The sequence below is a fragment of the Halomicrobium sp. HArcht1-1 genome, from assembly GCF_058933285.1.
Genome location: NZ_JBZYDL010000001.1, coordinates 710,097 through 764,938 on the forward strand (window position 1 = coordinate 710,097; position 54,842 = coordinate 764,938).

56 protein-coding genes and 1 pseudogene (2 of these 57 cut by a window edge) are annotated in these 54,842 nt (G+C 66.9%); 28 read left to right on the top strand and 29 right to left on the bottom strand.

All coding sequences use genetic code 11. The annotated features are described in order from the left end of the window. The 4 genes from AC5FRZ_RS03840 to AC5FRZ_RS03855 form a co-directional block, all read left to right on the top strand. A protein-coding gene (locus AC5FRZ_RS03840; RefSeq protein WP_493563904.1) for a sodium:solute symporter family transporter crosses the window boundary here: on the top strand, positions 1 to 182 show its 3' portion. The gene continues 1,351 nt to the left of window position 1, outside the view; only the last 182 of its 1,533 coding nucleotides appear in the window; its start codon lies off the left edge, out of view; it ends in the stop codon at positions 180 to 182. Beyond that, positions 182 to 307, top strand: a complete 126-nt coding sequence (locus AC5FRZ_RS03845; RefSeq protein WP_277347270.1) for a hypothetical protein — start codon at positions 182 to 184, stop codon at positions 305 to 307. The genes AC5FRZ_RS03840 and AC5FRZ_RS03845 overlap by 1 nt, the downstream gene beginning before the upstream one ends. Positions 308 to 482: 175 nt before the next feature. Continuing rightward, positions 483 to 1,805, top strand: coding sequence for an NRAMP family divalent metal transporter (locus AC5FRZ_RS03850; protein WP_493563905.1), 1,323 nt, complete (start codon positions 483 to 485; stop codon positions 1,803 to 1,805). Next, positions 1,805 to 2,356, top strand: a complete 552-nt coding sequence (locus tag AC5FRZ_RS03855) for a hypothetical protein (RefSeq protein ID WP_493563906.1) — start codon at positions 1,805 to 1,807, stop codon at positions 2,354 to 2,356. The genes AC5FRZ_RS03850 and AC5FRZ_RS03855 overlap by 1 nt, the downstream gene beginning before the upstream one ends. A gap of 42 nt (positions 2,357 to 2,398) precedes the next feature. On the opposite strand, the gene AC5FRZ_RS03860 is transcribed toward AC5FRZ_RS03855, so the two are convergent. Then, the gene (locus tag AC5FRZ_RS03860) at positions 2,399 to 3,127 is read right to left on the bottom strand and encodes a hypothetical protein (RefSeq protein ID WP_493563907.1); all 729 of its coding nucleotides are present in this window, start codon (positions 3,125 to 3,127) and stop codon (positions 2,399 to 2,401) included. Positions 3,128 to 3,219: 92 nt separating this feature from the next. Here AC5FRZ_RS03860 and AC5FRZ_RS03865 point away from each other — a divergent pair, with 92 nt between their 5' ends. The 3 genes from AC5FRZ_RS03865 to AC5FRZ_RS03875 all read left to right on the top strand — a co-directional run bounded on the left by AC5FRZ_RS03865 (position 3,220) and on the right by AC5FRZ_RS03875 (position 5,918). Further along, positions 3,220 to 3,543, top strand: coding sequence for a transcription factor S (locus AC5FRZ_RS03865; RefSeq protein WP_170093494.1), 324 nt, complete (start codon positions 3,220 to 3,222; stop codon positions 3,541 to 3,543). Between the two features lie 149 nt (positions 3,544 to 3,692). Then, entirely contained in the window at positions 3,693 to 5,345 is a 1,653-nt protein-coding gene (locus tag AC5FRZ_RS03870; protein WP_493563908.1) for a histidine kinase N-terminal 7TM domain-containing protein, read from the top strand. 39 nt (positions 5,346 to 5,384) lie between these two features. Continuing rightward, positions 5,385 to 5,918 carry a YkgJ family cysteine cluster protein gene (locus tag AC5FRZ_RS03875; protein ID WP_372479611.1) on the top strand — a complete coding sequence of 178 codons (534 nt, stop codon included), beginning with the start codon at positions 5,385 to 5,387 and terminating at the stop codon, positions 5,916 to 5,918. Between the two features lie 191 nt (positions 5,919 to 6,109). On the opposite strand, the gene AC5FRZ_RS03880 is transcribed toward AC5FRZ_RS03875, so the two are convergent. Further along, positions 6,110 to 6,721, bottom strand: coding sequence for a hypothetical protein (locus tag AC5FRZ_RS03880; RefSeq protein ID WP_493563909.1), 612 nt, complete (start codon positions 6,719 to 6,721; stop codon positions 6,110 to 6,112). Between the two features lie 119 nt (positions 6,722 to 6,840). On the opposite strand from AC5FRZ_RS03880, the gene AC5FRZ_RS03885 reads away from it, so the two are divergent. Continuing rightward, entirely contained in the window at positions 6,841 to 7,551 is a 711-nt protein-coding gene (locus tag AC5FRZ_RS03885) for an SdpI family protein (RefSeq protein ID WP_493563910.1), read from the top strand. A gap of 143 nt (positions 7,552 to 7,694) precedes the next feature. On the opposite strand, the gene AC5FRZ_RS03890 is transcribed toward AC5FRZ_RS03885, so the two are convergent. Further along, a complete protein-coding gene (locus tag AC5FRZ_RS03890; protein WP_493563911.1) occupies positions 7,695 to 7,835 on the bottom strand; it encodes a hypothetical protein in 141 nt (46 codons plus the stop codon). 182 nt (positions 7,836 to 8,017) lie between these two features. Further along, a complete protein-coding gene (locus AC5FRZ_RS03895) occupies positions 8,018 to 8,887 on the bottom strand; it encodes a ZIP family metal transporter (RefSeq protein ID WP_493563912.1) in 870 nt (289 codons plus the stop codon). Positions 8,888 to 9,016: 129 nt separating this feature from the next. Between AC5FRZ_RS03895 and crtID the strand changes: the two genes are divergently transcribed. The 4 genes from crtID to AC5FRZ_RS03915 are packed head-to-tail and all read left to right on the top strand — an operon-like array spanning position 9,017 to position 12,635. Further along, on the top strand, positions 9,017 to 10,519 hold the full coding sequence (crtID, locus tag AC5FRZ_RS03900; RefSeq protein ID WP_153552495.1) for a bifunctional phytoene desaturase/3,4-desaturase: 1,503 nt from the start codon (positions 9,017 to 9,019) through the stop codon (positions 10,517 to 10,519). 25 nt (positions 10,520 to 10,544) lie between these two features. Then, positions 10,545 to 11,435, top strand: a complete 891-nt coding sequence (locus AC5FRZ_RS03905) for a prenyltransferase (RefSeq protein WP_170093501.1) — start codon at positions 10,545 to 10,547, stop codon at positions 11,433 to 11,435. Further along, entirely contained in the window at positions 11,428 to 12,279 is an 852-nt protein-coding gene (gene cruF, locus AC5FRZ_RS03910) for a bisanhydrobacterioruberin hydratase (protein WP_493563913.1), read from the top strand. Before AC5FRZ_RS03905 ends, cruF begins: the two co-directional genes overlap by 8 nt. After that, on the top strand, positions 12,276 to 12,635 hold the full coding sequence (locus AC5FRZ_RS03915; protein WP_493563914.1) for a hypothetical protein: 360 nt from the start codon (positions 12,276 to 12,278) through the stop codon (positions 12,633 to 12,635). Before cruF ends, AC5FRZ_RS03915 begins: the two co-directional genes overlap by 4 nt. A gap of 130 nt (positions 12,636 to 12,765) precedes the next feature. On the opposite strand, the gene AC5FRZ_RS03920 is transcribed toward AC5FRZ_RS03915, so the two are convergent. The 7 genes from AC5FRZ_RS03920 to AC5FRZ_RS03950 all read right to left on the bottom strand — a co-directional run bounded on the left by AC5FRZ_RS03920 (position 12,766) and on the right by AC5FRZ_RS03950 (position 22,429). Then, positions 12,766 to 13,632, bottom strand: coding sequence for a DUF58 domain-containing protein (locus tag AC5FRZ_RS03920; protein ID WP_372479606.1), 867 nt, complete (start codon positions 13,630 to 13,632; stop codon positions 12,766 to 12,768). Positions 13,633 to 13,687: 55 nt separating this feature from the next. Then, positions 13,688 to 14,629: an AAA family ATPase gene (locus AC5FRZ_RS03925; RefSeq protein ID WP_208628355.1), complete on the bottom strand. Its 942-nt coding sequence runs from the start codon at positions 14,627 to 14,629 to the stop codon at positions 13,688 to 13,690. Continuing rightward, the gene (locus AC5FRZ_RS03930; protein ID WP_493563915.1) at positions 14,626 to 15,573 is read right to left on the bottom strand and encodes a DUF7502 family protein; all 948 of its coding nucleotides are present in this window, start codon (positions 15,571 to 15,573) and stop codon (positions 14,626 to 14,628) included. Before AC5FRZ_RS03930 ends, AC5FRZ_RS03925 begins: the two co-directional genes overlap by 4 nt. After that, positions 15,573 to 16,235 carry a chromosome partitioning protein gene (locus tag AC5FRZ_RS03935; protein ID WP_493563916.1) on the bottom strand — a complete coding sequence of 221 codons (663 nt, stop codon included), beginning with the start codon at positions 16,233 to 16,235 and terminating at the stop codon, positions 15,573 to 15,575. The genes AC5FRZ_RS03930 and AC5FRZ_RS03935 overlap by 1 nt, the downstream gene beginning before the upstream one ends. Beyond that, on the bottom strand, positions 16,232 to 18,598 hold the full coding sequence (locus AC5FRZ_RS03940; protein WP_493563917.1) for a VWA domain-containing protein: 2,367 nt from the start codon (positions 18,596 to 18,598) through the stop codon (positions 16,232 to 16,234). The genes AC5FRZ_RS03935 and AC5FRZ_RS03940 overlap by 4 nt, the downstream gene beginning before the upstream one ends. Continuing rightward, the gene (locus AC5FRZ_RS03945; RefSeq protein ID WP_493563918.1) at positions 18,598 to 20,391 is read right to left on the bottom strand and encodes a DUF7408 domain-containing protein; all 1,794 of its coding nucleotides are present in this window, start codon (positions 20,389 to 20,391) and stop codon (positions 18,598 to 18,600) included. Before AC5FRZ_RS03945 ends, AC5FRZ_RS03940 begins: the two co-directional genes overlap by 1 nt. A gap of 898 nt (positions 20,392 to 21,289) precedes the next feature. Continuing rightward, positions 21,290 to 22,429 carry a lytic polysaccharide monooxygenase gene (locus AC5FRZ_RS03950; RefSeq protein WP_493563919.1) on the bottom strand — a complete coding sequence of 380 codons (1,140 nt, stop codon included), beginning with the start codon at positions 22,427 to 22,429 and terminating at the stop codon, positions 21,290 to 21,292. 150 nt (positions 22,430 to 22,579) lie between these two features. Here AC5FRZ_RS03950 and AC5FRZ_RS03955 point away from each other — a divergent pair. Together AC5FRZ_RS03955 and AC5FRZ_RS03960 are read left to right on the top strand one after the other, a co-directional pair. Beyond that, a pseudogene (locus AC5FRZ_RS03955) lies at positions 22,580 to 22,912 on the top strand (zinc ribbon domain-containing protein); the annotation flags it as partial. 103 nt (positions 22,913 to 23,015) lie between these two features. Continuing rightward, entirely contained in the window at positions 23,016 to 23,558 is a 543-nt protein-coding gene (locus tag AC5FRZ_RS03960) for a DUF8526 domain-containing protein (RefSeq protein ID WP_170093507.1), read from the top strand. Here AC5FRZ_RS03960 and AC5FRZ_RS03965 read toward each other — a convergent pair. Both AC5FRZ_RS03965 and AC5FRZ_RS03970 read right to left on the bottom strand, forming a co-directional pair. After that, a complete protein-coding gene (locus AC5FRZ_RS03965) occupies positions 23,555 to 24,211 on the bottom strand; it encodes an ArsR/SmtB family transcription factor (RefSeq protein WP_153552501.1) in 657 nt (218 codons plus the stop codon). The genes AC5FRZ_RS03960 and AC5FRZ_RS03965 overlap by 4 nt on opposite strands. Positions 24,212 to 24,266: 55 nt before the next feature. Beyond that, positions 24,267 to 25,373, bottom strand: a complete 1,107-nt coding sequence (locus AC5FRZ_RS03970) for a hypothetical protein (protein ID WP_493563920.1) — start codon at positions 25,371 to 25,373, stop codon at positions 24,267 to 24,269. 286 nt (positions 25,374 to 25,659) lie between these two features. Here AC5FRZ_RS03970 and AC5FRZ_RS03975 point away from each other — a divergent pair, with 286 nt between their 5' ends. From AC5FRZ_RS03975 to AC5FRZ_RS03990, 4 genes are read left to right on the top strand one after another with little or no spacing between them, the layout of a single operon-like run. Continuing rightward, a complete protein-coding gene (locus tag AC5FRZ_RS03975; protein ID WP_170093509.1) occupies positions 25,660 to 26,004 on the top strand; it encodes a DUF5802 family protein in 345 nt (114 codons plus the stop codon). 52 nt (positions 26,005 to 26,056) lie between these two features. After that, positions 26,057 to 26,950 (top strand): Vms1/Ankzf1 family peptidyl-tRNA hydrolase, encoded by an 894-nt coding sequence (locus tag AC5FRZ_RS03980; RefSeq protein WP_170093510.1) that lies wholly within the window; start codon positions 26,057 to 26,059, stop codon positions 26,948 to 26,950. A 51-nt stretch (positions 26,951 to 27,001) separates the two neighbouring features. Then, complete coding sequence (locus AC5FRZ_RS03985; protein ID WP_170093511.1) at positions 27,002 to 28,015, top strand: N-acetyltransferase DgcN family protein; 1,014 nt, start codon at positions 27,002 to 27,004, stop codon at positions 28,013 to 28,015. Beyond that, entirely contained in the window at positions 28,012 to 29,040 is a 1,029-nt protein-coding gene (locus AC5FRZ_RS03990) for a dipeptide epimerase (protein WP_493563921.1), read from the top strand. Before AC5FRZ_RS03985 ends, AC5FRZ_RS03990 begins: the two co-directional genes overlap by 4 nt. A gap of 151 nt (positions 29,041 to 29,191) precedes the next feature. On the opposite strand, the gene AC5FRZ_RS03995 is transcribed toward AC5FRZ_RS03990, so the two are convergent. From AC5FRZ_RS03995 to AC5FRZ_RS04020, 6 genes are all read right to left on the bottom strand, one after another. Continuing rightward, positions 29,192 to 30,901, bottom strand: coding sequence for a glutamate-cysteine ligase family protein (locus AC5FRZ_RS03995; protein ID WP_493563922.1), 1,710 nt, complete (start codon positions 30,899 to 30,901; stop codon positions 29,192 to 29,194). A 139-nt stretch (positions 30,902 to 31,040) separates the two neighbouring features. Next, the gene (locus AC5FRZ_RS04000) at positions 31,041 to 31,553 is read right to left on the bottom strand and encodes a gamma carbonic anhydrase family protein (protein WP_018256424.1); all 513 of its coding nucleotides are present in this window, start codon (positions 31,551 to 31,553) and stop codon (positions 31,041 to 31,043) included. A gap of 291 nt (positions 31,554 to 31,844) precedes the next feature. Continuing rightward, entirely contained in the window at positions 31,845 to 32,990 is a 1,146-nt protein-coding gene (locus AC5FRZ_RS04005) for a signal peptidase I (RefSeq protein WP_493563923.1), read from the bottom strand. Between the two features lie 42 nt (positions 32,991 to 33,032). After that, positions 33,033 to 33,920 (bottom strand): hypothetical protein, encoded by an 888-nt coding sequence (locus AC5FRZ_RS04010; protein ID WP_170093518.1) that lies wholly within the window; start codon positions 33,918 to 33,920, stop codon positions 33,033 to 33,035. A 55-nt stretch (positions 33,921 to 33,975) separates the two neighbouring features. Further along, positions 33,976 to 35,604 carry a DUF7407 domain-containing protein gene (locus AC5FRZ_RS04015; protein ID WP_493563924.1) on the bottom strand — a complete coding sequence of 543 codons (1,629 nt, stop codon included), beginning with the start codon at positions 35,602 to 35,604 and terminating at the stop codon, positions 33,976 to 33,978. A gap of 91 nt (positions 35,605 to 35,695) precedes the next feature. Further along, positions 35,696 to 36,265, bottom strand: coding sequence for a hypothetical protein (locus AC5FRZ_RS04020; RefSeq protein ID WP_372479589.1), 570 nt, complete (start codon positions 36,263 to 36,265; stop codon positions 35,696 to 35,698). A gap of 258 nt (positions 36,266 to 36,523) precedes the next feature. Here AC5FRZ_RS04020 and AC5FRZ_RS04025 point away from each other — a divergent pair, with 258 nt between their 5' ends. Beyond that, complete coding sequence (locus tag AC5FRZ_RS04025) at positions 36,524 to 37,690, top strand: DUF5305 domain-containing protein (RefSeq protein WP_372479588.1); 1,167 nt, start codon at positions 36,524 to 36,526, stop codon at positions 37,688 to 37,690. A gap of 21 nt (positions 37,691 to 37,711) precedes the next feature. On the opposite strand, the gene AC5FRZ_RS04030 is transcribed toward AC5FRZ_RS04025, so the two are convergent. Beyond that, on the bottom strand, positions 37,712 to 38,569 hold the full coding sequence (locus tag AC5FRZ_RS04030) for an RICIN domain-containing protein (protein ID WP_493563925.1): 858 nt from the start codon (positions 38,567 to 38,569) through the stop codon (positions 37,712 to 37,714). Positions 38,570 to 38,716: 147 nt separating this feature from the next. After that, positions 38,717 to 39,154 carry a universal stress protein gene (locus AC5FRZ_RS04035; protein ID WP_153552513.1) on the bottom strand — a complete coding sequence of 146 codons (438 nt, stop codon included), beginning with the start codon at positions 39,152 to 39,154 and terminating at the stop codon, positions 38,717 to 38,719. 299 nt (positions 39,155 to 39,453) lie between these two features. Between AC5FRZ_RS04035 and AC5FRZ_RS04040 the strand changes: the two genes are divergently transcribed. Together AC5FRZ_RS04040 and thrS are read left to right on the top strand one after the other, a co-directional pair. Beyond that, the gene (locus tag AC5FRZ_RS04040; protein WP_346775229.1) at positions 39,454 to 40,524 is read left to right on the top strand and encodes an archaellin/type IV pilin N-terminal domain-containing protein; all 1,071 of its coding nucleotides are present in this window, start codon (positions 39,454 to 39,456) and stop codon (positions 40,522 to 40,524) included. Positions 40,525 to 40,584: 60 nt separating this feature from the next. Beyond that, the gene (gene thrS / locus AC5FRZ_RS04045) at positions 40,585 to 42,507 is read left to right on the top strand and encodes a threonine--tRNA ligase (protein WP_493563926.1); all 1,923 of its coding nucleotides are present in this window, start codon (positions 40,585 to 40,587) and stop codon (positions 42,505 to 42,507) included. Here thrS and AC5FRZ_RS04050 read toward each other — a convergent pair whose 3' ends face one another. Together AC5FRZ_RS04050 and AC5FRZ_RS04055 are read right to left on the bottom strand one after the other, a co-directional pair. Beyond that, entirely contained in the window at positions 42,508 to 43,539 is a 1,032-nt protein-coding gene (locus AC5FRZ_RS04050) for a DUF7972 family membrane protein (RefSeq protein ID WP_493563927.1), read from the bottom strand. A 168-nt stretch (positions 43,540 to 43,707) separates the two neighbouring features. After that, positions 43,708 to 44,571, bottom strand: a complete 864-nt coding sequence (locus tag AC5FRZ_RS04055) for a PspA/IM30 family protein (RefSeq protein WP_170093525.1) — start codon at positions 44,569 to 44,571, stop codon at positions 43,708 to 43,710. 59 nt (positions 44,572 to 44,630) lie between these two features. Here AC5FRZ_RS04055 and AC5FRZ_RS04060 point away from each other — a divergent pair, with 59 nt between their 5' ends. The 4 genes from AC5FRZ_RS04060 (at position 44,631) to AC5FRZ_RS04075 (ending at position 48,279) form a co-directional block, all read left to right on the top strand. Then, positions 44,631 to 45,215: an alpha/beta hydrolase gene (locus AC5FRZ_RS04060; RefSeq protein WP_493563928.1), complete on the top strand. Its 585-nt coding sequence runs from the start codon at positions 44,631 to 44,633 to the stop codon at positions 45,213 to 45,215. A 189-nt stretch (positions 45,216 to 45,404) separates the two neighbouring features. Then, on the top strand, positions 45,405 to 47,054 hold the full coding sequence (gene pyrG, locus AC5FRZ_RS04065) for a glutamine hydrolyzing CTP synthase (RefSeq protein WP_170093527.1): 1,650 nt from the start codon (positions 45,405 to 45,407) through the stop codon (positions 47,052 to 47,054). Continuing rightward, positions 47,054 to 47,971: a glutamine-hydrolyzing GMP synthase gene (gene guaA / locus AC5FRZ_RS04070; RefSeq protein ID WP_493563929.1), complete on the top strand. Its 918-nt coding sequence runs from the start codon at positions 47,054 to 47,056 to the stop codon at positions 47,969 to 47,971. Before pyrG ends, guaA begins: the two co-directional genes overlap by 1 nt. Next, positions 47,968 to 48,279, top strand: coding sequence for a DUF7126 family protein (locus tag AC5FRZ_RS04075; RefSeq protein WP_372479581.1), 312 nt, complete (start codon positions 47,968 to 47,970; stop codon positions 48,277 to 48,279). The genes guaA and AC5FRZ_RS04075 overlap by 4 nt, the downstream gene beginning before the upstream one ends. On the opposite strand, the gene AC5FRZ_RS04080 is transcribed toward AC5FRZ_RS04075, so the two are convergent. From AC5FRZ_RS04080 to AC5FRZ_RS04095, 4 genes are all read right to left on the bottom strand, one after another. Continuing rightward, entirely contained in the window at positions 48,276 to 48,545 is a 270-nt protein-coding gene (locus AC5FRZ_RS04080; protein ID WP_170093530.1) for a hypothetical protein, read from the bottom strand. The two genes, AC5FRZ_RS04075 and AC5FRZ_RS04080, sit on opposite strands and share 4 nt — an antisense overlap. A 129-nt stretch (positions 48,546 to 48,674) precedes the next feature. Beyond that, complete coding sequence (locus AC5FRZ_RS04085; protein ID WP_493563930.1) at positions 48,675 to 49,682, bottom strand: WD40/YVTN/BNR-like repeat-containing protein; 1,008 nt, start codon at positions 49,680 to 49,682, stop codon at positions 48,675 to 48,677. A 244-nt stretch (positions 49,683 to 49,926) separates the two neighbouring features. Continuing rightward, positions 49,927 to 50,640 carry an MBL fold metallo-hydrolase gene (locus tag AC5FRZ_RS04090; RefSeq protein ID WP_493563931.1) on the bottom strand — a complete coding sequence of 238 codons (714 nt, stop codon included), beginning with the start codon at positions 50,638 to 50,640 and terminating at the stop codon, positions 49,927 to 49,929. 38 nt (positions 50,641 to 50,678) lie between these two features. Next, complete coding sequence (locus AC5FRZ_RS04095; RefSeq protein WP_493563932.1) at positions 50,679 to 51,308, bottom strand: MogA/MoaB family molybdenum cofactor biosynthesis protein; 630 nt, start codon at positions 51,306 to 51,308, stop codon at positions 50,679 to 50,681. Positions 51,309 to 51,424: 116 nt separating this feature from the next. Here AC5FRZ_RS04095 and AC5FRZ_RS04100 point away from each other — a divergent pair, with 116 nt between their 5' ends. Genes AC5FRZ_RS04100 through AC5FRZ_RS04110 form a run of 3 tightly spaced genes read left to right on the top strand, consistent with a single transcriptional unit; the run spans position 51,425 to position 52,956 of the window. Further along, on the top strand, positions 51,425 to 51,580 hold the full coding sequence (locus tag AC5FRZ_RS04100) for a hypothetical protein (protein ID WP_170092366.1): 156 nt from the start codon (positions 51,425 to 51,427) through the stop codon (positions 51,578 to 51,580). Positions 51,581 to 51,611: 31 nt separating this feature from the next. Next, positions 51,612 to 52,670, top strand: a complete 1,059-nt coding sequence (locus tag AC5FRZ_RS04105; protein ID WP_493563933.1) for a zinc-binding dehydrogenase — start codon at positions 51,612 to 51,614, stop codon at positions 52,668 to 52,670. Beyond that, positions 52,663 to 52,956: a DUF7977 family protein gene (locus tag AC5FRZ_RS04110; RefSeq protein ID WP_153552527.1), complete on the top strand. Its 294-nt coding sequence runs from the start codon at positions 52,663 to 52,665 to the stop codon at positions 52,954 to 52,956. The genes AC5FRZ_RS04105 and AC5FRZ_RS04110 overlap by 8 nt, the downstream gene beginning before the upstream one ends. A 100-nt stretch (positions 52,957 to 53,056) precedes the next feature. On the opposite strand, the gene AC5FRZ_RS04115 is transcribed toward AC5FRZ_RS04110, so the two are convergent. Both AC5FRZ_RS04115 and AC5FRZ_RS04120 read right to left on the bottom strand, forming a co-directional pair. Continuing rightward, positions 53,057 to 54,127 (bottom strand): ABC transporter ATP-binding protein, encoded by a 1,071-nt coding sequence (locus tag AC5FRZ_RS04115; RefSeq protein ID WP_493563934.1) that lies wholly within the window; start codon positions 54,125 to 54,127, stop codon positions 53,057 to 53,059. Beyond that, positions 54,124 to 54,842, bottom strand: partial view of an ABC transporter permease gene (locus AC5FRZ_RS04120; RefSeq protein WP_493563935.1) — the 3' portion only. The gene runs 88 nt beyond the window's last position; only the last 719 of its 807 coding nucleotides appear in the window; its start codon lies beyond the right edge, outside the window; its stop codon occupies positions 54,124 to 54,126. Before AC5FRZ_RS04120 ends, AC5FRZ_RS04115 begins: the two co-directional genes overlap by 4 nt.

Genomic DNA, 54,842 nt, shown 5'->3' on the forward strand with positions numbered 1-54,842 from the left:
GGCTCCTGCCGGCCCCCGACCCGCTGTACCTGCTGGCCTTCGGCGGCGCGGTCGTCGTCTCGTCGCTCCTGACCGTCGTCGCCGCCCGGCTGTCGGCCCCGACGTACGACCACGACCGGCTGGGCGAGGAGATCAGATCGCTCGACGACGCCGCGGGGGAACGCCCGGAGGTGGGCGACTGATGGCCGTCATCGGTGCGACGGCCTTCGCCGTCATCCTGTGGGGGGCACTCCTCGCCGTCGCTGCCGTGTTCTGCTACGAGTGTTACACCGTCGCGGCCGAGGTCGGGCTGCTAGCCCGGGACTGATACTACCGGCTGTCACTGTTGCAAGCGATTCGCGACCACGGGGTCGCGAAATCATTCACAGATTTACAGCCGGCAGTACGTGACGGCGTATCGTCGCCGTCCGGCCGACCGTACACCACCCGATGGTACAACTGGGTTCAGCAGACTTTTACGTCGGTACGTGTAGGTGGTGGCAATGAGCAACGAGACGACCGAACTGTCGGGATTCGGGCGTGGGACAGTCCGTTCGTACATCGACGAGATGGGTCCGGCCTGGGTCGCCGGTGCGATCGCCGCCGGCCCGGCGACGATGGGGAGCCTGCTGTCGGCGGGGGCCGGCTTCGGCTACACGCTGCTGTGGGTCGTGATCGTCTCTGCGGGGGCGGGCGCGCTCTCGCAGTTCCTGGCGATGCGACTGGGCCTGCTGACCGAGCGTGGCATCGTCGCCGTCGTCGAGGACGCGCTCGGTGAGAGCTGGGCGTGGCTGCTCGTGGCCGACGCGGTACTGGCCTCCGGTGTCGCACAGCTGGTGATCATGAAGACCGTCGCCGGGGTTTCGGCGACGATGACCGGGATCGACGCCGGGATCTGGGGCGTAATCTGGGGGCTCGTCCTCGCCGTCGGACTGGCCGGGCGGGGCTATCGCTTCCTCGAACTCGCTGCGAAGGTACTGGTGTCGCTGGTGGTCCTGGCCTTCGTCGCCTCGCTGTTCGTCGTCCCGATCGACGCCGGTGCGGCCGCGGCCGGACTCGTTCCGTCCCTGCCCGCCGGAAGCGCGGTGATGGCGGCCGGCATCGTCGGCGGGGCCGTCCACATCACGCTCATCACGATGCACTCCTACACGATGCGGGCCCGCGGGTGGACCGAGCGAGACAGCGACCTGGCGACGTTCGACATCGGCGCGTCGATGCTGCTCGTCTTCGGGCTGTACAGCCTGGCGATCTTCCTGGTCGCCGCGAGCGTCCTCACGTCGACGGATCTGACGACGATCGGCGCGGCACAGGCGCTCGGTCCGATCGCGGGGGACAGCGCCCAGTGGCTCTTCCTCGTCGGCCTGGCCGGCGCGGCCGTCTCGACGCTCGGCGCGAACACGATCGTCCCGCCCTTCCTGATCGCCGACAAGTTCGACTGGGACACCGACGTGAGCGACGCCCGCTACCGGGCGCTGCTGGTCGCTGTCGCGCTGCTGTCGATCCCCGGCGCTTTCATCCCCGGCAACGTGCTCGGACAGCTGGTGTTGATCCTGGCGGTCGGCACGCTCGGGACGCCCTTCGCGATCGCGATCGTCCTCTACCTGCTCAACACCGACACGGTCTCGCGACAGAACTCGACGGCGACCAACCTCGGCGGCGTCGCGCTGCTTGCCGTCACCGGCGTGCTCGCGGCGAACTTCGTCCGCGAACAGGTGGCTGCCGGCGTCGGCCCGCTCTCCGGGTTCGTCGTGGCGTTCGGCGCGGCGATCGCGCTGGCGACGCTCGTCCTCGGGGGCAAGTACGTCCGCGAGGAACTGCTGGCCTGATGGCAGTCGAGACCGGGCGGACCCTGATCGTCGGACCCGCCAACGTCGGCAAGACGACGGCGACCGGGGAGCTGCTGGAGCAGTGGTGTTCTGAGCACGGCACCGACGGCGTCGTCGCACTCGATTTCGCCCCCGAGGTCGAACGCGACGGCCGGATTCTGGGCGGTCGCCTCGACCGCGTGACGGCGCTCCCAGCGGCGGTCGACTACCGCGTTCTCGACGCACACGCACCGCGCTCGGAGGGGGCCGACGACGAGGCGGCGCTGGCGCTGGCCCGGGACAACGCCGACCGCGCCAGAGCGCTGCTCGCGGACGCTCCCGACGATCCGACGGCGGTGTTCGTCAACGACGCCACCATCCCGTTCCAGGCCGACGGCGACATCGGACCGCTGTGTAAGTACTGCGAGACGGCCCAGCTGGTCGTCGCCAACGCCTTCGAGAGCGACGAACTCGGCACCGACGATCCCGTGTCGAGACACGAACGGACCGCACTGGCGGCACTGCGCGAGTGGGCCGATCGGATCGTGACACTGGACGAACCACGCGGGTGAGAGCCCCATCGGGACGGCGCTCTCCCGTCCAGCTGCGCCCGGTCAGTCCTCTTCGCCGGGCGTTTCGAGGACGAACTCCCACTCGTCGCCGATGTTCGGGTAGTGGGCTGCGAACTCGACGACCTTTTCGCGCCCCTCGCCGACGAACACCGTCTTCTCGTCGAACGTCGTCCGTTCCGCTGCTCTCGACTGGAGGCGTACGGTGACCTCTCTCGGGGACCCGTCGTTCCGTATCCGGACGGTTCGGGTCGCGATGTCGGCCGTGAAGTAGTAGCCGTCGGCGTCGCTGGGTGGCTCGCCGGTCACTTCGACCGTCCGGCGTTCGTCGGCGTCGAAGAACACGGTTTTCTGTCGGTGCTCGCGGAAGCCGGCGGCGATACGCCCGAGTCGCGAGTCGGGGATCTCGTCTTCGTCCGCCGACGTTCCCTCCGGGAGCCACCACATCGTCACCCGGATGTCCCCCGCGACGCCGGTGTTCTGGAGCGTGAGTTCGAAGGTGTCGGCACCAGACGCGTCCGGGACGTGGTCAGACGAGACGATGCGGGGTTCGGTGTGGTCGACGGCGACGATCTCCATCGACGCGTCCCTCTCATCGGAGACCGTCCCGAGGTCGTCCATGTCGATCCCCTCGACGGGCGTCTCGGTCGCCGTCTCCGTCTGTGCGGCTTCTGCGGCGTCGTCGCCCACCTTCGCACCCGTCTTTGCCAGCTTCGAACAGCCAGCCAAGGCGGAGAGACCGAGCGTCGCGACGAGCGACCGTCTGGTTACCATGTGCGCTCCTCATTTTCGATCGCAAAAAGCACCGGGGTCACGGCACCGAATACGAGTCTATATCCGTTCGAAGCGAGAACTGAGGCGGTACAATGCAGTTCTGCGACGACTGCGGTTCGATGATGCACGCGGACGGCGACGAGATGGTCTGCAAGTCCTGTGGCAGTCGCGTCCAGAAGGACGCCGAGCGGGCCGCCGAGTTCGTGAGCACCGCCGCACAGAGCGACGACGACGTGATCGAGACCGAGGAGGGCGCGAACTTCGAGGGCAAGCCGACTGCCGAGGACGTGACCTGCGCGGACTGTGGCCACGGTAAGGCCTGGTACACGATCAAACAGACCGGCTCGGCCGACGAGCCGCCGACGCGCTTTTTCAAGTGCCAGGACTGTGGGAACCGCTGGCGCGAGTACAACTGATCTGTCGGCTGGCGCTGTTTCGCGGTGCTCCCGACGCGACGGATCGCGGCGACACACGTCCCAGACGACCACCTCGGCCGGCAGTTATTAGTTCCTGATATTGGGACCGCGGCTATTTATCCGCAAGCAGACTAGCACCGAACGACCGAATGTCAGCACTACTGGGGTTCTCGATGCAGGCTGTCTACGGCGTTTTCTTCCTGGTTGCTGCACTCGCCTGTCTCGGGAGTATCGCCAGAGCCCGGGCCGTCGACGATCGAGACACCCGGCACGGACTGATCGGACTGTTGCTCACCTCGGGACTGTGGGCGCTGACGTATCTGGGCATCATCTACAGTCCCACGACGACGCTCAAGGAGGCGTGGTACACCGTCGGCCTCGTCGTCGGCTTCGGGACGGTCTTCGCGTGGCTGTACTTCTGCTCGGCCTACACCGACCGGACCTACCACGAGAGCCGGGCGACGCAACTCGTCGGGCTCGGGCTGTACGCCTTCGTCGTGGGGATCAAACTCACCAATCCCCTCCACGAACGGTACTTCACGGCTCGAATCGTGCAGGAGCCGTTCACGCACCTCGCGATCCAGCACGGAACGGTCCACTGGCTGGCGACCGGGCTGGCGTACGTCCTCGCGGCCGTCGGCCTGTTCATGCTGTTCGAGGCCTTCGCCAACGCGGGGTACGACACGCGGTCGCTGGGCGGGCTGACCGCGCTGACGGCGCTGCCGATCGCGCTGGATCTGGTGGCCTTCGAGTCGACGGCGCTGATCGACATCATCTACGCGCCCCTGGGGGTCGCCGCCTTCGCCGTCGGCGTGCTGTTCGTCGCTCGCGACCGGTTCCTCGCGGTCCAGCTGACTGGCAACATCCCGGAGCCGGTCGTCTTCCTCGACGAGGACAACCGGATCAGGGAGTACAACGACGCCGCGGCCCGGCTCTTTCCGACGCTGTCGGGGACGCGCGGTCAGTCGGTCACGGCGGCGCTCCCGATGGACCAGGACCTCTCGGGCCAGGAGATCGTCGCCGTCGAGGGCGAGGAGACGCAGTACTTTCTGGTCAACGCGAGTCCGCTGACCAGCGTCCAGTCGAACATCTGCCGGATGCTCGTGTTCGTCGACGTGACCAGGCTGGAGCGCCAGCGCCAGGAACTCGAACGCCACAACGAACAGCTGGAGGACTTCTCTGCGGGGATCAGACACGAACTGCTCAACTCGCTGCAGGTCGTCGGCGGCCAGGTCTCGGCGGCGGGTACGGCACTGGAAGCGGGCAACGTCGGGCAGGCTCGCGAGACGCTGTCGACGGTCTCGCGGCGCGCCCGCGAGATGGAGACCGTCGTCGACGGACTGTCGACGCTGGCTCGCCACGGCCAGACTGTCGACGAACTGGAACCGATCCGTCTGGACGACGTCGTCGCCGACGCTCGCGACGCGGCCCGGCCGGACGGGGTCGCTGTCGACGTTCCGCCAGCGACGACTATCGAGGCCGATCGCACGCGGCTCCACGAACTGTTCGTCAGCATCTTCCAGTTCCTCTCGCACAACGGCGGCACGGACGCACGCGTCGCGATCCGACCGGACGGGTTCGTCGTCGAGACCGACTGGGTCCCACCAGAGGAACTGGCCGACGACGAGCTGTTCGAGTACTCCGGAGGGTTGACCGACACGAAGACTGGGCTCACGCTGCCGAAAGTGCGAACGCTGGTGCGAGTCCAGGGCTGGGAGGTGGCCCTGGAGCGGATGGACGAGGGCTCGCGGATCGTCGTGTCCGGCGCGCGCGTCCACGAAGACGCGCCCTCGTCGTCCTGAGCCGTCGCCCTTTTGCTCGCCGGCCGCCAAGAGCTGGCAGTGTCGACCCAGCCCACGACAGTCGAGGTCTACCCCGGCAAGGAGGCCGTGATCGACTTCGACCCCGCGCTGACCTTCGAGTGCGTCGAGGAGTGTACGTGGTGCTGTCACCACGGCGTCCTCCTGTACGAGAAGGACCTCATGGAGCTGGCCGCCCGCGAGAACCTCAACGAGTCGACGACCCAGTTCCGCGGGCAGGACTTCGTCCGTCAGGAGCACAAAGACCGCGAGGACCACGTCGACGAACAGGGCCAGGCCTGCTTTTTCCTGCGCGAGGACGGCCTCTGTGCGCTGCACGACGAACACGACTGGAAGCCCGCCCGCTGTTCGGTGTTCCCGCTCCACGTCACCGTCGAGGAGGGTGACGCGACCGCCCGCGAGGGCGGGGACATGCACGTCTCGATCCGCGACACCGCCCACGAGCACTGCGAGGGGCTGAACGTCTCCGAGCGCCGGGTGATCGAGCACCTCGACGGATTCTTACCCGAGCTGCTCTGGGAACTGGACGACCCCGAGACCTACCGGGAGCTGTGAACGTGCGGTTCTCATACTGCCGGCTGTCACTTCGTGACGAGCTTCGCCACCCCGCGGTGGCGAAATCGGTCACAGATGTACAGCCGGCAGTATCAAGATACTCTCCAGGCCCCAGAACACATCTGCGTGGCCTGTCGTGTATCGATCGGTCGTTCCCTCGTGGACGATGTGCCGGTGATCTTTTAACACGGTCACTGCTCGCTCGTCTCCCCGACTCCACAGACTTCCGTGAGTGGTGTTCCGAACGCTGTCGAACGCTTGTCGAGATTTCTGTGGTCGGTCGGTGTCGGCGACTGTCTCTTCGGGTGTCGGAGTCTCCGAAGCCGCTTCGACGCCGCCCACCGAGTACTGGATTTCCCCGTAGTGTGGCCAGAGGAACAGGGGATGAGCGAGCAAGCCGACGCCGAGCACGACGAGGACCGTTGCGAGCACGACAGTCGGAGGTCGTTCCAGCCCTCGTCGGTCAGCAGGCGCGTCGCGACGTTGGTGACGGCGGGCGAGAACATATACAGCGTCGGCAGGAGCATGGTCGCGAGGGTGACTCCCGGGAGGAGCTCAGGACTCGATTCGAGGCCGCCGGTCGCGTAGAGGACGCCGCCCACGAGTCCGGAGAGGGCCAACGCGATGTCGGTGAACGTTCCGATGTGGCGACGATCAGGGTCAGATATCCGCGCCATACACGAACCGTCGTAGAGACGCGTGACATAATCAGTGGCGCACCCGGGATCCCCTGCGAGCGAGGTCCAGACGTGACGGAGTGGATCCCGGTGTCCGGTCATGACGGAGGCGTCCGACGTCGGCACGCTTCTCTGTCGGGAGAGACGAGGCAACTCGCTGGACTACCTGGACGATTCGAAAGAATTCGACTTCAATAAGACATCTAACTCCCTGATTTATATGCCTGGAAAAATATTCACAACGTATGACTGGATCCGAGACGACGAACCAGAACCGAGAGACGTGGCACCGTCGACCAGTCGGTCTGGACGCTGGTACCCTCCGCCGGTCCGGGGTCGTAGTCGCTCTGACAGTCGCTCTGGCCGCGGTCGCCGTCGCGACGCGTACATCGTCGATCGTGGTTCTGTGGGACCCGAGCGGCCACTCCTCGTTGACGCTGTCGACTCCAGTGGCCGTGGCTTCGATTCTGGCCTTGCAGATTGCCCTCCTCGGCGGATTCGCCATCGCACCGCGATTACAACTCGTCGAAGAGCGAGTCGCACCGTTTCGTGAGGCCTACCAGTGGACCGCACTGGCACTGACGACTCTCGTCTTCGTCGTCTTCGCAGCGATCGTCGCGTGGAACAGTGGTCTGGAGTTCGGCGGTGGACAGCCGTTCGTGACGCAGATCGCCGCGCTCCTCGTTGCGGTCCTCCTCTACGGCAGTGCGAAGGCGCTGCCGGCGCTTCCCCAGAACCAGTTCGTCGGCATCCGATCGCCCTGGACGCTCTCCGACGAGCGGGTCTGGTCCCAGACCCATGAGCGCGCCGTCCCGCTGTTCAAAACCACCGCGCTGATCGCGGCCCTGGCAGTCGCCGCTCCGTCGCCGACGATCGCTCTCCTCGTGATCGTCGTCCCGTTCCTGTCGGTTCTGGGGTACCTGTTCTACTACTCGTACCGAGTGTACGAGGGGTGAGTCGCGGTTCTTCGACGGGCTCGCGAGCAGGAGAGTCTGGACGCTATGCCGGCGGACTGCGGTGAGAGGTGTCACCACAACCGGACTCACCGTCGTGTCTCCGTCGACGGTCGGTGTCGCGCCCTGTTCGAGAGACAGGCTCTTCAATAGGTGAAATCCACGAGTATCGAGAGCATCAACTCCTTCGGCGTCACCAGTGCGAGTGGGACCAGCAGTTCGAAGCCGATCACCCCCCACGCGAGCGACCGACTCACCCACGGCCGGCCGTCGGTAGCGGCGAACATCCACACGACGCTCCACGTATTCGAGGAAAACACGCCGTACAGAGCAGTACCCCGCCACCACGCTGGCGAGGAGAGCTTCAGAGCGCCCGGTACAAAGCATGCCAGCACCGCCTCGACGCCGGTCCCGCTCTCAGACGGTGACGGTCCGGGGAGTGATCTCGTCGGGAGGATCGGGTGCCCGGTTAGACCAGTCCCCACGCGGCCACGACCGCGACGACGCCGACGATCGTCGAGGCGACGGCGTGGGTCCGGAGTTCGTCCAGCAGGTGGTGTGCGCCTTCCTGTAGCTGGACGACCTCGTCGATCTCGCTGCCGGCCTCGCACTTCGGGAGGAAGTCCATCGCGATGTGGAGGAAGATCCCGGCCGCGAAGCCGAAGACGATCGCCTTGACTGCCGGTGCGTCGGGAACGGACAGCAGTGCCATGGGGATCGCCGTCAGTCCGACGCCCGCCGCGGGGAGCAACAGCGCCGTCGTCGACTTGTCGGCGCGGGCGAGTCGCCGGGCGGCGGCGTAGCCGGCGGGGCCTTTGTGCGAGACGATCGCGAGCCCGAGCAGGTAACCGGGGTCGGGCATCGAGGCGTAGACGAGGCCGATGATCAGGCCGGCCGACAGCGCGTGAGCCGTGATCTCCAGGGTGGTCACGTCGAAGGAAGTCTCGACGTGGGTCAGCCGATGACTGATCGTGTGCGAACTGTAGCCGACGGCGATGCCGGCGGCGACGCCGATCCCGCCCAGCCGTGCGGAGCCGGCTCCCTGTCCCAGCCCCATCGCCTGGGGGAGCAGGAACATCGCCGCGCTCGTGACCATCGCACCGCTGGCCAGTCCGTACCCCCAGACGAGGCGGTACGCGTTGGTGGTGTCACTTCGGCCGCCGAACCACGCGCCGACGGCCATCGCCACGAACGCGACCCACGCGATGACCAGGACCTTCTCCGCGTTCAGCGCCACAGCCAGGGGCGAGAGCACCACCAGCGCGACGACGCCCGCGACGCCGGGAAGCGAGAACCGATCGCCGATCGTTGTGAATACTGACGCTTCGTTTGCAGCCATGTTAATAACACAATCACCTTCGTTAATAACTCCGTCGGTCACCGGTCGACCGACGGTCCCAGCCTCCCGATACAGGCCCCTACAGGTTTGGGCCGCAATTTAACACCGACGCCGTCTTTCGTTCGTGTAATGAGTGATCTGTCTGGTGACGAGATCGTCGTGGTCGGTGGCGGCGTCGGCGGGCTCTCTGCCGCCTGTTTCCTCGCCGACGCCGGTGCCGACGTGACCCTCCTGGAAAAGAACGAGCAACTGGGCGGGCGTGCCAGCCGACTGGAGGCCGAGGGGTTCCGGTTCGACATGGGGCCGTCGTGGTACCTGATGCCCGACGTGTTCGAGCGCTTCTTCGCCCACTTCGACCGCGAGCCCGGCGACTACTACGATCTCGAACGGCTCGATCCACACTACCGGATCTTCTTCAAGGACGGCGACCGGCTCGACATCTCGGGTGACCTCGACGCGATGCGGTCGACGTTCGAGTCCTACGAGCCCGGTGCCAGCGAGGCCTTCGACGACTACCTCGCGACCAGCCAGGAGCACTACGAGACGGCGATGGAGGACTTCGTCTACACTGACCGTCCCCGGCTCCGGGACTGGATCGATCCCAGCGTGGTGCGGGCCGCGCCGATCGGGCTCTCCCTGCTGGGCTCGATGCAGGGCCACGTCGAAGAGTACTTCGAGCACCCGAAGCTCCAGCAGATCGTCCAGTACACGCTGGTCTTCCTCGGTGGCTCGCCGGAGAACACCCCGGCGCTGTACAACATCATGAGCCACGTCGACTTCAACCTCGGCGTCTACTACCCCGTCGGCGACGACGGCGAGGGCGGGATCGGCGTCGTGATCGACGCCTTCGTCGAGCTGGGCCGCGAACTCGGCGTCGAGTACGTCACCGACAGCGAGGTCGACGAGATCACGAAGCGACGCGACAGCTTCCACGTCGAGACGGTCGACGGCGACGTGTACCGGCCCGACGAGACCGTCGTCAACGCCGACTACGGCCACGCCGAGCGCGAACTCCTGCCCGACCACGAGAGCCAGTACGAGGACGACTACTGGGACGACCGGACGCTGGCCCCGTCGGCGTATCTCATGTACCTCGGCGTCGAGGGCGACGTGGAACCGCTCGAACACCACACGCTCGTGTTCCCGACGGACTGGTCGGACCACTTCGACGCGATCTTCGACCGCCCGCGCTGGCCCGACGATCCCGCCTACTACCTGTGTGTCCCCTCGAAGACCGACGACACCGTCGCACCCGAGGGTCACTCGAACCTCTTCGTGCTGGTGCCGATCGCCCCGGACCTCCACGACGGCGACGAGATCCGGGCCGAGTACCGCGAGCAGATCCTCGCCGACATCGCCGAGAACACCGGCGTCGACCTCCGGGACCGGATCGTCTTCGAGGAGGGCTTTGCCGTCTCCGATTTCGCCGACCGGTACAACGCGACCGAGGGGACGGCACTCGGACTCGCACACACGCTGCGTCAGACCTCGCTGTTGCGCCCGCCGATCCGTTCGTCGGCCGTCGACGGGCTGTACTTCACCGGCTCTTTCACTCGACCCGGCGTCGGCGTCCCGATGTGTCTGATCAGCGGCGAACACGCGGCCAACGAACTGATCGAGGACCAGCGCTAAGAGGACTCGCCGATTGAGTGCCACCATGAGCGCCGCTCTCAGCGACCGGCTGGCGACCCTGCTCCCCTCCGAGGAGTCGCGCCTGGGATATCTCCTCTGGCTCTCGCGGCCGCGCTTCTGGCTCTACCTCGCGGGGCCGGTCATCATCGGCGTGACCTACGCCGCCGACTCTTCCGCCCAGCTGTTCGCGCCGGTCGCCGTGGCGCTGTTCGCGTACTTTCTGGTCCCCGCGAACGTCTTCCTCTACGGCGTCAACGACGCCTTCGACGCCGACGTCGACGAGTACAACCCGAAGAAAGACGACGAGGAGGGCAAAGAGGTGCGCTTCCAGCGCGATCCGGTCGTTCTCGCGGCCATCGCGCTGTCGGGTCTGGCCGCGCTGGCGTTCGTCCCCTTCCTGCCGACCGTCGCGCTGGTCGTCTTCGCCGCGTGGGCCGTCCTCTCGGTCGAGTACAGCGCCCCGCCGGCACGCTTCAAGACGACGCCGCTGCTCGACTCGCTGTCGAACGGGCTGTACATCCTGCCGGCGGTGATCGCCTACACCACGATCGAGGGCGCGCTGCCGCCGACGCTCGCGGTCGTCGGCGCGTGGCTCTGGTCGATGGGGATGCACACCTTCTCCGCGATCCCCGACATCGAACCCGACCGGGAGGCCGGGATCCGGACGACCGCGACGTGGCTCGGCCAGCGCCGCACCTACTACTACTGTGGTGCCTGCTGGGTCGCCGCGGCGGCCACGTTCGGTCTCGTCCACCCGGTCTTTGGCGTGTTGCTCGGACTCTACCCCGTCTTGATCTTCGGGATCACGCTGGCCGGCGTCGACGTGCATCGAGCCTACTGGTGGTACCCCGCGATCAACACGCTGGTGGGCATGTCGTTCACGCTCGTCGGTCTGTGGGTGATGTTGCATGGATGACCTGCTGGCGACGCCGACCCGCGAGCGGGCGCTGGACCGCCTCGACGAGCTGGTGCTGGAGAATCGCTTCACGATCGCCGTCGTCTTCCCGGTCACCGGGGCGATCCTGCTGACCGCCAGCGCGCTCCGGCCGCCGTGGCTGCCCGACGTGCTCGTCTTTCATCCCCTGTTGATCCTGCTGGGGACGCTGGTCATGCGGCTCCCGCTGGGGGCCGGACTCGCGCCCCTCGTCGACCGCAGGGCGGGACTCGCGCTCGTGTCGCTGACGGCCTACGCCTACGCGATCGAGTTCGTCGGTATCGCGACCGGCTGGCCCTACGGCGAGTTCGCCTACGGCGTCTCGCTGGGTCCCATGCTGGCCGGCGAGGTGCCCCTGGGACTGCCGATCTTCTTCGTCCCGCTGGTGGTCAACAGCTACCTGCTGTGTACGCTGTTGCTCGGACAGCGAGCGACGAACCCGTGGCTCCGCCTGCCGGCCGTGATCGCGACCGTGCTGGCGATCGATCTGGTGCTCGACCCCGGCGCGGTCGCGCTCGGCTTCTGGGAGTACGGCGGCGGGAGCTACTACGGCGTGCCCCGCTCGAACTACGAGGGGTGGATCCTCTCGGCGACGGTGGCGGTCCTGCTGCTCGACTGGGGGTTCGACTGGCAGACGCTGGGCGAGCGACTACGCTCCTGCGTGTTCATGCTCGACGACATGGTGAGTTTCGTCATCCTCTGGGGGGGCATCAACGCCGTCTTCGGCAACTGGCTCCCGGTGGGGATCGCCGCCGTGCTGGGACTGGGGCTGGTCGTGACCGACCGCTTCGACGTGCCGACTCGACCGAGGTGGATGGGATCGTGAGCGACGCCTTCCCCGCACCCGAGGCACTGACCGTCCTCGGCGTCGCCGCCGTCGTCGTCGGGGCGCTCCTCCCCTGGGAGGTCACCGCCGCGGGGACGACGGTCGGTCTCGGAGCCAACGGCTTCGTCGCGGTGCTCGCGGCCTTCGCCGTCCTGGCGACGGTCGCCGTTATGCGCGGTTCGGCGACCGCCGGCCGGGTGGCACTCGCGGGTGGACTGGTCGCGGCGCTGGTCGCGGGCCACTGGATCGCTCTCGTGGCCGGACTCGATGGGGCCGGGCTCGGAGTCGTCGTGTCGCTCCTCGGCGGGGTCGTGATCGCCGTCGGTGGCGGGCTCCGTCTCGTCCGCGGCGACTGACACCGTCGGCACGCGTCCACACACGTGATACTGCTGGCTGTCACTTCGTGAAGATCTTCGCCACCCCGGGGTGGCGAAATCGTTCACAGATGTACAGCCGGTAGTATGAGTCGACGCGACCGCTCTCTGGCTACTGTAGCCACACGCTCGCGAACGAGTCGAAGTACTCCTCGCCTGTCTCGACCAACACGTGGTCCCCACCCAGTGCCGTGACGCGGTTCGATACCGAGTCGACGTGGGCGTCGAGACGCGACCGGTAGGTCTCGGCGAGCGAGCCGCTGAAGTACGACCGACGCGTCTCGTCGCTCTCGGGGTCGGCAAACAGCACGTCACCGACGACGCCCGGGTCCCGTTCTTCCGGGGCGACGACGCGGACCAGTAGCACGTCGGCGTCGTTGCGTGCGAGTGCGGCGATACCGGCTTCCAGCTCCTCGGGCTCGGTCAGACAGTCGCTGAACACGACGACGAGCGACCGCGAGCGGATGCGCTCGGCGTAGGCCGCGAGCGACGACTCGAACGCGGCTCGCCCGGCGAGCGTCGACTCGTTCAACTGGTCGATAAGAGAGAGGAGCTCCCCCCGGTTCGACTGGCCGGTGTCGATACGGTCCACCCGGTCACGGAACGTACAGAACTGGAAGTCGTTGTTCTCTGCCGCGGTCAGGTAGGCGAACCCGAGCGCGAGCTTGGCGGCGTACTCGAACTTGTGGCTCGACGCTTCCCCGTAGTCCATCGACGCGCTCGTGTCGACGAGCAGGTGGACGGTCAGGCTCCGCTCTTCCTCGTACTGTTTGATGAAGTACTCCTCGGTCCGGGCGAACAGCTTCCAGTCGATCCGTCGCGTGTCGTCCCCCGGCGAGTAGCGGCGGTAATCGCTGAAGGTGAGGCCGTCACCGACCCGCGGCGACTGCTGGTCGCCCTGTCGAATCGAGGTCGTCTGGCGGTTCAGCGCGGCGGTGAACTGTCCGAGTTCGTCCAGAAAGTCCGGTTCGATCGTCACAGTTCGTCCTCCCGAAGTAGCTGGCCCGTCCGCGGAACTGCGATTACGGCGGGACTCATTCCAGTAGCGACGCGACGAGGTCGTCCGCCGTCCGCCCCTCCCGCTCGGCCCGGAAGTCCACGACGATCCGGTGACGGAGTACGGGGGCGGCCAGCGCCTCGATGTCCTCGCCCGTGACGTGCGAGCGGCCGTGGAGGAACGCCCGCGCTTTCGCCGTCTGTACGAGCGCCATGCTCGCTCGTGGGCTGGCCCCGAACTCGATGTCGTCGGCCTCGCGGGTCCGGCGGACGAGCTGGACCGCTCGGTCGCGCAGGTCGTCGGCGATGGGCATCTCGCGGACCAGCTGCTGGACCGCTCGAATCTCCGTGCGTGTCAGCGAGCGCTCGACGGGCACCTGCTCTGCCCCGGCGGTGTTCATGTCGACGATCGTCCGCTCCTCGTCGTAGTCGGGGTAGTCGACCAGCAGCTTCAGCATGAAGCGGTCGGTCTGGGCTTCCGGGAGTGCGTAGGTTCCAGACTGATCGATGGGGTTCTGGGTCGCGAGGATGAAAAACGGGCGTGGCAGTTCGTGGGTTTCGCCCGCAGCTGTCACCTGCTTCTCCTGCATCGCTTCCAGCAGGGCGGCCTGTGTCTTCGGCGTCGCCCGGTTGATCTCGTCGGCCAGCACGACGTTGGCGAACACCGGCCCCTTCTCGAAGACGAACTCCCGTCCGCTGTCGGTCTCGCGGATGATCTCGGTCCCGGTGATGTCGGACGGCATCAGGTCGGGGGTGTTCTGAATCCGGGAGAACTCGAGGTCGGTCACCGCCGCGACCGTCCGGACCATCGTCGTCTTCCCCAGTCCGGGGTTCGATTCGAGCAGGGCGTTGCCGTCGGCCAGGATACAGACGAGCAGTTGCTCCAGTACCTCCTCCTGGCCGACGATTCGCGTGCCGATCTGTTCACGTGCGTCCGCGATCTTCCGCTGTAGCGCGTCGATGTCTTGCTCTGAGCTCATTGGTCGGTGTCTCCGTCGTCAGCGTCTCCTCTGATTCTGAGATTGTACTCGCGGATGAGGGCCGCATCCTCGACGTCGTCCTGGCCGGCGAACCCGGCCTGCTGGCTGTCGACCGTTCCGCTGGCGCTCCCCGGTCCGCCGGTGTCCGAGGACGGGAACGACTGGCTTCGATTCAGTTCCTGGTCGCCGCCCGTCGAGTCGATCTCGGCGGTGAGATTCTCCTCGCCCGCCTGGACGTCCTCGCCGTCGCCGAGTATGGCGTCGCCGTCTTCGAGTCCCCCGTACTCGTCGGGTCTGTCGTCCGTCGCTTCCGTCTCGACCGGGTCGCGATCGAGCAGACTGACGTCGACGACGGCCACCTGCACCGTCGCCAGGCTCAGCAGGATCACGACGACGAGCGTCCCGAGCAGCCGCCGGCTATCGACCAGTGCAGTGCTGGAACTCTGTTTCAGGCCCGCGAGCACGTCCTCGTAGAGCCGGGCCGCCATCCGCGTCTCGGCCCCGTCCTCGACGGTGTCTCGGGCCGTACGGAGCGCGTCGGTGACGTTCGCGTTGGCCGCCTCGAACTGTTCGACGAGGGGCTGGCGGACCCGATACAGGTACTCGCCGAAGAGCCAGAGTCCTCCGAGGGCGATGCCGACGACTGCGCCCGCGGGGAGCGAGAGCGCCGGTATCGAGCGGCCGACGGCGGCTCCGATCGGCTCCGTCACCGCCGTCGGGACCGACACCTGTGTCGGGAGGCCGGCCGGGGAGAGGGCGGTCAGGACGACGTTCGCCAGCAGAAAGGCCACCACCGCGTCGACGACGGCGTAGACCAACGCCGCCTTCTTGCCCTCGTATCTGACCTCGGCGATGGCTGCGGCCATGCGCTCGCGTGCTCGTTCCCGTTCTTCTGGAGACTGTTCACCACTTTGTTCGCCGGTGTCGGTGTCGGGTTCGTCCATCAGGAGTCCTCACAGCTGACTTTGCCCTGGTTCTCCGGCTGGTTACAGAGCGTCTCGATGTCGTCTCGTAGCTCTCGGTTTCGGTTTTCGAGTTCTGCGACCTCGGTTTCGAGCGTCGTTATCTGCGATTCCAGACGGTCTATCTCGTCTTCCAGGTCGGACACCTGGTCTTCGAGTTCGTCGCGCTCGTCGACCAGCTCCTCGTTTTCCATCTCTAGATCGTCGACCGTCGATCTGAGGTCGTCGACCTCGTTCTGGAGGGCGTCTCGTTCGTTCCGGAGAGAGCCAACTGTCCCCTCCAGCTCTTCGACGCGGTCCTCGCTCTCACGGAGCGACCGCCTGGTCTCTGCCAGTTGGCTTTCCGTGGCGTTCAACTGTGACTCGGTCCGGTTCAGGTTGGTCGCGACCTGATCGACGTCTTTCGATCGCGTCTCCAGTCGCTCTTCGAGTTCGTCGACGCGAGTCTGGGCGGATTCGACCTCACTTCTGGTGTCGTCCAGGTTCTCACGGAGCTCGGCGTTTTCCTGTCTGAGTTCCTGATTCTGCGATCGCAGTTCGCTCGCGGAGTCTTGGTACAGCACCGTCGTCGCGCCGGTGCCGACCATCGAGAGGAGGACGAACGCCACGAGCCCGAGGTTGATACGGCGGCCGATTGCGCTCACGGGAGACCACTCTCCAGAGTGGTGCGACCGCGGTACACTTGAACACGACGGGCGACCACCTCGGCGGTGAACACCAGGAGCGCGCCGAGCAGGGCGACCCACTCCCAGGTCTCTCGGACGGTGCGGACGCGGGTGGACTGCTGGCGGGCCTGTCTGGCTATCTGTTCGCCCTCGTCCGGGCTGAACGTCTGGCCTCCCGTCCGTTCGACGAGCGCGTCGAGGCTGTCGCTCGGGCCGAAGGACGCGTACTCCACGGGGTAGTTGGCCGCGTACTCGGTGTCGAGCACCGTCTGATACCCCGCCTCCCGGGGCGTGAACTCGCCGCGATACCGCCCCTCGCCTACCTGGCGGACGGACACGTTCGCCGCCTCCGGGCGACTGTCGCCCTGGTAGGTCAGTGTCGTCGGCCGCCCCACGCGGGCGTCGTCGACCGACGTGACGCCGGTCTGCGTACGCGTGGGATCGCCCACGGCGTAGTTGACCGACTTCGTGACGACCAGCGAGTCCGGGCGGTCGAGCAGACCGCCCATCGTGTTGTCCGAGTCGTAGGCGGTCAGAGAGACCACGCGGCCGAGACCGAACCGCCAGGAAGCGATCGCCGGCTTCCCGTCGGCGGTGGCGACCTGGTAGTCGGCCCCGGGCTTGACGCGGACGTTGTTGGCTCGACCGGGATTGGCCGTCAGTTCGACGCCGGCAGTGATGAACGTGTCCTCGGTGACGACCGTGAGGTTCTCTCCCTGGTAGCGCCGCGAGGAGCCGCCAAAGAGGAGTCGCAGCCGTTCGGTCTCGTCGGCGGCGAAGTACGAACCGCCCGACTCGCCGGCGATCTGGCGCATCGTCGGGACGCCGACGCGCTTGCCGACGCCGACCGAGACGACGCGGGTCCCCTCGCGGCCGAGCTGGTTCGCGACGGCCGCTGGCGGCCCCAGGCGGTCCTGGCCGTCACTGAGGAGGATGATCGTCCCTTCGCGGTCGCCCAGCAACTCGTCGGCCCCCTGGAGGCCGACGGCGATGTCCGTCGCGCCGCGGCTCTCCAGTTGCCGTATCTTCTCGGCGGTCGCCGCACGGTTCTGGCCGAGCGTTCGCAGCTCCGAGACGCGGTACGCGTTCTGGTTGAAGGCGACGACGCCGACCCGGTTCTCGTCGCCGAGCTGGTCGAGCACGTCCAGTGCGACGGCCTTCTGTACCGAGAGCCCGCTCTCGGCGCTACTGGAGACGTCGACGAGGAGGACGATGTTCGACTCGCCGCCGGTCGCGTTCCCGACCTGGACCGGGAGCATCGAGCCCATCGGCGACGTCTCGTAGCCGCCGTTCTCGTAGGCGTTGTCACCGCCCGCGACGACCAGCCCGCCGCCGTTGACGACGAAGTCCTGGAGCGCGGTGGCGTTCCCCACGTCGCTCGCCGACGTGTCCTGCACGACGACGGCGGCGTAGTCGTCGAGTGCCGCCGGGACCGACGCGGCCGTCGTGACGTTGTACAGCGAGTCGAGGTAGTTCCGGAGGGGGTACTCGCCCTGTGCGACGTACAGTACGTCGGGCTGTTCGACGACGCGGACGCTCTCGTAGAACACGTCGTTTCGGGCGTATTCGTCCTCGCCCGACAGCGTCGCGGTCACGCGGTGTGCCCCCAGTTCCTCGAACGTGTGATCGACAGTGAGCGTCCCGTCCGGTCGAAGTTCCCCCTCAGTGACCGTCTCGCCGTCGATCGTCACCGTCACCGGCACGGGCTCGGAGACGCTCACGCCCCGCATCGAGACGGTGTACCGGGACTGGACGCCGCGGCTCACCGTCGACGGTCCCGCTATCGCCACGGCTCGCTCGGTGCGTGGCGACTGGGGCGTGACGCCGTGGACGGTCGCGTCGAGCGCGTCGGCGTCGGCGGCGGCTGTCGACAGGCTCCGTCCCGCCGTGACGCGACCGTCGGAAACGACGGCGATCGTGCCGTTTTCCCGGAGGTTCGCCGCCACGGCGTCACCGATCCGCGACGCAGAGTCGCTGCCGACCGTCACCCGCGTCACCGGGACACCCTCGTCTTCGATGTCCCGTACCAGTTCGTCGGTCGTGTTCGGATAGATCCCCATGCTCGCGGATTCGTCCGTCAGCAGTGTCACGCCCGGCTCACCCGGCGTCTCGCGGGTCTGGGCGGTGTACGGTCCCATCGCGCCGAGGACGAGCAGGCAGACGACGAGTACGCGACTGGCGAGCAGGAGCCGACGGCTCCGGTTCGATGCCGACCGCGGCCCGCCGCTGCCACGCCGGATCAGCGACGCGAGGACGCCGACCGCGATCGGCAGGACAAGCAGCGGCCAGAGGTGTTCGACGCCGACGGTGAGCCCCTCCGCGACGGTGGCGGACACTCGCATCAGAGATCACCCCGTCGGCGAAGGTAGCCGACCTCGACCAGGACGAGCACCAGTCCGCCCAGCGCGACGTACTCGGTCAACGGCTGTGGCACCGACCGTCGTTCGGTCCGAGTGAGGTTCCCGGCCGTCCCGGAACGCCGATCGAGCGCTTCGACGGCGGTGTTCGACTCGCTCTCGTCCAGCAGCGACGCGCTCACCTGCCGGCTCTCGCTCCGGTAGTGGCCGGCCCGCTGGAGCGTGACTGCGTTGCCGGTGACGGGGCCGTCTGGCCCCTCCACAGTGGTGTTGCCGAACCGAACGGTCTCGCCGGTCTCGTGGTTCAGGGCCGGCAACGGCTCCCTATCCGCGAGGTAGTACACCGCCCGCTTCCAGAACACGGGGTACTGGTAGTTGAACTTGAAGCTGGACCGATCCTCGATGTAGCCGTAGTACATGACGCGGCCGCCGCTTCGGTCGTCGGTCGCGATCAGGGGCGTCCCGTCGCTCAGCCCCACCTGAACCGAGCCCGAGCGCAGCGAGCCCGCGACGTACTCCTCTGGGGGCTGGAAGTCGATGCCGCGGGTGAGCTGTGTCTGTGCCGTCTGGCCCACTGTCGCGCCCGTTCGGGTCTCGCCGGGGTCGACGAGGAGGAGATCCCGGTACCGCTGTGGGAGGTCGTCCTGTGCCAGCACCGCCACGCCGCCACCGTCTTCGACCAGTTCGCGCCCGCTCTCGACGTTGCCGGGCAACAGCGCGCTCGGCTCGACGTTGCTGTACAGGATGACGTCGTACTCGCCCTGGATCGTCGTCGGCGGCTGCCTGACGGTCACGTTCACCCGGTCGACCACCGACAACGCGGTGGTGAGATACCGGTTCCGGTCGTTGGTCACCACCAGTACGTCGACGGCCGCGTCCGGCGGCGCTGCGACGTAGACGCTGTCGTCAGCCGGGAAGCTGTCACCCGAGTCGAGTCGGGCCTCGCTCCCCCCGGCCGGGACCGGCATCGTCACCGAGCCGACGTCGTCGGGTCCGAGCTGCAACTCTCGCTGGGCGTCGCCGAGCCGGACGGTCCGCGTGACGGTCGCGTCGCCGTAGTTTTTCACCGACAGCGTCACCTTCGAGCCGGTGAACCGCCGGTCGACGAAGCCGACGTTCGCGTCCCCGCCGCGGTCGAACTGTCGAAGATCGACGGAGAGGCCTCGTCCCCGCGCCGTCGTGATCGCGGTCGTCCACCCCTCGCCCGCGAAGTCGCTCAGGACGACGATCCGGCCGTTCTCACCGGCGAGGGACGTGGCCTGTGAGACAGCGCCGCCGAGCGTCCCCGGTGCATCTGTCGGGCCGAGTCCTGCCAGCGTCTCCCGCGCCGTCGTCGGCGTGCCCCGCTGGAGCAGTACCTCACCCCCGTCGGTCGTGATAACGACAGAGGTCGACCCCGTCACCTCCCCCCGGGCGGCCGCGACGGCCCGCTGGAAGCGTGTCTCGCCGTCGGCCTCGGTCTGCATGGACGCGCTCGTGTCGAGGACCACGACCGTCTCTTCGACCGTCGCCCGCTCGGAGACGGTGACGTACGGCGTCGCCAGTCCGACCGCGAGCACGAGTACGACGAGCACCTGCACCACCAGGAGGAGACTCCGTGAAATCCGTTCGAGCAACGGCGTCGACGACTGCTGGCGTTCACCGGCGACGAGAAACCGGAACGTCGGCAGCGTGCGTTCCTGTGGATCTGGACGAACGAGATACAACACCACGATCGGCACTGCCAGGAGGAGGGCCGCCAGTCCCAGCGGGGCGAGCAAAACGTCGGAGAGGACCATTGTCGGTGTGTCAGACGTGGGACAGCATTTATTTTATGCATTCAGTGACAGCAATCGCTGCGCGATGGCCCCTCTCGACGGTGGCCAAACACCTCACGGAGCGACGCTCCGATTCGCACGCCGGAGAACAGAGCTCATACTGCCGGCTGTCACTTCGTGACGAGCTTCGCCACCCCGGGGTGGCGAAATCATTCACAGACTTACAGCCGGTAGTATCAAACGCGTTGAACGGACCGTTCGATCCATCGAGAGACACGTCTGGCTTATACGCTGAACAGGCGCAATACCACGGCGTTCACGCCGTGGATACGTGCCGTCACTTGGGGAAAGTATCCACGTTCGACAGCACTCTGAGTTTCAGAATACTGGTGTTTAAGCGACAGGAAACCCTATCAGTAGGTAGGAATCGGTCGGAACGGAGCGGATTCCGAACCGTCCTTCGGAGGTGGCCTGTCCACCCACGCAATGAGACAGTATCCGAAAGGGTAGTCGGTGAACGCACATTCCAGCAGAGTGTGTCTGTGCCGACTGCTCAAAGCGAGTCAGAAGGTACCCCCGACTCTGCTGACGCCTACTGGCGTCCCTGTGGCAAAAACAACACCGGGACGCCATGTACGGTCGAGGATAGGGGTAACGGCCACTTGGCATGGCCAGCAGTCCACCAGTCCGACACTGTGGGACTACCCGTGCCCGAAAGGACTGGGAGTCCGGTGATTGGACTACAGACCTGAAACTCCCACCGCTCGGGATTCCTCCGCGTTCACGCGGAGGAGGATGTCAAACACGTCGTGAATCACAGGGACTGGCAGTCGGTCATGGGATTTTCTGCTCGCTGCCCGACCAGCAACTGTAAAAAAGGAGTCGATTCGCTTCTTCCGGTGGAAATGTTACCTTCTCACTACTCTACTCGTTCCCATGGCCCCCACTGGGAGCTACCGGGTTCGTCACCCTGCGTCCACCAGTTGGCTTCCCACGTTTCGCCGTCGTAGCTCACCTGGTCGCCACTTGTGTAGGCCGTACTCGAATTCCACTTGGGCACGTCCGGCTGATCGGGCGTGTCAGTTGGCGTGTCAGTTGGCGTGTCAGTTGGCGTGTCGGGCTGATCTGGCGTGTCATCGCCGGAGACCTGCTCCCAGGGACCCCACTCGGAGGAACCGGGTTCGTCACCCTGCGTCCACCATTTGGCCTCCCACGTTTTGCCGTTGTAGGTCACCTGGTCGCCGCTCGTGTACGTGGCTTCGGAGTCCCACGCGGGCACGTCAGGCTGATCTGGCGTGTCAGTTGGCGTGTCGGGCTGATCTGGCGTGTCAGTTGGCGTGTCGGGCTGATCTGGCGTGTCATCGTTGCCATCATCAGCGCCGGCGATGTCAACGTAGGAGCACGAATAGAACGCTTCTGGCGAATCGGATCGCTGCCAGACCATGTAGATGATGTGCTCTTTGTTGTTGCGGTCAGGGACATCCACACCACTGATTTCCGTCGTTTCAGTGGGACTCATCGGATCAGTCTCGTGGATCAGTTCCAGGTCATCCCACGCAAGCGCGGTGTCTGGATCCCATCCATCCTTGGTCATGTAGAACCTGAAGTACTTGGCTTCGTGTGGCGCGGTCAGATCGAGAGTAAACGTCTGCGTACCGGGCTCGATCGTCGTCGAAGGCCAGTCTCCTGGCTCATCGTACGGAGCGTATCTTTCGCTTCCGGCACTACAGAGTTCACCGTCGTCGATGTTCTCCCGGTGATCGCCGCCCGCATCACCGTCGCGAATTCCCTGCCAGTTGTAGATTGCCTGTCCGCTCTGCTCGCGTGCAAACTCACACATCTCGTTTGTCTCTCCCTCACTCTTAACCTCCTCGTAACAGGCCAACCCCTGGCCAATCGGATCCGACGGTGCTCCATGGGCGGCGGCCGTCTGTACCACAAAGAGACCAAGAACCGTCAAAAAGAGGATCAGTACCCCTGTCTTTGCGACACGTGACTTGGTGACACGTGGTAGGCTACTCCCCGCAACTCGTTTGCGTATTACCGGATCTTCCCCCATTGTTGATCCAGTTTTTGTTGCGGTAGGATTGTATATATAATTTTCGTCAAAGAACTAAAACAAAGGCGATTTGAATCTTTCAAATTCCATTCACCCTTATGATAGTATTGTTTGTGTGGGCCCATCCTCGGCATTTCGTCGGGTCCCACGTCGATCAATAGCATCTACCAGTCCCTCGAACACAAAGGCAGGAGCCGTGGCGTCGAGGTGCTGAAGGAGAACGAGTGGGACACCTCGAAAACGTGTTCACGATGTGGTGACGACACGAAGTCGAACCGTGTCGAGCGTGGACTGTACGTCTGCTCGTCGTGTGAGCAGGTAGCTCTCTCAGCGGGTCGTAGACGCGATTCTCTGACGTTCGTTCACGTCTTTCTCGAAATGTACGGACGGAAAGCTGGCCTCGGCACTCATAGGGTTCGTCGCTGCGCGGTGGTCATCCACACTCGGAACCGCGATCGCTCGTCATCGGCCACTCGGTCGTAGTGCGTCCCCGCCAAAGACGGTTGCTCATCGCGGACGGGTACCGACGGGGAAGTCGACCGACGGGGGAGAAAGGCCCATACCCCAGGCGCTCACAGTGTGGTGTATGAGCGAGCGCACCGACGACCTGACGATTGACGAGGAGGCTGTCGACGAGGTCGGTGTGGGCGAGACGGACGCGTCGGTCGGCGCGACGGAGGACTTCGCCGGGCTCGACGACGGGTTCGACACGGCGACCGACTTCGAGACCGACACCGACACGGCCGACGAGACGACGGCCGGCGGCGGGCTCCGGGGGCGCGTCGGCGACGCCGTTTCCCCGGTCTCGTTCGCCCTCCAGCTCGCGGGCGCACTCGTGGGGACGTTCGTGGTCGGCGGGGCGCTCCCGCTGGGACCCCTGAGCGGCGTCGTCGGCGTGCTGGCGGTGCTGTTCGTGCTGGGCGTGGTCTCGACCGACGCACGGTACGTCGAGGCGGGCACTGCCGGAGCCCTGGTCGGCGTCCTGACGACCGTGCTGGGATCGATCACGCTCTCGGTCGTCTCGGGCGGCCTCGTTCCGGTCGCGGGCGGCGTCGCCGGCGGGCTGGCCGCGCTGGTGGGCCACTACGCCGGCCGTGACCTCCGCGACGGGCTGACGCGAGACCTCTAGTCGGCCAGTTGCCAGCCGTCGGCGTGGCGCTCGACGATCCCCTCCTCGGCGAGCCACGCCAGCGCGTCCTCGACGAGTTCCGGTGGGGCCTCGACCTCGCTGCTGATACGCTCGACCGAGTGGATGCCGTTCGCGAGCGCGCTGACGATTTCGGCGGAGAGGCGGCCGTCTTCCCGGCCGTCGTCGATGCGCTCGCTGATGCGCTCCCGGAGGTCGGTCACCTGGCCCTGGACCCAGCGCTGGGCCAGCGACAGCTCGTTTTCGAGCTGTTCGAGTCGCTCCAGATCGCTGGCGAGTGACTGCAAGTCGTCGCCGTCGTCGTCGCCCACGTCGATGGTGAGGTGTCGACAGGAGCTCATGTCGAAGCCTCTACGGGCCGGATACGCGCTCTTGGTCCCGAACTCGTAGGGCGAGACCCGGACTTCCAGCCGGAGGTTGCGGGCGATCGAGAAGTACTTGCGCCGCTGGTCGTCGGTCCGGCTCTCGATGAGTCCCGCGTCTTCGAGCTTCTGGAGGTGGTCGATGACTGCTTTCGGGCTGACGCCGATGTACTCGCTGATCTCGGTCACGTAGCAGGGCTTGTGTGCTAACAGGCGCAAGATGCGACGACGGTTCGCGTTCCCGAGGAGATCGAGCAGCTCGGCGGAGTCCATTCACCCCGGGGTAGGCTACCAGTGGGGAAAAGGGTGTCCCCTCGCCCGATGGGGATTACGGACCGTTGCCAGGGGCGTCGTCCGGCGGTCCTCCCGAGGAGTCTCCCCCGGGCGGATCGTCGTCAGATGGTCCGTTCCCGGACGACCCGCCGTCGGCGTCGTCGCCACCGTCGCCGTTCGCTGACGCACCGTCGCCACTCGCCGACTCGCCGTCGTCCCGGTTCGAGTCGTCGCTCGTGCTCTGATCGGCGTCGTCTGTCGATCCCGTGTCGCTCTCGGACGCTGTGGACTGGGCCGTCGTTTCGGAGCCGTCGTCTGCCGTCCCACCGTCGGACCCGTTTTGCACACCCCCGCGCCTAGGGTCTGTCGTCCCACCCCTGTCAGCGCCGTCGTCTGCCGGGCCGGTCTCGTTGGGCGGCCCACCGCCGGGTCGTTCTCCCTCGGACGCCGGTCCGTCGCCCGCGGTCCCGTTACCGGGGCCTCGGTCGCCGGCTCCCGGCCCTCGGGTCACGTTAGCGGCCGGTCCTCGCGTCGCGTTGTCCCCCGACGGCGGGCCGGCCTCGTCTGGCGGTCCCTGCTCGTCGCCGATCGAGTCCGGTGGTCCGGCGTTCGCCGGTGGCCCCTGCCCGGTTGCGATACCGCGGGCGACGCCCGGTACGTCGCCCGTCGTGACGTTCCGGGCCTGCCCCCGGAGCCGTTCGATGCCGGTCGGGTCGACGCCCGCGGTCCGTGCTGCGGTCGCGGTGTCGTCGATGCTGTGTCGGAGTGCGTTGATCTCACCGGCGAGTCGGCTGGTCCGGACCAGATACTCGGTTTCGTCGATCGAGCCGTTCTCGTAGCGCTCCTGGAGTGTCTGGTTGCGCTCCTGGAGGCGCTGGAGTCGCCGCTCGATCTCGGTCGTCCTGTCGGTCGCCAGCCGCGCCTGCTCGGACTCGTTTGCCCGTTCGAAGCCGGCGGCCCACATCCCCGACTCGACGGTGTCGTTGGTCTCGGCGGCACTGGCCTGCATGAAGGCTGTCAGCTGTGCCCCCATGTCCGCCTCGGTCCCGTTCTCGGCTGTCTCGTTGGTGGCCTGCGCGTTCGCCCCGCTCGCCGGAAGCGCCGCCACGCCGACGGCGACGACCGCGAGGACGGCGACGAACGTGGCCTGCCGACTGTTCATGTTCACCTGCATGTGGTCGGGAGTGCATAAAAAACGATACTCACTGTTCGCACTGTTCAGCGCGGGCAGGTGTCGACTATGAACCGTTCACGCTGCTGATCGAGCGACCCTGCGCCGTCGAGAGCGTTCATTCGGCCCCGTCGAGCGGTTGGACCCGCTATCGCCGCCCGCCGTCGATCGCGACGGCTGTCTGGTGGACGACACGGCCAGCGGTGTGATTGCCCGACGTGATACCGTTCACGGCGAGGGTTTATATCATGGTATCACATACCACGAAACGTACTGTATGTTCGAACGATTCTCCCGTGGCTACTATCTGGGGCGACTGTACGTCGAGCCCAGCGCGGACGGCTCGCCGGCCATGTGCCGCGAGCAACACGAGCAGGTCAACCGACAGCTGTACACGGACGGTGAGGGCCTAGAGCGGACAGACCGTCCGCTCGTCGTCAAGCTCGGCACCCGTCACCTCGCGGTCGAGGGCGACGATGCGGTGCCAGCCGACACGCTCGCCGTGCCGGAAGACGTACTCGCCGAGGTCGACGTGGCCAATCCACCGACGCTCCAGGAGGTCCTGCTCGCGAAGGCCGACCGAGCCCGACAGCTCCTCTCGATGACCGGGACCGCGCTGTGAACGCTGGACGCGGTGTGAACGTTTATACGTCAGGACGTTCCGGTCTCAGTCGATGCTCGAAGAGCTGTTCGGCCGTCGATCGCTGAAAGCGCGCATCGAGGAGTTAGAGGAGGAGAAACGCCACCTCCAGCGCCAACTCGACGCCGAGCAGGACCGCCGTGCCGACGCCGTCAGCGACCGCCAGGCCGCACAGGAGCGCGTCAACCGACTCGAAGACCGCGTGACCGAACTCGAAGATCGCGTCCAGCGCCAGCAAGGCCAGTCCGGACGCGGCGAGTTCCGCCGGGAAGAGACCCTCTCGGGCGAGCGACTGGAGGGCGTCCTCGATCGACTCGACTCCGTCGAGACCGGGCCGGAGGGGGCACTGACCGCCTACGTCGCCGACGAACACGACCTCCCCGCCGCCGTCCGGGACGCGGTCGGCGACGACGCCCCGCTCGTCCGACGGGCCGCTCCGTGCCTGCTCGTCGTCGACGACGCGGGACTCGTCGCGACGACCCTCTCGACGCCCGTCTCGCCCGAACCGTTCGCCGAGTGGCGCGACGGGTTCGCGATCGATCGCACGTGGTTCGAGCCGACGGGCGAGTACGCGGTCGCGCTCGTGCGCTCCGACCTGTTCGCACTCGGCGAGTACGTGGGTCGGGAGCGGATCGCCTTCCACGGCTTCGACTCCGAACTCAAGAGCCAGCACTCGAAGGGCGGCTTCTCGCAGGCGCGTTTCGAACGCCTCCGGGACGCCCAGATCGACTCCCACGTCGACCGCTGTCTGGCCGCCATCGAGGAGCGCGACGCCGAGCGGCTCTACGTCGTCGGCGAGCGCAGCCTGCTCTCGAAGTTCGCCGACCGAGCCGACGCGACCCAGCCCGTCGACGCGACCGGCGAGCCCGAGGCGGCGCTCGCGGATGCCGTCCACGAGTTCTGGCGCGTCCAGCTGCGGGTGCTGTGACTGTCGGCGGCCGGGCGAGGTTTTACTCGGTGGGCGTGCGAGGTTCGACCTATGGACATCGCACTGCTCGCTCACGGACAGTTCCCCGGCCGGGCGAAGACGGCCGTTGGCGTGTTGCGCTACGGCGACCAGAACGTGCGGGCGGTGATCGACCGCGACACCGCTGGCGACCGCGTGAACGACCACGTGGCCGACGGACAGGACGCGCCGATCGTCGAGAGCATGGACGACGTGCCGGCAGTCGACGCGCTGGTGATCGGGATCGCACCGATCGGCGGCGGGTTCGTCGAGTCGTGGCGGCCGGACGTTCGGACGGCGATCGAACGCGGCTGTGACGTGATCGCCGGGCTCCACACCTTTCTGACCGACGACCCGGAGTTTTCGACGCTGGCCGAACAGTACGACTGCGAACTGCGCGATCTGCGCGATCCGCCCGACGACCTGTCGGTCGCCGACGGGACCGCCGGAGCGGTCGACGCCGACGTGGTGCTGACCGTCGGCACCGACTGCTCGTCGGGGAAGATGACCGCCAGCTACGAGCTTCGCGACGCCGCCAGAGCGCGGGGGATCGACGCCGCAGTCGTCCCGACCGGACAGACCGGCGTCCTGATCGAAGGGTGGGGGATCGTCGTCGACCGAGTGATCGCCGACTTCGCCGCCGGTGCCGTCGAGCGACTCGTCGAGGCGGCGGCCGAGGATCACGACCTGCTGATCGTCGAGGGACAGGGGGCTCTGGCACACCCCGCGTACTCCGGCGTGACGACGAGCATCCTCCACGGCGCACGACCGGACCGGCTCGTGCTCTGTCACGTCGCGGGCCGGACCGCGGTCAACGGGTACGAGGACACCGCGATTCCGCCGGTCGCGGAGTACGCCAGCCTCTACGAGTCGGTCGCTGCCCCGGTCGCGGACGCGCCCGTCGTCGCCGGCACGCTCAACACGCAGTCGTTGCACCCCGAGGCCGCCGATCGGGCTGTCTCGACGTACGCCGACGAGCTGGGCGTTCCCGCGACGGATCCCGTCCGGTTCGGCGTCGACGAGGACCTCCTGGCGGTGGTGACGTGAGGCTCTCGTTCCAGCGCCACGAGCTGCCGACAGACGATCCGTTCGGGATCGCGCGTGGCACGACGACCACCGCAGCCGTCGTGACGGTCGAAATAACACACGAAGGCACTACCGGCGTCGGTGGGGCAGCGCCCAGCGAGTACTACGGCGAGACGGCGGACTCGGTCTGTGAGGCCCTCGAAGACCTCCGGCCGGTCGTCGAAGCGTGGGACGATCCCCACGCGAGCCAGCGCGTCGCGAACACGCTCGCGACCCGGCTTCCCGACGCCGCCGCGGTCCGGGCGGCCGTCTCGACGGCGCTCGCGGACCTGGCGGCGCGGGACCTCGGCGTCCCCTGCTATCGGCAGTGGGGGCTCGATCCGGCGGCGGCCCCCCGAACCTCGTACACGGTCGCCATCGCCGATCCCGAGACGATGGCCGAGCGCGCCGAGCGCGCGGTCGAGGCCGGGTACGACACGCTGAAAGTGAAGGTCGGGACCGACGACGACCGGAGTCGCATTCGAGCGGTCCGGCGCGGCGCACCCGACGCGACGCTGCGAGTCGACGCCAACTGCGCGTGGAGCCCCGCAGACGCTATCGAGCAGGCCGACTGGCTGTCCCGGCGTGACGTGCAGTTCCTCGAACAGCCAGTAGCGGCCGACGATCTGGACGGTCTGGCACGGGTCGCCAGCGCCACGTCGCTGCCGGTCTGTGCCGACGAGAGCTGTGTCGCCGCCCCGGACGTGCCACGCGTGGCCGACGCCTGCGACCTCGTGACGGTGAAACTGATGAAGTGTGGCGGCGTCCGTCCCGCAGTCGAACAGATCCACGCCGCACACGCACACGGGCTCGACGTGCTGCTCGGCTGTATGCTCGAATCGAACGCGTCGATCGCGCCGGCCTGGCACCTCGCGCCGCTCGTCGAGTACGCGGACCTCGACGGAGCGGCCCTCCTGTCGACGGACCCGTACACTGGCGTTCCCCTCGATGGCGGACGCGCAGACCTCGAGAGCGTCACGCGGGGGACCGGCGCTCGTCGGTGCTGATACTGCCGGCTGTAACTTCGTGAGGATCTTCGCCACCCCGGGGTGGCGAAATCGCTCACAGATTTACAGCCGGTAGTATGAGTACGAGCGGCCGGGCCGTCGATCCGTGAAACGGACGCCGTCGGCAGACGGCAAACAGTGTCGCTCGACCTCACAGCCAGTCGGCGAACGTGTCGTGCTCGCGGCTCAGCTCGTAGTAGTCGCGCTGAGCCTCACAGATCGCGTCGGGCAGGTCGTGTTCCGAGAGGTACTCGCCGACCCGGTCGAGCTTCCACTGGCTCGGCGTGGTCCCGAGTGCCCGTCGTCGCTCGATCGGTGCCAGCATCTCGTCGATCTGGCTCTCGGGCACGTCCTGACTCGCCAGCCCCCGCCGGGCGTATTCGAACACCTCGTCGTAGATCGCGTCGTGGTCGGTCGTGCGCTGGCCGTCGGCGGTCACCCAGGCGAGGTCGGCGTCCGGTCCCTCGCGGGCGGCGCTGTAGAAGCTCGCTTCTGCGTCCTGCCAGGGGAGTTCCGCGAGCGGATGGTCGGCGACGACCAGCCCGCGGAGCAGGCCGGCCGTCAGGACCTGGACGGCGATCGTGTCAGCGACCGTCGGCTGGGTGGGGATCGGCCGGTACTCGATGCGCAGGGACCGCTCGTCACCGGCTCCGTCGACGGGATCGCCCCCGATCACGCAGCGCAGCCACCGCCAGTAGGTCCCCCGCTTGTGGTCGAATTCCCAGTAGGTGTCGTGGAGTCCGCTCCGAGTGCCGTCCTCGATCCACTCCCGGAGGAACGGGGCGAACAGGTCGTCCTCGACGACGCGGTCGACGACCTCGGTCGTCGTCTCGATGTCGCTGGGGACTCGTACCTTGGGGTTCTCGCTGGTGTTGACCGACTGCTCGAAGGCGGCGATCCGGAGCTCGTGGTGGGTGTCTTCCAGCAGCGCCCGCGGGTCCTCGACCGCGTCGTACATGTCCGCTGGCAGGAGCGGCGAGTTCGCCGTCAGCGCGACCATCGGCCCCAGCGTCCGGATCGCCGCGTTGTAGTAGGCCGGGAACGCGTCGCTGTCGGGGATCTGGAGGTGTGGCTGGATCGAGGCGGTCAGGGACTCGAAGAGGATCGTCGGGAACGAGTGACTCGCGCCGGGCACCGAGAAGTCGATCTCGCCCCCAGCGTGGCCCAGCGCCTCGTTGTCCAGCGCCACGTAGCGGGGATCCTGTCGCATGTTCTCGGCGAAGACGAAGCCGTCGCGTTCCTCGACGTCCGAGAGGTACGACACGCTCCCCGCCGCCGGCGGGATCGTCCACATCGCGTCCAGCACGAGTTCGCGGTTCTCCTCGCGGGCCGCGTCGCGGGCCTTCTTGATGCGCATCTCGGTGGAGGTCGTCTGGACCGCCAGCCCGGTCGGGCCGAGCACGTCGGGATCGGTGTTGATCTCCGCGTTGTGGACGCCCAGTTCCTTGGCTGCAGCGGTCCCGAAGATCGACTCCGGAAGCTCGGCGAGTCGCCCCTCCCAGTCGGCAGGGTCCATGTAGGGCTCGTCGGCCCCGTCGTCCTCGTCGGAGTCGAACGAATCGTCGGCAGCGTCCGCCGCCGGTTCGAGTGAACCCAGATCACCGCCGCTGCCACCGCTCAGGTCGGCGTCGAGTGTCGCCTCGTCGGGTTCGTCCTCGCCGTCGTCGTCCGTGGCGGGTTCCGGCTCGGCGTCGATCGCGTACACCTCGACTTCGAGTCCGACTGCGAAGTCCTCGTTGTCGAAGGTGCCCGCCTCGATCGCGTCGCGCAGTTGGTCGGCCTGCTCGGCGATCCGTTCACGAAACTCCGCGTCGCTCTCCCCCGACAGCGACCGTCTCACCAGGTCGACCACGTCGTCCATGGCAGTGGTATGCGCGACCGGGGGAATTAGTGTTGTGTCTCTTTGGTCCGGTCAGAGTGCCGAGACACCGGGCTCGCGACGGCGAACGACTCGTGGACTCGCCGTCGGACCGATTCGTGCTCTTCCCGACCGCCCCACGCTACTCGAACAGTTCCTCGTGGCGGGCCGCGAGGTTGGCGTAGTCGCCCGACGAGAAGGCTTCGAACACGGCTTCGGGATCGATGGTCGTCTCGGACAGCGGCGTCACGGAGGCGGGGCTCCCACGGACGAACGAGTCCGGGGGCACGTCGTATCCCGGCGGCACGACCGTCCCCATCGCGACGATGGAGCCGGAGCCGATCGTCGCCTCGCTGACCGTCGAGTTGAACCCGACGAGCGCGCCGTCCTCGACGGTCGCGTCGTTGAGCACGGCCCCGTGTCCGACCATCACGTTCTCGCCGACCGTCGAGGCGTGGAGCGTAGCGTTGTCGCCGATGGCGCTCTCTCGTCCCACCTCGACTGGCCCCACGTCTCCCCGGAGGACGACGCCGGGCCAGACGTTCGCGTTGGCCTCGATCCGCACGTCGCCGACGACGGTCGCGTCGCTGCTGACGTGTGCGTAGCCGTTGATCGTCGGCGTCTCCCCTTCGAACGAGTACTCGCGACTGTCCATACACAGTGTAGGGTGGCAGTCGGCAAAAAGTGTCGGTCGAACTATACGGCCGTCGGCGACGGGTGAGACGCCTACCGACACGCGACGACGACGCCCAGTAGCTGCGCACACTGCCGGTCTCTGGCCGCACTGAGCGACGGTGCCAGCGTGAGGACGTTCGTGCCGGGTGTGGCGGTCATGTACCGTCTCCCGCAGCGCCGAGCTGGCGATCCCACGGTGTGGGTGTCTGGACTGGCATTCAGCACAACGTCGGCCCAGCGAGACATATAGCTACGGGCTGGCACTCGGCCGTCAGTCCAAACGACGGCGGACTCTGGTTCCCAGTGACGCGTTCCCGCCCTCACGGACCCTGACGGTCCGGAACCCGACGACGCGACTCACCACGAGCGTCGTGACGCCCACCAGCACGGCGTTGACCGCGGCGAGTGCGAGCAGCGGGTGTCGCTCGTGGAGCGCGGCGACGACCGGGGCGGGCAGCACGTGGAGATAGCGATACTCCGTCACCGACAGGACGGTCTGCTCGCCCGGCTCGGGTGCGGTCGCCGACACCGACAGCGTCGCGGCCTGTCCGGGCCCTACGGTCAGTTGCTCGTCGAGGACGCTGGTGCCGGCACTCTCGCCCTCGAACACGAGCACGATCGGGACCAGTCCGTAGTTGTCGACACCGATCTCCCAGGTCGCGTCGTCGCCGGGGACGATGTCCGGGCTCTGGGCGACGGTGTCGCCGTCGACGACCAGCTCCTGCGTGCCGTTGCCCACGAGCATGGCGGCGTTGGCCGGGACCAGCACTGCGAGCACCAGCAGTATCGTCGCGGTCCGCGCGTTCAGCAGTCCGGGTCGATCACGCGACCGCTCGGTGCTGCGCTTGCGGTCGTCATCCACCACGAGCGTGAGGGCGAACAGCACGAACCCCACCGCAAAGAGGACGACGCCCGAACCCTGTCGGTCCAGCGAGTCGCCGAACCCGACGAGCTGTGCGAAACTGGACTGCAACGCGAGGACGCCCTCCTGGACCGCACCGATCCCCACGCCGAGCGCCGGGATGACGACGACCGTGCCGTCGATCTGGAGCGCGTGGGCGACGATCTGGTCGTCGGTCACCGGCGGCTCGGGGCCGTCCTGGTCGGTAAAGGGATTGGCGTCGCCCTTCGTGATGTATCCCTCGTCGGTCTCGCCGACGACGCGGTGGGTGGTCAGTCCACCGCCCTGGAGCTCTCGGGCCTCGTAGACGACGACGTCGCCTTCGTCGACGCTCCCGGCGAGCACCGACGGGACCGCGACGAAGCCGTCGCCGGTGTCGATCGTCGGTTCCATGCTCCCCGTCTCGACGTACGAAAACAGGATCGGCTGGCCGAGGATCGCCCCGAGCACCAGTGCCGCGACGGCGACGATCGCGGCCACTTCGAGCACGGTCCCGACGGTCGCGCGAACTGACACGGGGCGACGTAGACGCCCGAGCGACAAAAGCGTTCTCGGCCGTCAGATCGGTGTTTCCTCGCCCGGCAACTGGGCCCCGACCTCGACGGTCGTGTACGTCGCGATGAACCCCAGCGCGTACCCCAGCAGGTGAACGTAGACGTTGACCACGGTCGCCCCCGTCGCCGTCGTCGGCGGGAAGGCGACGAAGAAAAACGAGACGAAGACGACGCCGGAAAAGCCCAGTAGCTCGGCGTTGCCCGGCCGGTAGGAGATCCCCCGGAGCTTCCGGACGACATCAGTCACACGATCCGGGGCCGAGAGCCAGTACAGCAGCGCCGCCAGAATCGCTGTCAGGATCAGTCCGGCAGTGCCCAGCCACACCGTCGCCCGATCTTGCTGGACCGACTGGACGCTCAGCCCCGCGACGAGTGCGATACCCAGGAAGAAGAGGGTCGGTGCGACCGTCTCACTGGGCCCGACGTCGGCGTGGGCTTCGAGGAAATCTGCCAGTGCCAGTGGGAGGTAGCCCACGAAGGCCATCGTCACTCCGGAGAAGCCGGTGCCGGCGGCCGGGCGAACGACCGCCAGATTGAGGTACGACAGCAAGACCGGGAACACCAGAACGAACGTGAAGAAAGCCGCGAAAAAGCGGCTCCGACGCCCGCTCGCGACGCTCAGCAGGTACGCTACCGGGACGACGAGGAAGTATCCCACGACGTTGACCGCGAGGTGGGACGTACTGAGGTGGACGAACGGCGCGGTCGCCGCCGTCAGCAACGTCGGGTCCGTGTACTCGAAGACCAGCGACTGCCGCGTCGACAGCGGCAGGAGAAAGACCAGCCCCAGCAGTATCGGAACCGAAAACAGAACCGCGATGTCGGTCGGGTGGAGGCCACTCCAGCGTGGCGTGATCCGATCAGACCTCTCGACGGGACTCCGATTGCGCATGACTCGCTCGATCGGAGATGCGCCCGTCTCACGCTTGAGCGTTCTCACCGAAGTATCAGAGATGAAAACTGGGGGCGGTCTCAGAGTCGGCCGTCTCGACGCGGAGGGTCGCGATCTCCTCGACGGCGTCGGCTTCGAGCACCAGCCGGACGGCGAGGGAACCACCGGCCGGAATCGCGTTGGGCGACGTATCGTCGTCGGGGAACTCGGTCACGTCGTCGCCGTCGGCGCTCTGGACGGTCACACCGTCCGTGACCGGCGCACCCTCCTCGTCGACGGCGACGACTCGCACGCTCGCGGCGCTGGCTGCGGTGTTTCTGATCGTAAACGCCGGATCGAGCGTCACGGTCTCGCCGTCGGGCACGTCGTAGCCGAGGATCGTGCGCTCGTCGTCGGTCTCGCTGACCGTGGCGGACCCGTCGCCGACGAGTTCCAGCGTCGGCGGGCTCTCGTCGGCGAGGACGACCACGAAGTCGGCGTCGTCGGACCGCCACAGGACGAACAGTACCAGACCGGCGGCGAGCAGGACCAGCCCGCCGAGCAGCGCCGGGGCGAAGCCCCCGATCTCCAGTGGCGACTGACTCTGCTCGTCGACCGTGACGGTCACCGACTCGTTCTGGCCCTGAATCTCGTAGGACCCCGGCGCGTCGAAGGTGACTGTGCCGCTGACGGTCGTCCGTTCGCCCGGTTCGAGCGTCACCGTCTCGGACGCGATCGCGCCGCCACCGCCGCGAATCTCGATCGTCCTCGTCGCGGTGTCGGTCCCGCGGTTCTCGACGGTCGCCGTCACTGTGACCGTCTCGCCGACGGTCGGCGACTCGGGGTCGGTCGTCAGTCCGACCACTTCGATCCCCGCCATCGACGCGTCTGTCGGCTGGCCGCCGCCACCGACCTCGGTCTGGGTCGGCGTGGGTGTCGCGGTTCCGGGAGTGGCGGTGCCGTCGTCCGTCGGCGTCGCGGTGTCGCCCGTCGTGCCGCCGCCGGTCGAGCCACCCGTCGAGCCGCTGCCCGTGCCGCCGCCTGTGCCGCTGCCCGCGGTGTCGGTCGTCGTCGCGGTGTCGGTCGCGTTGTCGCCAGGGGTCTCGGTGGATGTCGGAGTATCCGTCGGCGTCTCGGTCGCGGCTGGCGGTCCGCCGGTGTCGCCACCACCCGTTCCGCCGCCGGTGTCGCCGCCGCCCGTTCCGCCGCCGGTGTCGCCGCCGCCCGTTCCGCCGCCCGTTCCGCCCTCGCTGGTCTCGTCGGGGATCGCTCCCCGGAGCGTGATCGACTCCATGACGATGCCGGGGGTCCCACTCTCGACGGCGAACCCGATGCGTACGGACTCGCCGTCGGTGAGCGTCACCGGATCGGTCTCGTCTTCGACGGACGCGCCGGTGTCCATCCGGTAAAAGTCGACGGCGGAACGGTCGTCTTCGATCCAGACGCTGGCCTCCGCCAGATCGGTGCCGAGGACGAACACGTCGTCGACGACGGTCCGCGAGTCCGGATTCAGGTTCGATATCTCGACGCGAAGCTGCCCGTCCGGTCCGATCTCGGCGTACTGCTCTCCGTTGGCCGTGTCGGCGGGATCGAGGTAGACGCCACGGACGGCCTCGTCACCGGTCGTGAACGCACCAGTGGTCGTGGCGATGGCGAAAGCACCGACTACCAGGAGTGCGAGGAACAGCGACCGATGAGTGTCCATCTCGTTACCTTACCATTCGTCGAGTTCGTTTTGCCGTCGGCTGGGCAGTCGCTACGGCCTTATCGTCTGGCTGTCTGACGAGAGACCGAGCTTAGTTCTCGTTCGCGACGATCACGAGCGATCCGTTTCCGTCGGTGTCGGGGGAGTCCGGCACTTCTTTGCCAGCCTTGACGGTCGCTTTGAGGTCGAGCGAGTCTCCGCTGGAGCCCCCGGATCCGCCCGTCAGTGGGTTCTGTGCGCTATCGAGTTCGAAAGTCACGATCGCGTCGAGATCGCCGACGGTACCGATGCCGATCGTCGCGCTGTCACTGGGAGTACTGCCCGAGGGTCCGTTCAGCTGGATGTCCACGTCGGTCGTGGAGTTGTTCGTGATCGTGACGACGGAGTCGATGATCGTCGTCGCGTCGTCGTTCAGTCCCTCTGCACTACCACCAGTATTCGTACCGAGTGCTTCACCGATGTTGATGGTCAGCGTGTCGGTGTTGTCGTTCGTGACGTAGGTGCCGTCCCCTTCGAGACCGATCAGACCGTTCGCGTCACCGACGGTGGTGACTTCGACCGTTCGGTCCGCCTGGACCTGTGTCAGGGCACCGCTGCCCAGGACTGCGCCGCTTCCAACTGCTGCTGTGCCAATGCCGATGAGTAGGTTCCGTCGATTCATGATTCACTCGACCACCCACCAAGGTGGTTACCATAACATGTTTGCCCACTCATAAATAACTTGTGCGTCTATCGCGTCCCGAAACGGAAATATCGGACGATTCATACGGTCTATTGCGTGTTTGTCGTTGCCACACCCTCAGTACGACGGCGTCGGATCACTGTTGGCGATGTGATATGGCGGTCGACCGGACGGCCCCGAATACGATCGCCGTTCCGACCGTCACGTCTTTGGTAGTGGCCCAGACAGTAGCGTGCAATGGGAACGGGCGACGATTCGGCGTGGGTACTGCGTTCGCGCCACCTGCTCGCACAGCACCTCGCGGTCGCGGTGGTCGTCTGCCTGGTGCTGGCCGGGGCCGGTGGGTTCGTCGCTTACGCCGAGTACAGTGCGCCCGATACGACGACCGAGCAACGCGTCACCGCCTCGTGGACGACCGACAGCTCGTTCGCCCACCAGGCCACCGTCGAGCGCTCGACGCGGGCCTTCGAGGCGGGCACGGTCCTCCGGAACCGATCGGCGTACCTGTTCCGCGTGACGCCGGCACTGGCCGGCGAGCACCGCTTCCGGCACGAGGGCGCTCCCGAGGCGGCGACCGTCGCGACGGACGTGCGACTGATCAAACGCTCGATCGGCGGAACCGGCGACGACCGGACCGAGTTCTGGCGCGTCACCGACTCGCTGGCCTCGAAGGAGACGACGGTCGCACCCGGCGAGAGCGCACGTACGAGCTTTCGAGTGAACGTCTCCCAGCAGCGCAACGAGACCAGAGAGATCGAGCGCGAACTCGGCGGGACGCCAGGGCGCATCGAGCTGTTCGTCCTCGTCACGACGCGGGTGACGACCACCGTCGACGGGGAGCAACTGGAACGGAGCCGGACCGAGCGACTGACGATCCGGCCCGGTACCGCCACGTACGCGGTCGCGGCGAACACGACCGGACGACAGGAGGAACCGGTTCGGACCGAGACTGTCTCCGTCCCCGTCGAGAAGAACACTGCCCGGATCTACGGCGGCGCGGCCTTCGCGGTCCTCTCGCTGCTCGCCGCGGCGGGACTGGTCTTCGCCGACCGTCGCGGTCGGCTGGCCGTCCCACCCGAAACGGTGGCCGCCTTGCAGACCGAACGGACGCGCGACCGCTTCGACGAGTGGATCTCGGTCGGGCGCGTCCCCGAACCGGACGACGACGAGCGCGTCGTCACCGTCGACTCGCTGGCGGATCTGGTCGACGTGGCGATCGACAGCGATCGTCGCGTGATCGAGGACGGCGACGACGGCCGGTTCGTGGTGCTCGTCGATCGGGTGCGGTACTGCTACGAGCCCCGAGCCCCGACGATCGACTCGACGGATTCGGTGGGCGACGGCTCGAACGGGGCGACCGACGCCGTCGGCGAAGACGACCCGACAGGAGACGACGACAACTGAGCCGCCACGCCGTCTCCGGTGTCACACCTGCGCTATCTTCCAGAACTGATTTTTGACGCTCGGATTCGATCCCTTCCAGGGCCACTGGATCGCCGCCGCGCCCGATTCGGTATCACCGCCATCGATGTCGATGACGTATCCGCTCCCCTGGTTTTCGATCCGATACCGATCTGGTGCGTTCGGTATCGGCACGACGTTCCAGCGCTGGTATTCCGTTCCGTCTGGCGATTCGAGTATCAGTGGAGACCCGCTGCTGTCGCGGTTCTCCGGCGCGATAACGCCGTCACGCCAATAGTGCTCTATCGTGTACGCACAGCCGTCGTCGGTCGGGGTAAGTATCCACGAAATCGAGTACCCGACTTGCTCGACTCTGCCATCTCCCCACCAGCCAGAGTCGTACCCCAAATACAGACCAGAGTGGACCGGTGAGAGCCGGTACTGTCCTTCACTGAGCGGTGGCGTCGTCACCCGTCGCGTCAGATCGATTTCCGTGCCTGGTCCCGTCGCGCTAATTCGCACCTCGTCGGCGGTGCCACTGGCCGGAGCGAACTGCACTTCGACGGTGTTGCCGGGCCCCGGCGGCAGCGGGAACTGGACGCGCTTGCGCCGCCGTTCCGTTCGCGGATGCAACACGTCGATAGCGTCGGTCTCGATTTCGACGACGAACTGGTCCTGGCCGTTGTTCGTCAGCGAGAACCCGCCACCACATCCCGACGTACCCTCGATACCCAGTAACGCGTCGGCGTCGGAAACGACGTCGACGGACGCCTGTCGATTCGCCGTGGACTTCGTCAGCCCGAGCGTCTGTCCCGCGAGGAGAGCGCCACCGCTCCCCATGAGGGCCAGCGCACCGCGACGCGTGAGCGTTCGCCTGTCCACCACCAGTCACCACCGAAATATACGGTTGGTAACAGGAACTTACCGAGGGGGAAACATTAACCTTGTTCTCCATTCACCGGTCGATATCGCCCCGTACTGTTGGCTGTCACTTCGTGACGGTCCGGCACCTGCGGGTGGCGAAACCAGTCACTCGATGTTGACGACCAGTACCGGCACGTCGACGCCCTTCAAGACGCGTTCGGTGACGCTGCCAAGCGTGGCGACCCGATCGCGACCAGTCTGGCCGTGAGTCCCCATCGTGACCACGTCGACGTCGTTGTTCGTCGCGTACTTCTGAATCGTCTTGTGCGGGATCCCCTCCTCCATCGCGGTCTCGACCGTCACTCCGGCGTCCTCGGCGGTCACCGTCACGTCGTCGATCGCGACTTCGCCCTGTTCGCGCAGCGCCTCGATAACGTCGTCCTGGGTCTCCTTGTCGGCCGCGAGGAAGCGCCGACGGTCGACCACGTACAGGACGTGCAGCGTCGCGTCGTGGTTCCGGGCCAGTGTGAGCGCGTGGCCAACGGTGTCTTCGGTGCCCTTGCTTCCGTCGGTCGGCAGCAAAATGTCGTCGTACGTCTCCATCGTTCGCCCCTTCGTCGGCCTCCCCAATATGTGTGGTCCCGTCGTGGCGTCTGACTGATACTGCCGGCGTCGCTGTTTCGAGATAGCCGAGACCACGAGGTCCCAACATTCGTTACAGACGTACAGCCGACAGTGTGACTCGCCCGTTGACCTCTTTTCGCCCCTCGAACGTTCCTGAGAGCTTTAATAAATCAAACGCCATACTAAAAACAATGTAAAGAAGAACTTGGAGTGGGATTTCCACCGGAAATTACTTGTTGCGCTCCCTAAAATTGTGGCTATCACAAGGGTTGGTTTCGGTGGAATGGACACAGCCACGTCGTGGACGGTCGGTCTCGCCGGTGATCGGTGTCGCTCTGCTGGTCGTCATCGTCGTCGTGCTCGCCGCCGTCTCGGCAGTGACGTTCGTCTCGCTCGGTGAGAGCGGGGTCGACTCGGCGGCCGTACAGGGAATGGGGAGCTTCGACTTCCGGCAGGACGGCGACACGGGGAACGTGACGATCCAGCCCGACGCCGTCCGGTCACAGTCGGAGGCGTCCTTCCACCTTCGGATCAACGATCGAGACGTGTATCAGTGGAACGGTCACGACGCCGTCGAGTTGTCCTGCCTGATTCCGGGCGATTCGATCACCGTGATCAGCGTGACCGACAGCGGCCAGAGCTCGATCGTCCAGGAGTACGACTTCCGGTCGGCGACGGTCTGTCCGGAGATGACCTTCGAGGAGCGGTTCAAGTTCGCACGCGTCGGGCCGGACGAAGACGACATGCAGCGCGTCGAGGTGGGTGACGACGTGGCGTTCGGGCTGTCGATCGATCCCGACGGACCGGGGCCGGACAATCAAGGCGTCCCGGGACGAAGTCACCTGCCCGACGTGGGGAAGATCTCCCTGGCGAACGACTGGCACTACGTCCAGGCCTACACCGAGGGCCGCCCGGTCGAGGGACTGGAACCGCCGGTCTGGGTGTTCGTCCTGACCGACAACGTCCACTGGGACGGCGTTCCAGAGGGCAGCGGCAATCTCGGGAGTTGGAACTACGCCGACTGGAACTCCGACCCGGACAGCTTCGGCGATCCAGTCGATAAGACGTACGATCTCGAATCGGGACCAGAGGGCCGTGAGGTCGATCTGGCGGACGGTGTCCTCACCAACGATCCCGCAACCGAACCGACCAACGACATCTACGTCGTCTTCAAGCCAGACTGTCCGAAGAGCACGCTCAAGATCGTCGCACAGAGTGGGACCTACGAGAACGCGATCTATCTCAACGACGAGCAGATCGTCGAAAACACCGCCGACCTCGGCAACGACAACACCGACATCGAGCCGGCGCTCACCTTCGATGCACCCGGCGTCTGCCGGGACGACTGACCACGAGACCGGCCGCTCCGTCTCAATACACTTATCCCACCGTGTCGTTTTGTGCCGTCCATGAGCACGGTCACGGTCACGCTACCGGATGGCTCCCCCCTCGAACTCGAGGCCGGGGCCACCGTCGAGGACGCCGCCTACGAGATCGGCCCGGGTCTCGGCTCGGACACGGTCGCCGGCGTCGTCGACGGTGAGCTCGTCGACAAACACACCCCGCTGCCCGACGACGCAGCGCTCGAAATCGTCACAGACGGGGCCGACGAGTACGTCGACGTGCTTCGCCACTCGGCGGCACACGTCTTCGCACAGGCGCTCCAGCGACTGTACCCGGAGGCGGAGCTGACACTGGGACCGTGGACCGACGACGGCTTCTACTACGACGTGACCGGCGTCGACCTCGACGAAGACGACCTCGAAGACATCGAGGACGAGGCCCACGAGATCATCGCGGAGGACCTCGACATCGAACGCGTCATGCTCGACCGCGAAGAGGCGCTCGATCGCTACGAGGACAACGAGTACAAGCAGGAGATTCTGGAGACCGAAGCAGCGGGCGAGGACCCCGTCTCCTTCTACGAACAGGGCGAGTTCTACGACCTCTGTCAGGGACCCCACGTCGAGTCGACCGGCGAGATCGGCGGCTTCGCGCTGCTGGAGATGTCGGCCTCGTACTGGCGCGGCGACGAGGACAACGACACCCTCACGCGGGTGTACGGCACCGCGTTCCCGACCGAAGAGGAACTCGACGAGTACATGGAGCGCCGCCAGAAGGCCAAGGAACGCGACCACCGCAAGATCGGCCAGGAGATGGACCTGTTCTCCATCGACGAGACGACGGGTCCGGGACTCCCGCTGTACGAACCCAACGGGAAGACGGTCCTCAACGAACTCTCCGGGTACGTCGCGGATCTGAACCGCGAGGCCGGCTACGACGAGGTCGAGACGCCCCACGTCTTCCGCACCGAGCTGTGGAAGAAGTCGGGCCACTACGACAACTACGTCGACGACATGTTCCTGCTGGACGTCAACGACGAGGAGTACGGCCTCAAGCCGATGAACTGTCCCGGCCACGCGACGATCTTCGACCAGCAGTCCTGGTCGTATCGTGACCTGCCGATCCGCTACTTCGAGGACGGCAAGGTCTATCGCAAGGAGCAGCGCGGCGAACTGTCGGGGCTCTCGCGGACGTGGTCGTTCACGATCGACGACGGCCACCTGTTCGTCCGACCCGACCAGATCGAGGCGGAGGTCCTGTCGATCATGGACATCATCCTCGACATCCTGGACACGTTCTCGCTCGACTACACCGTCCAGTTCGCGACCCGCCCCGAGAAGTCCACCGGCAGCGACGAGATCTGGGAGAAGGCAGAGTCCCAGCTCGAAGCGGTGTTAGAGCAAGAGGGCATCGACTACGTCGTCGAGGAGGGCGACGGCGCGTTCTACGGCCCGAAGATCGACTTCGCCTTCGAGGACGCGCTGGGTCGCCACTGGGACGGCCCGACCGTCCAGCTGGACTTCAACATGCCCGACCGGTTCGACCTGACGTACACGGGCGAGGACAACGAGGACCACCGCCCGGTGATGATCCACCGCGCGCTCTATGGCAGCTACGAGCGGTTCTTCATGGTGCTCATCGAGCACTACAACGGGAAGTTCCCGCCGTGGCTCGCGCCCGAGCAGGTCCGCATCCTCCCCGTGTCGGACGACAACATCGACTACTGCGAGGAGATCGCGGCGGCACTCGACGACTTCCGCGTCGAGATCGAGGACCGCTCGTGGACGGTCGGCAAGAAGATCCAGGTCGCCCACGACGACAAGGTGCCCTACATGATGGTCATCGGCGACGACGAGGAAGCGGCTGGCACGATCTCCGTCCGGGACCGCAAGGAACGCGAGGAGAAAGACCTCGAACTGGCCGACTTCAAGCAGCACCTCGAACGCGAGGTCGAGCAGAAGCGCACCGCCGTCACGTACCTCGTGTAGTCACGCGTCTCCGTTTTCGTCGCCCCCGGAGTGGACGGTGTCTCTGAGGACGAGCGGACCGATCGACAGCGTCCGCTTCGCGACGGTGACGATCCGCAGGATGTAGGCCAGCAGGAGGACGAACGGGACCAGCGCGACCGTCGTCGCGGCGCTGACCAGCCAGACGACGCTGTCGACGCCGAGGACGCCTCCCTGCACGACGGCCGTCTGTCCGCCGTAGAGGATCATGCCGGCCGAGACGATCAGCGCCGGGATGGCAGCGTACGCGATCGCCCGCGAGAGCTCGATCAGTTCCCACTGAAAGTACAGCGTCTTGACGTGCTCGCGGGCCGGCCCGAAGAGCGTCAGCGTCTCGACGAGGTCGTCGAGCGTCTCGGCCGCGTCGTCGCCGGTCCCGTCGGCCGCCCTCAGCCGGCGTGCCTCGTAGATCTTGCTCGCGTAGTTGAAGTTCAGTGCGGCGAACACGACCTCGAAGGTACCGAACTGGGTGTCTTCGAGGTCGTCACCGACGGCGTCGGCGTCCGCGACGAGGTCGTCGGCGAACGAACGCAGTCGCTCGTCGCCGCTTCCCTCGGCTGCCGTCTGTAGTGTCGCGGCCTGGCGACCGACTGCCGCGACGAGCGATCGGAGAAAGCTCGCCGGATCCGGCGGACTCACGTCGCTGTCGATGACCGACTCGACCGACCGCCGGAACGACATGGCACCGTCCATCCGTTCCCGTTGGTCCCCCAGCGCTCCGAGTTCCTGTGACAGCACCAGCTGAGAGAGCGTCACGACGAGCGTGACGCCGGTGATGATCGCCGTCAGCAACCCCTGGAACAGCGTCTCGACCGGGTCCGAGCTACCGATGGCCGCCCGCAGGTCGGTCCCGACGACCTGACTCAGTCCCACGAGCGCGAGGAAGACCGACAGGAGCGCGAGCGCCGCCACCACGCGCCGATCCGCGCCGAGCAACAGCCAGAGCTTCCACCGGCTCTCGTCGGCCCGTTCTCGCATCGTCCCGGCACCGACGTCACTGTCGGCAGTTGGCATAGCTGCCCGTTCGAAGGCCACGCACTTATAGCACCGATCGGGGCGACGGACGAGACGGCGATCCGGTGGTTGGCGCTCGCAAACTGCTTATACGACCGGCTGTACATCTGTGACCGATTTCGCCACCCCGGGGTGGCGAAGCTCGTCACGAAGTGACAGCCGGCAGTATTAGGACTGTTCGTCCTCTTTGAGGTCTTCGAGCTCGCTCTCGACTTCGCTGTCGGAGACCTCGGGCGTCTCCACGTCGGCCTCGCCGTTGCCCGCCAGCTCGGCTTCGAGGTCGTCGGTCGTGACCTCGGCGTCTGCGCTCTCGTCGGTCGTCTCGTCGGCGTCGCCTTTGCCCATCTCGGCTTTCAGCGTGTCGAGTTCGGCGTCGACCTCGCCTTTCGACTGGACCTCTTCGAGTTCGCGGTCGAGCTGGTCTTTGTCGCTGAGCGCGTCCTCGAAGACGCCCTCGTCTTGGAGTTCGTCCATCGCCTGGGAGCGGGCCTCCATCTTCTCGGTGCGTTCCTCCGCGCGCTCGATCGCACGTCCCACGTCTTTCATCTCGTCGCCGGCTCCCGTCATCGCCTCGTTGACTCGCTTGGAGGCCTCGGCGGCCTCGTAGCGTGCCTTCATCGTCTCTTTCTTGGTCTTGAACTGCTCGATGCGCTGCTGGAGCTGGTCTTTCTGTTCGACGAGCCCCTCCTGCTGGCTCTGGAGTTGCTGGATCTGGCTGTCGAGCTCCTCGATCTGGCTCATCTTCTGCTTTTTCTTTTCGAGGGCCTTCCGGGCCAGATCCTCGCGATCCTGCTCGATCGCCTGCCGGGCCTGTTCGTTGTGGTTCTCGACGTTCTCTTCGAGTCTGCGTTTCTGGATCTCCAGGCGCTTTTTCTGGGTGGTCAGGTCGGCGATCCCTTCCTTCACGTCCTGGAGTTCGTCCCGCAGTTGCTCGTAGGAGTAGTCGAGCGTCTCGTTCGGGTCCTCGGCGCTGTTGAGGACGGCGTTCAGTTTCGACCGGATGACGTACGATGCGCGCGAGAGGATTCCCATACCCCGTCTTCGGGGGCCGCGCCTTAAAATTCTTACATCCATCTGCCCTGAGGTACAATGTGGAACGTATTCCGATTCCAGGTGGGCGTGACGTGCGGGCCGTCCTCGACGACCCGGGAGCGGACCGCGTCGTCGTCGCGTGTCCGCCCCACCCACAGATGGGCGGCTCTCGTAGCGACCGGCGCTTGCAGGCGGTCGGCGACGCGGTCGGCGAGCGAGGCGTGGCGTGTCTGCGCTTCGACTACGGGCCGTGGGACGAGGGCCGCGGCGAGCGCCGTGATTGTCTCGCGGCGCTGGAGTGGGCCCGCGAGCGGTTCGACTCGGTCGCGCTCTTTGGCTACAGCTTCGGCGCTGGCGTCGCGTTGCTCGCGGCGGCCGAGGCCGACCCACAGCCCGCCGCCGTCTCGGTGCTCGCACCGCCGGCACGACTGGACGACGGCACGGAGACCCCGCCGGCCGTCGGCGACATCGACTGCCCGCTCCAGGTGTGCTACGGCGAGCGCGACGACACCGTCGACTGGCGGCCGGTGGTCGACGCCGCCCGCGAGCGCGGGGCCGCTGTCGAAGGGCTGCCGGCGGACCACCACTTCGTGGGGCAGGGCGAGCGTGTGGGCTCGCTGGTCGCCCAGTTCGTGACGCGGTGATCGCGACGCGGCGATCGGGGTTTCCCGCGGACGACGCTGGTCCGTTCCGTGGGGCCGCTCGGCCCGACGGCCGCACGTCTGGGGGTGTGGTTCGGGTTCGCTAACCACGCCGCTCGCCGCTTCGCGCCCGACCACAGGCCGGTCTCGCCATCCCGAAATGGTTTTGACGCCACGGAGTCCACCGTCGGTATGCCGACGGAACCTGAGACTGACTACGACCCGGAACTGGGTCGGAAGTTCATTTTCGTAACGGGAGGCGTGATGTCCGGGCTGGGCAAGGGGATCACCGCCGCCAGTACCGGCCGACTGCTGAAAAACGCGGGCTTCGACGTGACCGCGGTCAAGATCGACCCGTACCTCAACGTCGACGCCGGGACGATGAACCCCTTCCAGCACGGCGAGGTGTACGTGCTCAAAGACGGTGGGGAGGTCGACCTCGACCTGGGGAACTACGAGCGGTTCCTCGACATCGACATGACCTTCGACCACAACATCACGACCGGCAAGACCTACCAGCACGTCATCGAGAAAGAGCGGGCCGGCGACTATCTCGGCAAGACGGTCCAGATCATCCCCCACATCACCGACGACATCAAGCGCCGGATTCGAGAGGCCGCGAAGGGCAACGACGTGTGTATCATCGAGGTCGGGGGCACCGTCGGGGACATCGAGGGGATGCCCTACCTCGAAGCCCTGCGCCAGTTCGCCCACGAGGAAGACGACGACGACATTCTCTTTACCCACGTCACGCTCGTGCCCTACTCGATGAACGGCGAGCAAAAGACCAAGCCGACCCAGCACTCGGTGAAGGAACTGCGCTCGATCGGGCTCCAGCCCGACATCCTCGTCGGCCGCTCGGAGGACAAACTCGACATCGACACCCGCGAGAAGATCGCGCTCTTCTGTGACGTGCCGACCGAGGCGGTGTTCTCTAACCCCGACGTCTCTGACATCTACCACGTCCCGCTGATGGTCGAAGAGGCGGGGCTCGACCAGTACGTGATGGAGCAACTCGACATCGCGGACGAGGCGCTCCCACCCGAGCAACGGGAGAACCGCTGGCGCGAACTCGTCACCCAGCAGACGACCGGCGAGGTCGACGTGGCACTGGTCGGCAAGTACGACCTCGAAGACGCCTACATGTCCGTCCACGAGGCGCTGAAACACGCCGGCCTCGAAGCGAACGTCGACGTGAACGTCGAGTGGGTCGACTCCGAGGAGATGAGCGACCACCACGTCGACCGACTCCACGACGCCGACGCCGTCGTGGTCCCCGGTGGCTTCGGCTCTCGCGGGACCGCGGGCAAGGTCGAGGCGATCCGCTACGCTCGCGAGAACGACGTGCCGTTCCTGGGTCTGTGTCTGGGCTTCCAGATGGCCGTCGTCGAGTTCGCCCGGAACGTCCTCGGACTGGCGGGCGCACACTCCGCAGAGCTGGACGAGGAGACGCCACATCCGGTCATCGACATCCTCCCCGAACAGTACGAGGTCGAGGACATGGGCGGGACGATGCGACTGGGGGCCCACGAGACCGACATCGAACCGGGGACGCTGGCCCACGAGCTGTACGGGGCCGACAGCTGTACCGAACGCCACCGCCACCGCTACGAGGTCAACCCCGAGTACATCGAGCGCATCGAGTCCGAAGGGATGACCTTCTCGGGGCGCGCCAACAACCGTATGGAGATCCTCGAACTGCCCGATCACCCGTACTTCATCGGGACACAGTTCCACCCCGAGTTCCGCTCGCGACCGACGCGTGCCAGCCCGCCGTTCGTCGGGCTCCTCGAAGCAGTGCTCGACGACACCGCGGCCGCCGATCCGGAGGTGAGCCACTGATGGTCGACGTCGACTCGTTCGTCGACGAGAAGGTCGACGAGATCGCCGACGCCGTCGGCGAGAAAAACGCCGTCATCGCGCTGTCCGGTGGCGTCGACTCCTCGACGGCCGCCGCGCTGGCCTACGAGGCCGTCGGCGACCAGCTCACGCCGGTCTACGTCGACACGGGACTGATGCGCAAAGGCGAGACCGACGAGATCCGCGAGACCTTCGACTACATGGACTCGCTGCGGATCGTCGACGCCACGGACCGCTTCCTCGACGCCCTCGAAGGCGAGACCGACCCCGAGGAGAAGCGCCACATCATCGGCGAGCAGTTCATCAGGGAGTTCGAGACCGTCGCCAAGGACGTCGAGGCCGACTACCTCGTCCAGGGGACGATCTACCCGGACCGGATCGAGAGCGAGGGTACGATCAAGTCCCACCACAACGTCGGCGGCCTCCCCGAGGTCGTCGACTTCGAGGGGATCGTCGAGCCGATGCGGGACCTCTACAAGGACGAGGTCCGCGAGGTCGCCCGCGCGCTCGACCTGGAGGAGGTCGTTTCCGAGCGGATGCCCTTCCCCGGCCCCGGTCTCGCGGTGCGGATCATCGGCGAGGTCACCGAGGAGAAACTCGAAGTCGCCCGCGAGGCCAACCACGTCGTCGAGGACGAACTCGAAGAGTACGAGCCGTGGCAGGCACTCGCAGCGGTGATCGGCAAGGCCACGGGCGTCAAGGGCGACAACCGCGTCCACGGCTGGGTCGTCGCCGTCCGCTCGGTCGAGTCCCGTGACGGCATGACCGCCCGCGCACAGGAGATCGACTGGGAGACCCTCCAGCGCATCCAGTCGCGGATCACCGGCTCCCACGAGAACGTCGCTCGCGTCGTCTACGACGTGACCCACAAACCGCCCGCGACCATCGAGTACGAATGAACGTCGTCGTCGCCGGCCCGGACGAGGGTGCGATCGCCGACGCGATCGCGGCCGAGGGCCACACGATCACGGAAGCGCCGGTCGGCAATCGACCGGGACTCGAAGAGGCGGGCGTACACGAGGCCGACGTGTACCTGCTGACGGATCTCGAACAGGCGACGTCGATCGCCGTCGCGAAGGACCTCAACCCCGAGGTCCGCGTCGTCGTCTACGCCGAGGGCTCGCTGCCCGACTTCGCCAGCCGACAGACGGATCTGGTCGTCGATCCGCAACTGCTCGGCCCCGAAGCCGTCGCCGAAGAACTCTAGTGGCCCCGCATCGCCTCCATGGCGATCGCGGCCGCCGCCGCTCGGTCCGGTGCGCTGTCGAGCACCAGTGAACGATCGTTGTACAGTTCTCGCACCTGCCACTCCTGCCCGTCACCTGGTGCGCGCACGAGCGTCGGGACGACCTCGACACGTCGCCCCGACTCGTCGTGTTCGTACACCACCGGCGTCGCCGACGAGTACTTGCGGTCCCGATGGGTCGCACGGACTCTGTGCCACCCGTCAGGGGGAGTCGTGTGAACGGCCATCGCGTCTCGTCGTCGACACTCTATGGTAAAAAGTGACACACCAATACTGTTGGGTAGTCGACAAAAATCGCTCGCGGTTCGGAACGGAATTTTTCGGGCCGGTACGCCGGGCGGCCGTCGTCGAACAGTTCAGGACCGAGGAGGGCGGTGACCGGTAGGAGGGCACTGTCGCGGTGACCGACGCTTACGCTCGACGATCGCGCCGCCGGCACCGACGGCGATGTCTACGTCGCCGCGGACGACGGCCTTCAGGTTCGCGCCGGTCGGGGTCTGTTCGGCCGCCCAGCCTTCGCCCGCGTCGCGGTCGAAGACGGCACCGCCGCCGCCGACGGTGAGCCCCTCGCCGCTCTCGACTTCGAGGTCGCGGAGGCCGGCGTCGCCGTTGTCGGCGCGACGCCACTCGCTGCCGTTCCAGCGGTACACCGAGCCGCCACCGCCGGAGACCCACACGTCGTCGAAGCCGTCGGAGTCGACGCCGTAGAAATTGTAGTTGGCGTTCTCGATCCCCAGCCGGTCCCACGTCGTGCCGTCTTTCGTGTACAGGACCGTCTGGTTGCCGTCGACGATGTGGCCCGAGCGGTCGTCGAAGAAGTCGATGGCGTTGATCGCCGAGCCGGAGGCGGGAGTTACGTCCTCCCAGCTGCCGGTCTCGCCGTTCTCGAAGCTGTAGTACAGCTTCCCGGAGTCGCCGGCCACGTAGACGTTCGCGCTGCCGGCCGCGCCCGTCACCGAGATGTCGTTGAAGTTGTTGGTCACGTCCATCGGTGCCGAGTGGTCGTTCACGACGCCCGACTCGACGTCGAGTTCACCGATCGCGCCCGACGAGCCGACGAACCAGAGCCGTTTGCCGTCGTCTGTCACGTCCGCGCCGTAGAGGTTGTTGCCGTTGCCGCTCGGACCGCCGTCGAGCACCTTGCGCCAACCCGTGGGCGTCCGTTCGAGGACGATACCGGCACCGCCGACGGCGTACGCGCCCGCGGACGTGGACTCGACATCGAACAGTGTGTTGCCCGTCGGCGACTCGACGGCCGTCCACGTGCGTTCGCCAGCCTGTGCGCCTGCGGGGACCGCAGCGGCGGCGACCGCCGCTCCGGCCGACTTCAGGACCGTTCGTCGGGTGGCAGTGTCGTCGAACATCGCACCTGGGTGGTGGGTTGGTGGCCACTTAGTAGCGGGAAGCGTTTCAACGAACTTTACGCGAGTTTCCCGTCTGTTGCTCGATTTTATCGTCCCGGTAGAGCGTTTACACCGTCGGATCTGGGCATGAAATCGCATAAACCGAACGAATGGTTCGATCGCTAACTGTCGGGGCTATAGTAGAAATTGAAACGATTTACACACCGATTGCACTGCTGTCGTGCGATCGGGTGTGCATTGACGTTCAATGGCTACGATACTCTCGTCGCCGGTTCGCGACCTCGGCCAGCCGATCACGGCCGTCACGCTCGAACGGACGGCCGTGTCCGACGCCCAGTACCTCGAAGGCGGGCGCTCGTCCGTCCAGATCCGCGATGCTGCGCGCGACCTCGTCGGTGGCGTAACTGAGGAGCCACGGCGACGGCTGGAGCGAACCGCCCGACTCCCGTACCAGATCGCCGAGCAGGCCGACCGACGCCGCCTCGCTGACGTAGGCGACGTGGCCGGGCGTGTGGCCCGGCGTCGCGTAGACGGTGAACGTCCCGACGGTGTCGCCGTCGGTGACCTGCTCGACGGGATTCTCGGGCGGCGAGACGAAGCCGGCCATCGCCCGCTGGAACAGTCCTTTGTGGTTGTGCCAGGGCGGCCGCCGTCGGCCCGCGACCAGTTCGGCGTCGGCCTCGCCGACGTAGATCGGCGCGTCGAGGCCGTCGAGTCCCGCCAGTCCGCCGACGTGGTCGACGTCGTAGTGCGTGACCAGAATTCGCTCGATGTCGGCCAGTTCGTAGCCGGCCTCGGCGATCCCCTCGACGAGTCGGCTGCCGTGCCAGGGCAGTCCCGCGTCGACCAGCGTCACGCCGGAGCCAGCGCCGTCGCCCGCGACCGCTTCGTCGATCAGGTAGGCGTTGACGCCCCGGAGGTCGAACCACCAGACGCCGTCCGCGAGCCGAGTGACCATACCGTCGCGTTGGCCGCGTGGCCGCAAATGGGTTTGGCCTACGGCTCCTCGTCGATCCGGTCGGAGAGCCGACCGATCTGCTCGACGACGATCTCCTCGGTGCCGAGACGGGCTCCCTCGACGGAGCCGGGGAGGCAAAACACCGGCGTCCCGTCGGCGATGCCCGCTGCCGCCCGAGTGGCGATCACGTCGGTCCCGACTGCCTCGTAGAACCGTCGTCGAAACAGTTCGCCGAACCCCGGGAGTGCCTTCTCGAACAGCGGATGGACGGCCTCGACGGTGATGTCGCGCGTGCTGGTGCCGGTCCCGCCGACGGTGACGACGCCGTCGACGTCCCCGCGGTTGACGAGCGCGTCGACCGCGCCCTGGACGCCGTCGTGGTCGCGACCGAGCAGCTCGCGGGTCACCAGCTCGTGGGGACCCAGCGCGTCGATGACGGCGTCACCGACGGGATCGTCCTCGACGCTCCGGTCGTCGGCGACGGTGACGACGGCGACGCCGGCCACCGGTCCCCGATCGGATTCGTCGGCCTCCGCCGTCGTCTCGGGCTCGTCCGGCGCGGACGATTCCGACTCGTCGTCCATCGGCTCGTCGGACTCCGAGTCCGTCTCAGATTCCCCTCGCTCGTCGTCCCGCGTCCGGCGGTTCCGTGACTGGAAGTCGACCATGGTCCGGCTTCGCAGTGCCGCGGATAAATAGCTCGTGGCCTTCGCCCGGTCACTTCGACGTGTGCCTTGTATTATCAAATCAAAATGATTAAGTGACATGTATGTGGGCTGAACGTATGGAGGAAGCGTTTCACGTCGTCTGCCACGAGTGCAGCGAGGAGGGGGTCTACGAGAGCCGATCCGACGCAGTTGCCACACGGGAAGCACACGCCGACGGGACGAGTCACCGGGTCAGTATGCTGGCGATCGGCCCGGCGGTCCCGAACCCCTAGGGTTTAGACGATGGTGGCCTGACCACCAGCTATGGATGCCGTCCAGTTCGCCGCCCACGGCGACCGCGAGGTCGTCGAGTACGGGCCGTCTCCCGAGCCCGCACTCGACCCCGACGACGTTCTCCTCGACGTGCGAGCCGGAGCACTGAACCACCTCGACGTGTGGACTCGCCGCGGACTTCCGGGGATCGACCTCGACTTTCCCCACGTCCCCGGGAGCGACGCCGCGGGCGTCGTCGTGGCCGTCGGAGACGCGGTCGAGCGGTTCGGCCCCGGCGATCGCGTCGCCGTCACCGCCGGACGCAGCTGTGGGACCTGCGAGTTCTGTCGCGACGGTGAGCCGACGCTGTGTGTGAACTACGAGATCCTCGGCGAACACTGTCCGGGCGTTCACGCCGAGCGGACCGCGGTCCCGGCCGACGCGCTCGTCCCCGTTCCGGAGGGCGTCGACTGGACGACCGCGGGGGCCGCGCCGCTGGTCTTCGGGACTGCCTGGCGCATGCTCCACACCCGCGGCGAGATCGACGCCGGAGAGACGGTCCTCGTTCTGGGAGCGAGCGGCGGCGTCGGCCACGCGGCGGTCCAGATCGCCGACCACGCCGGCTGTGAGGTGATCGCGACGGCCAGCAGCGACGAGAAGCGTGCGACCGCTCGTCGGCTGGGTGCGGATCTCGCGATCGACTACGAGGCCGAAGACTTCGCCGACGTCGTCCGCGCGGAGACCGGCCAGCGCGGCGTCGACGTGGTCGTCGATCACGTCGGCGCGGCCACCTGGAGACAGTCGCTGCGCAGTCTCGCGAACGGCGGCCGACTGTTGACCTGCGGGGCGACCACCGGCCCGACGCCGGAGACGAACGTCAACCGGATCTTCGGCAACCAGCTCTCCGTCCACGGCTCGACGATGGCCGGTCCCGGCGAGTTCGACGACGTGCTCGAACTGGTCTGGGACGGGACCTTCGAGGTGCTGATCCGGGCGGTCCTCCCGATGAGCGAGACCGCACGCGGCCACGAACTGCTGGAGGACCGCGAGGGGTTCGGCAAGGTCGTCGTCGTTCCGGACAGCGAGTACGAGGGAGGAGCCGATGAGTAGCGACGACGACGCGGGCTACGTCCATCGACCCAGCGGCGAACCGCCGTCGAGCGGCGACGGCGAACGCGAGTTCGACTGGCGAGGGTGGACGCTGGTCGCCACCGTGATCTTCGCCTTCATCGTCGCTCCCGGCGCGCTCCTCCTCCTCCCGGCCGCACAGTCGTTCGTCCAGTCGCTCGGGCTGACGTTGCGTGACGCCTACCTGGTTCTCCCACTGCTCCCGGCGTTCCTGCTCGGTTCCGTCGCCGTCTGGTCGGCGATGCGCGCTCGTTCCGGCGGTGCGTGATACGGACGGTCGTCGCAAGCAGTGAGCGGCTCCCTGGTGGCGACTCACTGCTTGCGACGACACCGGTCCGTGCGAGCGCGACCGTGATTTTCCCGGCAGGTCACTCTCCTGCCGTGTCGGCCCCGAAGCGCGTCACCTTCGCCGCCGGCACCCGAACTGTCACCGTCGTCCCCACTGCCGGCGGCTCGGACTGGCGCTCGACGACGACCGTCTCGTCGGTCGGGAGGGTGACCGACACGTCGTAGCGCGACCCCCGGTCCGTGACGTGGCTCACCGCCCCGCTCAGCGTCGGCACCGTGTCGGTGCTGTCCGAGCCGGCCAGCGTCAGCTCCGCCGGGCGGACGTGACACGACACCGAGGCTCCGACCGGTCTGTCGCTCCGGGCCTCCGGCAGTGTCAGCGTCTGCTCGCCGACCGCGAGTACGAGCGGCTCCGGTTCGACGACGGTCGCCTCGACGGTGTTCGACCGTCCGAGAAACGACGCGACGAAGGGCGTGGGGGGCGACTCGTACAGCGCCCGTGGCGTGTCGACTCCCGCGATCGCGCCCTCGTTCATGACGACGAGTCGATCCGCGAGCGCCATCGCGTCCGCCTGATCGTGGGTGACAAACAGCGTCGTGACGCCGGTCTCTCGCTGGATGCGACCGATCGCCCGCCGCAGCTCTTCGCGGAGGCTGCGGTCCAGTGCCGACAGCGGCTCGTCGAGCAGCAGTACGTCCGGCTCCGGTGCCAGCGCCCGTGCCAGCTCCACGCGGCGCTTCTGGCCGCCGCTCAGTTCGGCGGGGGAGGCGTCGCGCCGCGACGCGAGCGAGACCAGTTCGAGGTGGGTCTCGACGAGTGCGTCGATCCGCGAGCGGTCGACCTCGCGTGCTTCGAGCCCGTAGGCCACGTTCTCGCCGACGGTCATGTGGGGGTACAGCGTCGATTCCTGGAAGACGACACTCACCCGTCGGCGTTCGGGCGGCTGCCGAGTCACGTCCTCGCCGCGCAGCCAGATCCGGCCCGCGGTCGGGCTGAGGTGGCCGGCGATCGCCTGGACGATCGTCGTCTTGCCACAGCCACTCGGCCCGAGCAGCCCGACGATCTCCCCGTCTGCCAGCGAGAACGACACGTCTTCGACGGCCGTCTTCGAGCCGTAGCGGTGCGTGAGGCCGCTGACTTCGAGGGTCATCCGTCGACCACCGTCGGCACGTGTCCGAGCCGCTGGACCGTGGTGACGACGACGACCGTGATGGCGAGCAACGCCAGCGCGAGCGGGACGATCGCGTCGATCCCTCCGGCGATGAACTCGACCCAGATCCGGGTGGGGATCGTCCGGGGGTTGTACGCGACCATCATCGTGGCACCGAACTCCCCGACCGCTCGCGCGAACGTGAGGACGACGCCCGCGACGATCGCGCCCCGTGCCAGCGGGAGCGAGACGTTCCAGAACGTCGCCAGCGGTCCGTACCCGAGCGAGCGCGACGCCTGTTCCAGTCGCTCGTCGACGGCACCGAAGCCGGCCCGCGCCGTGACGACGACGAACGGGCCGGCGACGAACGTCTGGGCGAGGATCACGCCCGCGAGACTGTCGGTCAGCGGGAGGCCCGCCGCCAGCGCCGCGCGGCCAAGCGGCGTGAAGCGCCCGACCGCCGTCAGGAGCATTGCGCCGCCGACCACCGGCGGCACGACCAGTGGCAGGACGACGATCCCCTCGATCAGGCGCTTCCCGCGGACGGACGTTCGAGCGAGCGCGTACGCCAGCGGGACGCCGAACAGCGTCGAAACCAGGGTGGCGACGGGGGCCGTCAACAGCGAGTTCCGGATCGCGCGCTGCGCTGGCGGGGCCGACAGTCCGGCGACGACGTTCGACGCGCCAGTCCGCGAGAGGAAGGCCACGAACGGGA

Bases quoted from the DNA above. Each gene is read 5' to 3' on its own strand.
- AC5FRZ_RS03845 (WP_277347270.1), top strand. From the start codon at position 182: ATGGCCGTCATCGGTGCGACGGCCTTCGCCGTCATCCTGTGGGGGGCA.
- AC5FRZ_RS03850 (WP_493563905.1), top strand. From the start codon at position 483: ATGAGCAACGAGACGACCGAACTGTCGGGATTCGGGCGTGGGACAGTC.
- AC5FRZ_RS03855 (WP_493563906.1), top strand. From the start codon at position 1,805: ATGGCAGTCGAGACCGGGCGGACCCTGATCGTCGGACCCGCCAACGTC.
- AC5FRZ_RS03860 (WP_493563907.1), bottom strand. From the start codon at position 3,127: ATGGTAACCAGACGGTCGCTCGTCGCGACGCTCGGTCTCTCCGCCTTG.
- AC5FRZ_RS03865 (WP_170093494.1), top strand. From the start codon at position 3,220: ATGCAGTTCTGCGACGACTGCGGTTCGATGATGCACGCGGACGGCGAC.
- AC5FRZ_RS03870 (WP_493563908.1), top strand. From the start codon at position 3,693: ATGTCAGCACTACTGGGGTTCTCGATGCAGGCTGTCTACGGCGTTTTC.
- AC5FRZ_RS03885 (WP_493563910.1), top strand. From the start codon at position 6,841: ATGACTGGATCCGAGACGACGAACCAGAACCGAGAGACGTGGCACCGT.
- AC5FRZ_RS03890 (WP_493563911.1), bottom strand. From the start codon at position 7,835: ATGTTCGCCGCTACCGACGGCCGGCCGTGGGTGAGTCGGTCGCTCGCG.
- AC5FRZ_RS03895 (WP_493563912.1), bottom strand. From the start codon at position 8,887: ATGGCTGCAAACGAAGCGTCAGTATTCACAACGATCGGCGATCGGTTC.
- crtID (WP_153552495.1), top strand. From the start codon at position 9,017: ATGAGTGATCTGTCTGGTGACGAGATCGTCGTGGTCGGTGGCGGCGTC.
- AC5FRZ_RS03905 (WP_170093501.1), top strand. From the start codon at position 10,545: ATGAGCGCCGCTCTCAGCGACCGGCTGGCGACCCTGCTCCCCTCCGAG.
- cruF (WP_493563913.1), top strand. From the start codon at position 11,428: ATGGATGACCTGCTGGCGACGCCGACCCGCGAGCGGGCGCTGGACCGC.
- AC5FRZ_RS03925 (WP_208628355.1), bottom strand. From the start codon at position 14,629: ATGAGCTCAGAGCAAGACATCGACGCGCTACAGCGGAAGATCGCGGAC.
- AC5FRZ_RS03930 (WP_493563915.1), bottom strand. From the start codon at position 15,573: ATGGACGAACCCGACACCGACACCGGCGAACAAAGTGGTGAACAGTCT.
- AC5FRZ_RS03940 (WP_493563917.1), bottom strand. From the start codon at position 18,598: ATGCGAGTGTCCGCCACCGTCGCGGAGGGGCTCACCGTCGGCGTCGAA.
- AC5FRZ_RS03945 (WP_493563918.1), bottom strand. From the start codon at position 20,391: ATGGTCCTCTCCGACGTTTTGCTCGCCCCGCTGGGACTGGCGGCCCTC.
- AC5FRZ_RS03950 (WP_493563919.1), bottom strand. From the start codon at position 22,429: ATGGGGGAAGATCCGGTAATACGCAAACGAGTTGCGGGGAGTAGCCTA.
- AC5FRZ_RS03960 (WP_170093507.1), top strand. From the start codon at position 23,016: ATGAGCGAGCGCACCGACGACCTGACGATTGACGAGGAGGCTGTCGAC.
- AC5FRZ_RS03965 (WP_153552501.1), bottom strand. From the start codon at position 24,211: ATGGACTCCGCCGAGCTGCTCGATCTCCTCGGGAACGCGAACCGTCGT.
- AC5FRZ_RS03970 (WP_493563920.1), bottom strand. From the start codon at position 25,373: ATGAACAGTCGGCAGGCCACGTTCGTCGCCGTCCTCGCGGTCGTCGCC.
- AC5FRZ_RS03975 (WP_170093509.1), top strand. From the start codon at position 25,660: ATGTTCGAACGATTCTCCCGTGGCTACTATCTGGGGCGACTGTACGTC.
- AC5FRZ_RS03980 (WP_170093510.1), top strand. From the start codon at position 26,057: ATGCTCGAAGAGCTGTTCGGCCGTCGATCGCTGAAAGCGCGCATCGAG.
- AC5FRZ_RS03985 (WP_170093511.1), top strand. From the start codon at position 27,002: ATGGACATCGCACTGCTCGCTCACGGACAGTTCCCCGGCCGGGCGAAG.
- AC5FRZ_RS03995 (WP_493563922.1), bottom strand. From the start codon at position 30,901: ATGGACGACGTGGTCGACCTGGTGAGACGGTCGCTGTCGGGGGAGAGC.
- AC5FRZ_RS04000 (WP_018256424.1), bottom strand. From the start codon at position 31,553: ATGGACAGTCGCGAGTACTCGTTCGAAGGGGAGACGCCGACGATCAAC.
- AC5FRZ_RS04010 (WP_170093518.1), bottom strand. From the start codon at position 33,920: ATGCGCAATCGGAGTCCCGTCGAGAGGTCTGATCGGATCACGCCACGC.
- AC5FRZ_RS04015 (WP_493563924.1), bottom strand. From the start codon at position 35,604: ATGGACACTCATCGGTCGCTGTTCCTCGCACTCCTGGTAGTCGGTGCT.
- AC5FRZ_RS04020 (WP_372479589.1), bottom strand. From the start codon at position 36,265: ATGAATCGACGGAACCTACTCATCGGCATTGGCACAGCAGCAGTTGGA.
- AC5FRZ_RS04025 (WP_372479588.1), top strand. From the start codon at position 36,524: ATGGGAACGGGCGACGATTCGGCGTGGGTACTGCGTTCGCGCCACCTG.
- AC5FRZ_RS04035 (WP_153552513.1), bottom strand. From the start codon at position 39,154: ATGGAGACGTACGACGACATTTTGCTGCCGACCGACGGAAGCAAGGGC.
- thrS (WP_493563926.1), top strand. From the start codon at position 40,585: ATGAGCACGGTCACGGTCACGCTACCGGATGGCTCCCCCCTCGAACTC.
- AC5FRZ_RS04050 (WP_493563927.1), bottom strand. From the start codon at position 43,539: ATGCCAACTGCCGACAGTGACGTCGGTGCCGGGACGATGCGAGAACGG.
- AC5FRZ_RS04055 (WP_170093525.1), bottom strand. From the start codon at position 44,571: ATGGGAATCCTCTCGCGCGCATCGTACGTCATCCGGTCGAAACTGAAC.
- pyrG (WP_170093527.1), top strand. From the start codon at position 45,405: ATGCCGACGGAACCTGAGACTGACTACGACCCGGAACTGGGTCGGAAG.
- guaA (WP_493563929.1), top strand. From the start codon at position 47,054: ATGGTCGACGTCGACTCGTTCGTCGACGAGAAGGTCGACGAGATCGCC.
- AC5FRZ_RS04075 (WP_372479581.1), top strand. From the start codon at position 47,968: ATGAACGTCGTCGTCGCCGGCCCGGACGAGGGTGCGATCGCCGACGCG.
- AC5FRZ_RS04080 (WP_170093530.1), bottom strand. From the start codon at position 48,545: ATGGCCGTTCACACGACTCCCCCTGACGGGTGGCACAGAGTCCGTGCG.
- AC5FRZ_RS04085 (WP_493563930.1), bottom strand. From the start codon at position 49,682: ATGTTCGACGACACTGCCACCCGACGAACGGTCCTGAAGTCGGCCGGA.
- AC5FRZ_RS04090 (WP_493563931.1), bottom strand. From the start codon at position 50,640: ATGGTCACTCGGCTCGCGGACGGCGTCTGGTGGTTCGACCTCCGGGGC.
- AC5FRZ_RS04095 (WP_493563932.1), bottom strand. From the start codon at position 51,308: ATGGTCGACTTCCAGTCACGGAACCGCCGGACGCGGGACGACGAGCGA.
- AC5FRZ_RS04100 (WP_170092366.1), top strand. From the start codon at position 51,425: ATGGAGGAAGCGTTTCACGTCGTCTGCCACGAGTGCAGCGAGGAGGGG.
- AC5FRZ_RS04105 (WP_493563933.1), top strand. From the start codon at position 51,612: ATGGATGCCGTCCAGTTCGCCGCCCACGGCGACCGCGAGGTCGTCGAG.
- AC5FRZ_RS04110 (WP_153552527.1), top strand. From the start codon at position 52,663: ATGAGTAGCGACGACGACGCGGGCTACGTCCATCGACCCAGCGGCGAA.
- AC5FRZ_RS04115 (WP_493563934.1), bottom strand. From the start codon at position 54,127: ATGACCCTCGAAGTCAGCGGCCTCACGCACCGCTACGGCTCGAAGACG.